The following is a 57,428-nucleotide window of genomic DNA, read 5'->3' on the forward strand; positions in this document are numbered from 1 at the left end:
TCGTCGGCGTCTTGCAGGCGGAAGTCCGCCGACAGGTCGATGACCTTGGTGCCAGCGGCCAGCAGTTCGCCAGCCAACGCATGGGCAACGCCATGGGGAGTGGCAAAGAACACCACATCGCAGGCGCCAAGGGTGTTGATGTCCGGAATGCTGAACGCCAGGCCATCGTAGTGGCCTCGCAGGTTCGGGTACATATCGGCCACGGCCAGGCCGGCCTCGGATCGAGAGGTAATGACCACTACCTCAGCTTGCGGATGCTGAGCCAACAGACGCAGCAATTCGACACCGGTGTAACCCGTGCCGCCGACGATACCGACCTTGACCATAAACCTGCCCTCAACGAACCCACTGGAAAGCCGTCGATAATAGGGGCCGTATCGTCCTGCGACAACCGTCAACGTGACGTATGGGCGCATGAGCCACTACTATCTGCGCTACCGTGAACCTGGGAATAACTAAAAATGCTTTATCTATGGGTCAAAGCCTTCCATATCGTCAGCATCGTCTGCTGGTTTGCCGGGCTGTTCTACCTGCCGCGCCTGTTCGTCTACCACGCTCAAAGCGAGGACACTGTCAGCAAGGAACGCTTCAGCGTCATGGAGCGCAAGCTCTACCGCGGCATCATGGGCCCGGCGATGCTGGCCAGCCTGGTGTTCGGTATCTGGCTGATAGCCCTTAACCCCGGCATCTTTCAATCGGGCGCCTGGATCCATGCCAAGTTGACCCTGGTAGTGTTCCTGATTGGCTACCACCATATGTGCGGCGCGCAGGTAAAACGTTTCGCCCGTGGCGAAAACACCCGCAGCCATGTCTTTTATCGCTGGTTCAATGAAGTCCCGGTTCTGATATTGCTGGCTATCGTAATTTTGGTCGTGGTCAAACCGTTCTAACGTCATTACTCGGGGTACCTCCAATGTCGCTGCCCGCTCTGCTTGAACAACGTCTGCACCTGCCCGTGGTGGTAGCGCCGATGTTCCTGATTTCCAATCCGCAATTGGTGCTGGCCTGCTGCCGCAACGGCGTGGTCGGCAGTTTCCCGGCGCTCAACCAGCGCGAGAGCAGTGGCTTCAAGGCCTGGCTGGAGGAAATCGAAGCGGGCCTGGCGCAGCTGGACAATCCTGCGCCCTACGCCGTCAACCTGATCGTGCACAACAGCAACCCTCGCCTTGAGGCTGACCTGGCGATCTGTGTTGAGCAAAAGGTCCCCATCGTCATCACCAGCCTGGGTGCGGTGAAAGAACTGGTAGATGCGGTGCACAGCTATGGCGGCCTGGTGTTTCACGATGTCACTACCCGGCGCCATGCCGAAAAAGCCGCTGAAGCCGGTGTCGACGGCCTGATCGCTGTGGCCGCAGGCGCCGGTGGCCATGCCGGTACCTGGAGCCCGTTTTCGCTGATCGCAGAAATTCGCCAATTCTTCGACAAGACCCTGCTGCTGGCCGGCTGCCTGAACCACGGCCATGAGATACTCGCCGCCCAGTTACTGGGGGCAGACCTGGCGTATTTCGGCACACGCTTTATCGGTACCACCGAAAGCCACGCCCCGGATGCGTATAAAGAGATGCTGCTCACATCACGCGCCGCCGACATCGTGCACACTCCCGCTGTCTCCGGCGTGCCCGCAAGCTTTATGCGCCAGAGCCTGGAAAATGCCGGTTTCGACCTCGCTGCCCTGCAGGGCAAAGGCGAAGTAAACTTCGGCTCCAAGCTCAAACCGCTGAGCGACGAAGCCAAGGCCTGGAAGACCGTATGGTCTGCAGGCCAAGGTGTCGGTGAGATTAATGATTTACCCGGCGTCGATGAACTCGTTGCCCGCCTGGATGCCGAATACCGCAAGGCGCGCGAGCAGGCGACACAGTTGCGCTGGCCACGCTGACCCAACCGCAAGGCCTGCCGATCGAGCAGGCCTGCACTACCCCACTGATTCAGTGACAAGGATGCCCGCATGAGCGACAACCGTTTCAAGATTGTGTTTGATGGGGCCCTGCTCCCGGGTGTCGAAAGCACCACAGCCAAGCTGAACCTGGCTGAACTGTTCAAGAGCACGGTCGAGGACATCGAGAAACTCTTCACCGGCCGCGTTGTTGCACTGAAACGCGACCTGTCCCGCCCCGACGCCGAAACCTACCTCACCGCGCTGAAAAACGCCGGGGTGGACGCACGTATCGAGGCCGAACAGCCCGTAGCCTTCAGCCTTGCCGAAACCCACGAAACAGATTCCAGCGCTGCAGACTTCTCCCGTCCTGCGGCTTCGCCGTACGCACCACCGCGTGCCGCCGTAGGTGAAAGCCTGCCGGAGTACGCCACCCTCAAGGTCTTCACCATCAATGGCCGTATTGGTCGTCTGCGGTACCTGGCATGGACGCTGGTACTGACCGTCGCCATGCTCGTCGCAGCCGGCATCCTCAGTACTGTGGGCTTTGCCATCGCGACCGCGTCACCGACCATAGCCATTATCCTCGGCTCGCTGCTGGGCTTCGCGCTGTTCGTCGCGGTTGTGGTCGTGAGCGTGCAGATCGGCGTGCAGCGCCTGCACGACCTGGGCTGGTCCGGCTGGTTGTACCTGCTGAACCTGGTACCGCTGGTGAACAGTATTTTCCCGCTGCTGCTGTTGGTCATGCCAGGTAACACCGGCGCCAACCAGTACGGCGCACCGCCACCGCGCAACTCCACCGCGGTGAAGGTCCTGGCCTCGCTGTGGCTGGCATTCATTCCGCTGATGCTCATCATCGTGGTGTCGCTGGGCATGAACGGCTACCTGGATCAACTCGAAACCAACGTGGACAGCAGCTACGAGAGCAGCTCCATCACCTCCGATGAAGACGCCGACCAAAGCGTGATCGTCGATGAAGAAGACGCGCAAAGTGCTGACGACGCAGCCGAACCTGTAGACTCTCCAGAACAGTAAAGAAACGTGCCGCGCCTGCGATGCCTCCATCCCAGGTGCGGCGCGTTGCGATGGAGAAAGGCATGACCCGTTACGCTCTGATCACCGGTGCCTCCAGCGGCATCGGCCTGGCTTTGGCCGAAGCCCTGGCCCGTCGCGGCCGCAGCTTGATTCTGGTGGCCCGCCAGCGTGATCAGTTGGAAAGCATTGCAATCGAATTGACCCAACGCTTCGGCGTCGAGGTGCTGTTTCGGGCATGCGACCTGGGCGAGCCATTGCGCTTGTCCGGGTTCCTGCTGGAGCTGGAAGAAGGCGAGCGGCAGATCGATTTGCTGGTGAACTGCGCCGGCATTGGCACCAGCGGGCCATTCCTGGCCCAGGACTGGATGACCGAACAAGACCTCATCGAAGTCAACATTCTCGCCCTTACCCGCATGTGTCACGCCCTGGGCAATACCATGGCGCTGCACGGTGGCGGGCAGATTCTCAACGTCGCCTCGGTCGCCGCGTTCCAACCCGGCCCGTGGATGAGCAGCTACTACGCCAGCAAGGCCTATGTGCTGCATTTCTCCGAAGGCTTGCGCGAAGAACTGAAGACCTGTGGCATCAAGGTCTCGGTGCTTTGCCCCGGTCCTACGCGCACCGCCTTCTTCGGTACGGCGCAGATGGACACCGCCAGACTCGAGCGCAGCGAGCAATTGATGAGCCCGGAAGAAGTGGCGCTCTATACCGTGCGCGCACTGGAAAAGAACAAAGCCATCATTATTCCTGGACGACGTAATCGCTGGCTGGCCTTCAGCCCGCGAGTTAGCCCGCGCTGGCTGACTCGCAAGATCGCCGGTGCGATCAACAAGGCCTATTGCCCGCGCTGATCGCCTGGGTACACTCACCTTGCACTTTCATAATGGAGAAACAGCTGTGGATACTCTGTTCACCAAGATCATCAACAGAGAAATACCCGCGAAGATTATCTACGAAGATGATCAAGTCCTCGCCTTTCACGATATTGCCCCACAGGCGCCGGTACATTTTCTGGTTATCCCGAAGAAACCTATCCGTACATTGAATGACTTGACCGAAGAAGATAAGGCCCTGGCCGGCCATATTCTGTTCACCGCCCAGCGCTTGGCGGTGGAGCAAGGCTGCGAGAAAGGTTTCCGGGTAGTGATGAACTGCAACGAAGAAGGCGGGCAGACTGTTTACCACATCCATATGCATGTGCTGGGTCAGCGCCAGATGAACTGGCCGCCGGGCTGAAATAGCCCGCTACAAGGGTCGCAGCCCAAGGCTGCGACTCCATGCCCTTGACTCAGGGCAAACGCGTTCCTCTCTCTTGCGGTAAACTGGCCGCCGAGATTCTTCCCGGAGGTCAGCATGACTACCCAACGTCACTACTCGCCCATTGACCGTCTGTTGCTGCAAGCCGACATGGCCATGCGCACACTGCTGCCCTTCAGCGGCCAACCGTACCGCCCGTCACCCGCCATCGTGCAGCCTGACGCGCAGATGAGCGAGACCGAGACCCGCCATGTCGCAGGCCTGATGCGTATCAACCACACCGGTGAAGTCTGTGCCCAGGCGCTGTACCAGGGCCAGGCCCTGACCGCCAAGCTGCCGCAGGTGCGCGCAGCCATGGAGCATGCGGCCGAGGAAGAAATTGATCACCTGGCCTGGTGCGAGCAACGTATTCGCCAGTTGGGGAGCCATCCCAGCGTGCTCAACCCGCTGTTCTACGGCTTGTCATTCGGCATCGGCGCGGCTGCCGGCCTGATCAGCGACAAGGTCAGCCTCGGCTTTGTCGCCGCGACGGAACATCAAGTGTGCAAGCACCTGGATGAACATCTGGAGCAACTGCCGGCCGATGACGAAAAGTCCCGGGCGATTCTTGAGCAGATGCGTATCGATGAGGAGCACCACGCCGAAAGTGCATTGGATGCCGGCGGTTTCCGCTTCCCGGCGCCAGTGCGATTCGGCATGAGCCTGCTGGCCAAGGTCATGACCAAAAGCACCTACCGCATCTGACTAAACCTGCGGCTGCAAAAAAGGGCGCTCTCGAAGCGCCCTTTTCTTTTGCCTATTGGCGATCAACCCAATTCGATGATCTCGTAGCCATGGGTGATGGCCACACCGGCCGCGCCGAGCATGATCGACGCCGAGCAGTACTTCTCCGCCGACAGCTCGATGGCGCGCTTGACCTGGGCTTCTTTCAACGCCCGGCCCTTCACCACGAAATGCATGTGGATCTTGGTAAACACCTTGGGATCTTCAGTGGCGCGCTCGGCTTCCAGGAAGGCTTCACAGCTTTCCACGGCCTGGCGGGACTTCTTCAGGATGCTGACCACGTCGAAATTGCTGCAACCGCCCACACCAAGCAGGAGCATTTCCATCGGGCGTACGCCCAGGTTACGGCCACCGGCTTCCGGCGGGCCATCCATGACCACCACATGGCCACTGCCCGACTCACCGAGGAACATGGCTTCGCCCGCCCATTGGATGCGTGCCTTCATCGCCCAGACTCCACTGCTAAAAAAGGGTCGCCAGCTTAGCACAGGGCCCGGGCGCAACCGCGCTTCCCATCAAAGCGATCAATAACGGCGCTGACTCGGAAAATTCGCTAATCGAGTCAGAATGTGTCTGTTAAGCTGGCGCCAAAGGAGTGGCGTATTGCCACCCTTATACAACGTGTATCAATGCCGATACCGCTGAGTACAACAACTCCAACCACCTCGCGCTGCCTTTCGGGATACAACCATGGTTGCTCTTACGCCCATACCCAAGATCAAGAATCTCGACAAGTTGCTGATGCACTGCCAGCGCCGGCGCCACCCCGCCAAGCACAACATCATCTGCGCCGGTGAGCGCTCCGAAACACTGTTTTTCATTATCAAGGGCTCAGTCACCATCCTGATCGAGGATGAAGACGGCCGCGAAATGATCATCGCCTACCTGAACACCGGGGATTTTTTCGGCGAGCTGGGGCTGTTTGAACAAGCAGGCAAGGAGCAGGAGCGCAGCGCCTGGGTGCGGACCAAGGTCGAGTGCGAAGTGGCCGAGATCAGTTACGCAAAGTTTCGCGAACTCGCCCAGCAGGACCCCGACATTCTCTACGCCCTCAGCGGTCAAATCGCCCAGCGCCTGCGAGACACTACGCGCAAGGTTGGCGACCTGGCGTTCTTCGACGTCACCGGTCGTGTGGCCCGTTGTCTGCTGGAGCTGTGCAAGCAGCCCGATGCAATGACTCACCCCGACGGCATGCAGATCAAGATCACACGCCAGGAAATCGGGCGCATTGTCGGTTGTTCACGGGAAATGGTCGGCCGCGTGCTCAAGGATCTTGAAGAGCGCAACCTGGTGCACGTCAAAGGCAAGACGATGGTGGTGTTCGGTACCCGTTAAGCCGGCAGGAAGCTGGCCAGCATCTGACGGTACAAGGTGTCCAGCCGGCTGATTGCGTCCGGCGCGGGGAAGGCTTCGTGCAGGGCAATATGGCTGTCGGCGCGAACCCGTTGCTCCAGGCCGCAGGCTTGGTTGAAGCGGTTGACCGCCGCGATCAGTTCTTCACGATCGTTATCCAGCAACAACGCACCGTGCACCAACCCCACCGGGCGGCCCCCGCTTTGCCGCCAGCGCTGGGCAGTACCGACCATTTTGCGCCCGTTGAGGTTGACGTTGTAACGACCGTCGCAGAATGCACCGTCGATTTCCCCGACGGAGGCATCGCCGCCCAACTCGATAAGTAAATCGCAGATTGGCTGGCATAGACGCTGGTAGCCGGTTTCGATGCGACCTTGATCACCCTCACTGCGCGGCGGAGCGTAGACCAAGGCGATATTGACCGTGGCGCTGGACTGCGGCACCGGTTCGCCGCCCGTTTCGCGCAAGAGCACCGGCCAACCGGCATCCGCAGACACGCGGCTGGCGACATCGAAAGCAGGCAATCGGCTCAAGCGGCGTGGCATCACCAGTGCCTGATCGCTGGGCTGCCAGAACAACAACCCAAACGCCTGCTCACCCGCGCAAACGGCGGCCAACAAGGCTTGCTCGGCGGCAAGGCCTGCTTCAACACGCATCGACGCTGGCTGGATCAATGGGCACCTACCTATCTGAATAAACACAAACCCAAATGTGGGAGGGGGCTTGCCCCCGATAGCGGTGTGTCAGTCAAGGATGCTCCAACTGAATCGCCGCCATCGGGGGCAAGCCCCCTCTCACACGTTGATCGCATTTCAAATCAATCGAGAGTGGAACCACTGACCGCCACGCCACGCTCCGGGAAGAACAGACGCTGCAGTTCCGCCCCCGGGTTCTCGGCACGCATGAAGGTCTCACCCACCAGGAACGAATAAACATCACTGATTTCCATCAGCTCCACATCGGCACGGTTGACGATGCCACTCTCGGTAATCACCAGGCGGTCGCGCGGAATACGCGGCAGCAGGTCGAGGGTGTTTTCCAGGCTGACTTCGAAGGTGTGCAGGTTACGGTTGTTGACCCCCACCAGCGGGGTGTCGAGGGTTTTCAGCGCGCGCTCCAGCTCATCGCCGTCGTGCACTTCCACCAACACATCCAGGCCAACGCTTTTGGCCACGGCCGCCAGCTCGGCCATCTTCACGTCATCCAATGCGGAGACGATCAACAACACACAGTCGGCGCCCAAGGCACGGGCTTCGACGATCTGGTACGGATCGACCATGAAATCCTTGCGGATCACCGGCAACTTGCAGGCCGCGCGGGCCTGCTGCAGGAACAGGTCGGAACCCTGGAAAAAATCGATGTCAGTGAGTACCGACAGGCAAGTCGCCCCACCCTTCTCGTAGCTGACCGCGATTTCCGCCGGTACAAAGTTTTCGCGAATCACGCCTTTGCTCGGCGATGCTTTCTTGATCTCGGCGATCACGGCCGGCTGCTTGAGCTTGGCCTGGGCAATCAGTGCCTTGGCAAATCCACGCGGTGCGTCCGCGGCTTTCGCTTGGGCTTCCAACTCGGCCAGGCTCACACGGGCACGGCGTTCGGCGACTTCTTCAGCCTTGCGGGCCAGGATTTTTTCCAGAACGGTCGGCACACTCATCCTTCATTCTCCATCTTGAATACAGCGGTGAATGCTCCCAGCTCTTCGAGCTTTTCACGAGCCAGACCGGTGTGCAGCGCATCGTGGGCCAATTCGACACCTTCCTTAAGACTATAGGCATGATCGGCTGCGTAAAGTGCCGCGCCAGCATTCAGAACAATCATTTCCGCAGCTTTTTGACCGTTCTCGGTCTTACGACGCCCCAGGGCATCGCGAATCAGCTCCAGGGACGCCGCCGGGCTTTCCACCGCCAGGCCGTGCAGGCTCTGGCTCTTCATGCCCAAGTCTTCAGGTTCGACCCAGTATTCGGTGATCTGGTCATTCTTCAGCTCCGCCACAAACGTTGGCGCCGCCAGGCTGAACTCGTCCAGGCCGTCTTTGGAATGCACCACCAGCACATGCTTGCTACCCATGCGTTGGAGTACTTCAGCCAATGGCCGGCACAGCGCCTGGCTGAACACGCCCACCACCTGGTGCTTCACACCGGCCGGATTCGTAAGCGGGCCGAGCATGTTGAACAGGGTACGCAGGCCAAGGTCCTTGCGCGGGCCGGCAGCGTGCTTCATTGCACCATGATGGGACTGGGCAAACATAAAGCCGATGCCGACGTTGTCGATGCAGCGCGCCACTTGTATCGGCGTGAGGTTCAGGTAGATCCCGGCCGCTTCCAGCAGGTCGGCACTGCCGCTCTTGCCGGACACCGCGCGGTTACCGTGCTTGGCCACGGTGCAGCCCGCCGCCGCCACCACAAAGGAAGAGGCCGTCGAGACGTTGAAGATGTTCGCACCGTCACCGCCGGTGCCGACCACGTCGACCACGCCGTCGAGGGTCTTGAGCTCGACCTTGTCCGCCAGCTCACGCATCACCGATACGGCACCGACGATCTCGTCGATGCTTTCACTCTTCATGCGCATCGCCATCATGAAGGCGCCAATCTGCGCGTCGGTGCATTGACCGGTCATGATTTCGCGCATCACATCGCTCATTTCAGCGGTGCTCAGGTCCAGATGGCCGACGATACGGCTCAGGGCTGTCTTGATATCCATGGAAAGTCCTTAGCGCGTGCCGCCGCTCTGCTTGAGAAAGTTGGCGAACAGCTCGTAACCCTGCTCGGTCAGGATCGATTCAGGGTGAAACTGCACCCCTTCGATATTCAGTGTCTTGTGACGCAGGCCCATGATCTCGTCGACGGTGCCATCTTCCAGTTGGGTCCAGGCGGTCAGCTCCAGGCATTCCGGCAGGGTTTCGCGCTTGACCACCAGCGAGTGGTAGCGAGTCACGGTCACCGGGTTGTTGAGTGCCTGGAATACGCCCAGGTCTTTATGGAATACCGGGCTGGTCTTGCCGTGCATCACCTGGCGCGCGCGCACCACATCACCGCCAAAGGCCTGGCCGATGGATTGATGGCCCAGGCAGACGCCCAGGATCGGCAGCTTGCCGGCGAAGTACTTGATGGCCTCGAGAGAGACACCCGCCTCGGTCGGCGTGCAGGGGCCCGGCGAAACAACGATGCGCTCCGGGTTCAGGGCGGCGATTTCGGCCACGGTCAGTTCGTCGTTGCGAACCACCTTGACCTCGGCGCCCAGCTCCCCCAGGTACTGCACAACGTTGTAGGTAAAGGAGTCGTAGTTATCAATCATCAGCAACATGGGGGAAACCTCAAGAATTAGGGGTCTGTTCAGCCAGCGCTACGGCGCGGAACATCGCGCGGCGCTTGTTCAGGGTTTCTTCCCATTCGAGGGCCGGCACCGAGTCGGCGACAATCCCGCCACCGGCCTGCACGTGCAGCTCCCCGTCCTTGATCACCGCCGTGCGAATCGCAATGGCGGTGTCCATGTTGCCGTTCCAGGCGAAATACCCCACGGCGCCGCCATAGACACCGCGTTTGACCGGCTCCAGTTCGTCGATGATTTCCATCGCACGGATCTTCGGCGCCCCCGACAAAGTGCCCGCCGGCAGAATCGCCCGCAAGGCGTCCATTGCGGTCAGCCCGGCTTTTAACTCGCCGGTGACGTTGGACACGATGTGCATCACATTGGAATAGCGCTCAATGACCATCTTCTCGGTCAACTTCACCGAGCCGATTTCCGAGACACGCCCGGTGTCATTGCGGCCCAGGTCGATCAGCATCAGGTGTTCGGCGATTTCCTTGTCGTCGCTGAGCAGGTCTTCTTCGAGCGCCAGATCCGCTTCTTCGGTCGCGCCACGCGGGCGTGTGCCGGCAATCGGGCGCACGGTGATCAGGTTGTCCTCGACACGCACCAGCACTTCCGGCGAGCTGCCCACTACGTGGAAGTCGCCAAAGTTGAAGAAGTACATGTACGGCGTCGGGTTGAAGCAGCGCAGCGCCCGGTACAGGTCAATGGGCGCAGCCTTGAAATCGATGGACATGCGTTGCGACGGCACCACCTGCATGCAGTCACCGGCGAGGATGTATTCCTTGATGGTGTCGACCGCACGCTCGTAGTCATCCTGGGTAAAGCTGGAGCGGAACACCGGATCAGCCGCCGGCGGACGACTGAGGTCCAGGCCACGACGCGGGGTGATCGGCTGGCGCAGCTTTTCCAGCAGCGCTTCGAGGCTGGCCAGGCCCTGCTCGAAGGCGTCGGCCTGGGACGGGTCGGCGAGCACGATCGCATGCATCTTGCCGGCGAGGTTGTCGAACACCACCACCGCATCGGAGACCATCAGCAGAATGTCCGGCACGCCCAGGGGGTCCGGGTTCGGGCATTTGCCCAGGCGTTTTTCCACATAGCGCACGCAGTCATAGCCGAAGTACCCCACCAGGCCGCCGTTGAAGCGCGGCAGGCCAGGGATGGTCGGCACGTTGTAGCGCGCCTTGAAGGCTTCGACGAAGGCCAGCGGGTCTTCGACGTCATGACTTTCGATCTCGACGCCATCATGGGTGATGCTCACATGATGGTCGTGCACCCGCAACACAGTGCGGCATGGCAGGCCGATGATCGAGTAACGGCCCCATTTCTCGCCGCCCTGTACCGATTCCAGCAGGTAGGAGTTGGGCTGGTCGGCCAGCTTCAGGTAGATCGACAGCGGCGTGTCGAAGTCGGCCAGGGTTTCGCAGGCCAGGGGGATACGGTTATAGCCGGCAGCGGCCAAACGCAGGAATTCTTCGCGGATCATGAGGTGCCTCGTGGCGTGAGGGTCTAACAGTCAGGTATGCAAACGTGCCGCAGGGTGCGGCCAGGATCAGTCAGGCGCGCCAACGCCAGCGGGCCAGGGCCTTGATGACTTTCATCCAGAGTTTGCGAGTGACCACCACGATGGAATTTCCAGAAGGGGACGGATCGATGTCGGGCAACGTTATCTCAGCGCCAGCTCCCAAGCAACCGGGGATTAGCAGTCGCAGGTCATCAATCACCAGCGACGGCGACTCTTCGGCGATCGGACGGCCATGGTTGTAGCCGTAACTCAGGGCCACGCACTGCACGCCAGCCGCTTTCGCCGCCAGCACGTCACTGCGTGAATCGCCGACAAACAGCGACTGGGACGCCGGAATATTGGCCATTTTCATCACGAAAAACAGTGCTGCCGGGTCGGGTTTCTTCTGCGGCAAGGTATCGCCACCAATGATCCAGCGGAAATAACGGCCGATTTTCATCTGGTCCAACAGCGGCGCGACAAAGCGCTCCGGCTTGTTGGTGATCAGGGCCATTTCCACGCCCTGCTTGCTCAGCCATTTGAGGGTGTCGCGTACGCCGGGGTAGACCACGGTCAGTTCGTGGCTGCGCTCATAGGCTGCGTTGAACAGCTCCAGGGCGTGCTCGGCCTCAACCTCATCGACACCGTCGGCATCGATGTGATTGGCCAGGGCCCGGCGCACCAGCATCGGCGCGCCATTGCCGACCCATTCGCGTACCGACGCAAGCCCCGCCGGCTTGCGTCCCAGCTTGAGCAGCATCTCGTCCACCGCCGCCGCCAGGTCTGGCACCGAGTCGATCAAGGTACCGTCCAGATCGAACATCACCAGCCGTGGCAGTTTGCCGGGGAACAGCTGCTCAAAGCCGCTCATGGACGCGCCAGCGCCAATTCGGCGCGCATCCTGGCGATGACTTCCTGATAGTCCGGGGCGTTGAAGATCGCCGAGCCGGCCACGAAGGTGTCGGCGCCGGCAGCCGCGATTTCACGGATATTGTTGACGTTGACCCCACCGTCGATTTCCAGGCGGATGTCACGGCCCGACGCATCGATCAGCGCACGGGCTTCACGCAGCTTGTCGAGGGTACCGGGGATGAACTTCTGCCCGCCGAAGCCCGGGTTGACGCTCATCAGCAGCACCATGTCGACCTTGTCCATCACGTACTTGAGCACGTCCAGCGGGGTGGCCGGGTTGAACACCAGGCCGGCCTTGCAACCGCCCTCGCGGATCAGTTGCAAGGTGCGGTCGACGTGCAGCGAGGCTTCCGGGTGGAAGGTGATATAGGTCGCGCCGGCGTCAACGAAGTCACCGATGATGCGATCCACCGGGCTGACCATCAGGTGCGCATCAATCGGCGCGGTGATGCCGTACTTGCGCAGCGCCGCGCAGACCATCGGACCGATGGTCAGGTTGGGCACGTAGTGGTTGTCCATGACATCGAAGTGCACGAAGTCGGCACCGGCGGCCAACACCTTGTCCACTTCTTCACCCAGGCGGGCGAAATCGGCGGAGAGAATCGATGGAGCAATAACGAAGGGCTGCATGACGCACCTTTTTTGAGCTAAATCACGATGGCGCGCATTGTATACCTCATGCTTTGCCCTGCGCACCGTGACCTAACTCAACGGCTAGTACGCCGCCCGATAGATTTTCTCGATATCGGCCGCGCTGAGCTTGCGCGGGTTGTTACGCATCAGGCGCTCGATACCCGCCGCTTCCGTGGCCATGGCCGGGATGGCGTCCTCGGGAACCCCGAAACTGCGCAGGCCGGAAGGAATCTCCACGGCGGCACACAATCGCGTCATCGCCTCGACCGCCTGGTCGGCGGCATCGTTGACACTCAGGCCGCTGACATTCACGCCCATGGCCTGGGCAATGTCCTGCATGCGCTCGACACAGGCCAGTTTGTTCCAGTGCATCACGTAGGGCAGCAACAACGCATTGCTGACGCCATGGGCGATATTGAACCGCCCACCCAACGGGTAGGCCAACGCATGTACGGCGCCCACCCCGGCATTGCCGAAGGCCATGCCGGCCATCAGGCTGGCGGTGGCCATATCGTCGCGGGCCTGCAGGTTGGCCGGGTTGGCGTAGGCCTTGGGCAGCGCCTTGGCGATCAGCTTGATCGCTCCAATGGCCAGGGCATCCGTGATCGGCGAGGCGTTCAGGGAAAGGTAGGACTCAATGGCATGCACCAGCGCATCCACGCCACTGGCGGCGGTGACACTGCGCGGGCAGGTCAGGGTCATTTGCGGGCTGATCAGCGCGACGTCCGGCAGCAGGTAGTCGCTGACGATGCCTTTCTTCAACTGCGCGACCTTGTCGGAGAGGATCGCCACATTGGTCACTTCCGAGCCGGTGCCGGCCGTGGTCGGGATGGCGATCAGCGGCGGGCCCTTGCGCGGCACCTGGTCGACGCCAAATAAGTCCGCCAGGGCGCCGTGGTAACCGGCATAGGCGGCAACGCTTTTGGCAATATCGATGGCACTGCCGCCCCCCAGGCCGATCAGGCCGTCGTGGCCGCCGTCTCGATAGGCCTGCATGCAGTCTTCGACGATGGAGATTTCCGGGTCGGGCAGCACGCGGTCGAAAATCTCGTAAGGGCGCTCACCCAGGTGTTCGAGTGCCAGCGCCACCGTGCCGGACTTGACCAGCGCCGCATCGGTGACAATCAACGGGTTATCCACATCCAGGCGCGTCAGCTCGGCGGCAAGTTGCTCAATGGCGCCAGCGCCGGTCAGCAGTTTGTGGGCGATCTTGAATGAGGAAGTACTCATGTGCGCGGCCTCTTATCGGTGATGGGCTGGCACAAGAGTAGCTGACTGGATCGGGTTGTCTTCCATTCAGGCGCTGAATGGTCAAAGCCCCCCTGTGGGAGGGGGGCTGTACTGGTCTTTAGACCTGGGCCGTGCGCAGTTTCTCGCTACGCCCACGCAGCCACTCCAGGGTCAGCAACAGCAACACCGAGAAGGCGATCAGCAAGGTCGCTGCCGCCGCAATCGTCGGGCTGAGGTTTTCGCGGATGCCGCTGAACATCTGGCGCGGCAGGGTCGCTTGCTCGGGGCCGGCGAGAAACAGCGTCACCACCACCTCATCGAACGACGTCGCGAAGGCAAACAGCGCGCCGGAGATCACCCCCGGTGCAATCAACGGCAAGGTTACCCGGCGAAACGCCGTCAAGGGCGAGGCACCCAGGCTGGCCGCGGCCCGTACCAGGTTATGGTTGAAACCCTGCAAGGTCGCCGACACGGTGATGATCACAAACGGCACCCCAAGCACCGCATGCACCACGATCAGCGAGAAGAAACTGTTGCCCAGGCCCAGTGGCGCAAAAAACAGGTAGCTGGCCACACCGATAATCACCACCGGCACCACCATCGGCGAAATCACCAGGGCCATCACCAACGCCTTGCCGGGGAAATTCCCACGGGTCAGGCCGATCGCCGCCAGTGTGCCGAACACCATGGCCAATACCGTGGCGGCCGGGGCGACGATGATGCTGTTCTTCAACGCACGCATCCATTCCGCCGAGGCGAAGAAATCCTGGTACCAGTGCAGCGAGAAGCCTTGCAACGGGTACACCAGGAAACTGCCGCTGTTGAACGACAGCGGGATGATCACCAGCACAGGCAAGATCAGGAACAACAGGATCAAGCCGCAGAGGATCCGCAAGCTGTAGAACCACACCCGTTCCACCGGTGACATATAAGGGCTCAACATCGCAAGGTCTCCTCAGCTCAGGCGCAGGCGGCTGGCGCCCACCAGCCGGTTATAGATCAGGTACAGCACCACGGTCGCCAGCAGCAGCAAGCCGCCCAACGCCGTCGCCATGCCCCAGTTGATGCTGGTGTTGGTGTAGAAGGCCACGAAGTAGCTGACCATCTGGTCGTTCGGGCTGCCCAGCAGTGCCGGGGTGATGTAGTAACCAATCGCCAGGATGAACACCAGCAGGCAGCCGGCGCCGACACCGGCATACGTCTGTGGGAAGTACACGCGCCAGAAACTGGCGAACGGGTGACAGCCCAGGGAGATCGCCGCACGCATGTAGGTGGGCGAAATGCCTTTCATCACGCTGTAGATCGGCAAAATCATGAACGGCAGCAGGATATGCACCATGGAGATGTAGACCCCGGTACGGTTGAACACCAGCTCCAGGGGTTTGTCGATCAGGCCCATGCCCATCAGCGCACTGTTGATCAGCCCGCCGGATTGCAGCAGCACGATCCACGCCGCCACCCGCACCAGGATCGAGGTCCAGAACGGCAGCAACACCAGAATCATCAGCAGGTTGCTTTTGCGCGCCGGCAGGTTGGCCAGCAAATACGCCAGCGGATAAGCCAGCAGCAGGCAGATGGCGGTGATCACCAGGCCCATCCAGAAGGTGCGGGCGAAGATGTCCAGGTAGATCGCCTGGTCCGGGGTGGCCGGCGCCACTTCGCCGAGGTCGTCGATGCGGTGATCGACGGCCGCCAGCAGGTAGAACGGTGTCAGGCTGCTGGTATTGCGCCGGATCGCTTGCCAGTACGCCGGGTCGCCCCAGCGTTCGTCGAGGTTTTCCAGCGCTTCTTTATAAGAGCCAGGCGCTTCGGTAAACGGCAGCGCCCGCGCGGTTTTGGTCAGCAGGCTGCGATAGCCGGCCAGTTCCATGTTCAAGCGTTTGGACAGATCGCCCAGGGTCTGGTTTTTGCGCGCCTCGCCCAGGTCTTCACTGAGGGCCTGGTACACCGGCTCACCCGGCAGACCACGACCGTCCCAGGCCGTCACCGCCACCACGGTACGCGGCAAGCCGCCTACCACTTCCGGGTTGCCGACGCTTTTAAACAGCAGCGCAACAATCGGCACCAGGAACACCAGCAGCAAAAACAGCACCAGCGGCGCAATCAAGGCCTGGGCCTTCCAGCGATTGAGCCGCTCGGCACGCGCCAGGCGCTGCTTGAGGGTGGGGCTGTTGACCTCGTTCGAGGGAACGGCGATGGCCATGGCTGACTCCGAATCTTGAAAATGAATGCAATCTTTCACACACAAGAAATCCCTTGTGGGAGGGGGCAAGCCCCTCCCACAGGGATATGCAGTGTTACTTGGCAGCCCAGGAGTTGAAGCGCTGCTCCAGCTGCTCGCCGTTATCCGCCCAGAAGCTCACGTCGATCTGCACCTGGTTGGCGATGTTTTCCGGCGTAGTCGGCATATCCTTGAGGATGTCCTTGGCCAGCAACGGTACGGCTTGGGTGTTGGCCGGGCCGTAGGCGATGTTTTCCGAGTAGGTCTTCTGCTGCTGCGGCTGCACCGAGAAGGCGATGAATTTCTTCGCCGCTTCGGCACGTTCCTTGGACAGGCCTTTAGGGATGGCCCACGCGTCGAAGTCGTAGATGCCGCCGTTCCACACCACTTTCAGGTTGCTTTCTTTTTGCACCGCGGCGATGCGGCCGTTGTAGGCCGAACTCATCACTACGTCACCCGAGGCAAGGTATTGCGGCGGTTGTGCGCCGGCTTCCCACCATTGGATCGAGGGCTTGAGTTCGTCGAGTTTCTTGAACGCACGGTCCTGGCCATCTTTGCCGGCCAGCACTTTGTACACGTCCTTCGGTGCAACACCGTCGGCCATCAAGGCGAATTCCAGGGTGTACTTGGCGCCCTTGCGCAGGCCGCGCTTGCCCGGGAATTTCTTGGTGTCCCAGAAATCCGCCCAACTGGTTGGCGCAGACGCCAGTTTGTCCGCGTTGTAGGCCAGAACGGTCGACCATACGAAGAAGCCCACGCCGCACGGCTGGATCGCGCCCTTCACGTAGTCGGCGCTGTTGCCAAACAGTTTCGGGTCCAGCGGCTCGAACATGTCTTCGTCACAGCCACGGGACAGTTCCGGCGACTCCACCTCCACCAGGTCCCAGGACACGCTCTTGGTGTCGACCATGGCTTTGACCTTGGCCATCTCACCGTTGTACTCGCCGGCGACGATCTTGCCGTTGCCCGCGCTTTCCCACGGTGCATAAAAAGCCTTGACCTGTGCAGCCTTGTTTGCACCGCCAAAGGACACGACGGTCAGGTCCGGGCCAGCCATGGCCTGTGTCGCGCCCATCAAGCTCAGGGCCAGGACGGAATATTTCAGGGATCTCAACATTGTTGTTCTCTCCACGTGCAGGGTTGGTGAAGCCATGGGGCGATCAATTCGCCTCTAGAAGTGGGTCGAGTGCGCGAACGTGCTCGACTTGCCAGCCAATCGGTACCACGTCGCCGACCGCCAGGGCCGGGTCCAGCTCGGCGATCGGTTGTTTCACAAAAAAATCGGCCTTGCCGCAGACTTCCAGGCGCACACGCACGTGGTCGCCCAGGTAGATGAATTCCGCCACCCGCCCGGAGAAACGGTTGACGCAGCTTTCACTGGAGCCATTGAGGCTGACACGCTCAGGGCGCACCGACAGGGTCACCGGGCCGCCGACCTGGCCGACGTTCACCGCCAGCGCCTCGACCTTCTCGCCGCGCGCCAGCTCCACCACGCAGCGCTCGCCGGTGTGGCTGTGCAGGCGGCCATTGAGGCGGTTGTTTTCACCGATGAAGTTGGCGACGAAGGTGTTCTTCGGCTCCTCATACAAGGTACGTGGCGCGGCGATCTGCTGGATCTCGCCCTGGTGGAACACCGCCACGCGGTCGGACATGGTCAAGGCTTCGCCCTGGTCATGGGTCACGTACACCACGGTCACGCCGAGTCGCTGGTGCAGGTGCTTGATCTCCATCTGCATGTGTTCGCGCAGTTGCTTGTCGAGGGCACCGAGGGGTTCGTCCATCAGCACCAGTTGCGGCTCGAACACCAGCGCCCGGGCCAAGGCCACACGCTGTTGCTGGCCGCCGGACAGTTGCGCCGGGTAGCGCTGGGCGAAGGCATCGAGCTGGACCATGCTCAGCACGCGTTTGACCCGCTCGCTGATATCGGTCTTGCTCAAGCCCCGCACCGACAGCGGGAACGCGAGGTTCTCCGCAACCGTCATGTGCGGGAACAGCGCGTAGTTCTGGAACACCATGCCGATGTCGCGCTTGTGCGGCGGCACGTTGTTGATCGAGCGTCCGGCCAGCTGGATTTCACCGGCGGTCGGCGTTTCGAAGCCGGCCAGCATCATCAGGCTGGTGGTCTTGCCCGAACCGGAAGGCCCGAGCAGGGTGAGGAACTCGCCCTTGCGAATCTCCAGGTTGAGGTCTTTGACGATCAGGTTCTCGCCGTCGTAGCTCTTCTGCACGCCACGAAAGCTGACCAGCACATCATTTGAATCCACCTCGCTCATACCCGCACCTTTGTATTTTGGACTGCTGTGGCACAAGCGTAGTCCAGGCGCGAGACCCCGGAAATCGGGGGCCAGGAGAGAATGGCATCAGCCGGATGGAAGGTTTGGGGTAGGGATCGCCCTACACGGATGGCGGGGATGGGACAGGGCAGCTGCAAGAGGCGAGCTGCACGCGGCAAGAATGGGTTCGGCGGTGTTTTGGGGGTGTCGTTATTGGGTATGTGGTTAGAGGAGCTTGTGCTCCATGGCGTACTTCACCAGCTCGGCCAGGGAGGTGATATTGAGCTTTTGCATCAGCCGCGCCTTGTGGGTGCTGATGGTCTTGCTGCTCAACGCCAGTTGCTGGGCGATGTCATTGACGTTGGCGCCCTGGGCCAGGCGCTCGAACACTGAGAACTCCCGCTCAGACAGCAGCGAATGCAAGGGCCTTGAATCCGTCAGCCCGACCTCGAAGACCATGCGATCCGCCAGGTCCGGGTCGATGTAGCGCCCGCCGGCCGCGACCTTGCGAATCGCCATCAGCAGCAGCGCGGGATCGCTGTCCTTGGTGGCGTAGCCCGCCGCGCCCACCTTCAAGGCGCGGGCGGCCATTTGCGCCTCATCGTGCATCGACAGCACCAGGATCGCCGGCGGATTGCTCAGCGCCCGAATGCGCGCGATTGCTTCCAGGCCATTGACGCCAGGCATCGAGATGTCCAGCAACACCACCTCGCAAGGCACATGGCGCAAGGTCTCGAGCAACTGCTCGCCATTACTCGCCTCCCCCACCACCAGCAGGTCCTTGGCCAGGCCGATCAATTGCTTGATGCCTTCACGAACGATGGTGTGGTCTTCGGCTACCAGTACACGGATCACAAGGGCTTCCTCTTATCGTCATGCATCCAACGGCACCGTGACACTCAGGGTGGTGCCCTCGCCCAATTGACTGTCCAGGCTCAGTTGCCCGCCCATGATCAGCACGCGCTCGCGCATCCCCACCAGGCCAAACGATACCGGGCGCCCCTGGGCCTGGACGAAACCGACGCCATCGTCGCTGATGGTCAGGCGCAGGTCGGTGCCTTCCACCGCCAGGGTCAGTTCGACAGTATGCGCCTGGGCATGGCGCATCACATTGGTCAGTGCCTCTTGCAGGATACGGAACAGGCCGATGGCCTTGGCATCGCTCAAGGCCGGCAGGTTATCCGGCACTTGCACCAGGCAGGGAATCTGCGTGCGCGCTTCGAAACGCCGCGCCTGCCATTCGATGGCCGAGGCAATCCCGGCGTCGAGAATCGGCGGGCGCAGCGCCGTCGCCACGTCCCGCACCAACTGGAACAGTTGGGCGATCAGGCGCTTCATGCTGTTCAAGCGCTCGTGCAGGCCAGGATCCAGTTGCGCATAGGACAGCTCGCACATGGAGGTTTCCAGCTTGAGCACCGTGAGCATTTGCCCGAGTTCGTCGTGCACTTCCCGGGCGATGCGGGCTTTTTCTTCTTCGCGCACGGTTTCCAGGTGGGCGGACAACTCGCGCAGTTGCGCCTCACTTTGCATCAGGGCGGCCAGGGTGCGACGCAGTTCGGTGACATCGTTCAAGTAGACAACCAGGTATTCGGCCTCGGCAAATCGCACAAAGCTCAAGGACACGTTGGCCGGCAGGATGCTGCCATCGGCGCGCAAACAATCGGTGGCGAAATTCTGCGGCCCCTCCTCGCTGGCCCGTGCGCGCTTCCACAGGTTGAGCCAGCGGTCCATATCCAGGGTCGGGTCGAGGTCGACCAGCGGCCGTTCGATCAGAGCACCGGGCTCGTAACCCAGCATGCTCTCGGCCGCACGATTGGCGTAGCGCACGTGGCTGTCCCAGTTGACCCACAGGATGCCGACGGTGCTCTGGTCGATGGAAAACTGCGTCAAGCGCAGCGCTTCGGCACCGGCGGCACGGGCGGCGCTTTCTTCGCGGGCAGCCAGCAGGTCGTGCTCCAGCACACGTTGCTGGCGGCGCTGCCAGAACACCACGGCCAGGCTGGCGAGCAGCAACAGGCCGAGCAGCAGGCTGAGGTTCTGCCAGAGGCCTTTGGATTCGGATAAACGTGGGTATTTGGGTTGCAGCCAGCGACTGTGCAGTTGATCCAGGTCGCGGGCCGGGATCGCGCTCAGGGCACTTTCCATGATGCCGGCCAGTTCCGGCCAGTCCCGGCGCGTGGCAACCCGCAGCAATTGCGGCAGGCCGATGTCCCCGACCACCGCCAGCCCGCTGAACTCGGCCTCTGCGGACAAGCGGCTTAATTGCGCTTCATCCACCACGGCATAACGCGCCTGCTGGCTGACCAACAGCTGCAAGGCCTGGCGCTCCATGGGCACGCCTTGCAGGTTGAGGCCGGGATAGGTACTGCGCAGGTAATCGGCCACGGCGCTGGGCATGCGCACGGCAACCCGGGATTGATCGTCGAGCTTCTCCAGCTCCACGGCACCACCGCCCTCGCGGATGCCGACAATGTGTTGAGGCACACGCATATACGGGTCGGTGAACTGCCACAGGCGCAAACCGGCTGGGGTTTGCTGCAGGCCAGGGGCAATGTCCACCTCGTCATCGCGTACGGCCGCCTCCAACTGCTCCTGATCAGGGAAGTTGCGCCAGGTCAGCTCGATGTTCAGCGCCTTGGCCAGCCACTGCATCAACTCGACATTCGCCCCGGACAAGCGCTGCAGGCGTCGGTCGTATTGCGCGTAAGGCGCCTGCAACACCACGCCCACCCGCAGCTCCGGGTGCCGGGCCAGCCATTCGCGCTGCGGCGCATTCAGCTGCGCCTGCGGTGTGGCGGGCGCGGGGGAAGCGTTTGCCATCAAGGCAAGGCACAAACAGCCGATAACCAGCAGACAGCGAAAACCCATGATCCACGTCTCACATCACTGACAAATACTGACCAACCCATTAGGCTGCTGGAATCACTTCTGGCCGGAAATCAACGATGTCCTATCGAAACCGTTCGGCACTGCCTGCATTGTGCCTGTCACTGCTGTTTACCAGTGCCTTTTCTGTGCAGGCTGAAGACGCACCGGCACCGGCGGCCGAAAAACCCGTCGAACGCCAACCCCTGCCCGAGCGTAGCCAGGAAGAGGCCGCCGCCCTGGAACGCAAAATCCCGCAGCAAGAGCAGCAACAGTTGCAGGCCGGCAGCGATTCCTTCCTTGCCCTGTGGAAACCCGCCAACAGCGCCGAACCCGAAGGCGTGGTGATTATCGTACCCGGCGCCGGCGAAAATGCTGACTGGCCGCAAGCAATCGGCCCGTTACGACGTAAATTGCCGGATGCCAATTGGGGCAGCCTCAGCCTGTCGTTACCGGACGTGAGCATGGACACCCTGCCGCCGCGCGTCATGGAAGCGCCCAACGCCACCGTCGACACCAGCAGTAAAGACGCGAGCACCGCCGACAAGCCGATCGAACAAGCCGCCAGCGCCGAGGCGGAAGGCACCGACCCGGCGGTGGTCCCGGGCGCCGACGAGCAGGACAAGACCGACGCCTCGCGCATCTTTGCGCGTATCGATGCCGCCGTGGCTTTTGCCCAGACCCAGAGCGCACGCACGGTGGTGCTGGTGGGCCATGGCACCGGCGCCTGGTGGGCGGCGCGTTACCTGACTGAAAAACAACCCTCCCAGGTGCAGAAGCTCGTGATGGTTGCCGCCCAGACGCCTGCCGGGCGTCATCCGGATGTGCAGCAACTGGCGCCGGCGCTGAAGCTGCCGACGGCGGACGTCTTCTATCAAGACACCGCTCAAGCACGCAACAACGCCCTGGAACGCGCCCAGGCCGCGAAGCGCTTGAAGAATGACGGCTATAAGCAGGTGTCATTGAAGACCCTGCCCGGCAACAGCGCCGCCGAGCAGGAACAGTTGTATCGCCGGATTCGCGGCTGGTTGAGCCCGCAGGCCAGCGCCGATCGAGGATAAGCACCGAACCAATGTGGGAGGGGGCTTGCTCCCGATAGGGGTGTGTCAGTCGACAGATAGGTAGCTGACCCACCCTAATCGTGGGCAAGCCCCCTCCCACATTGGAATGTGTTTATCCGTGAAAATAGTGACCTCTAACGAAAATCCCGGCGCTCGCGAATCAATGAATAGGCATTGTGCAATTCACGGGTGCGCTCGGTCGCCTCACGCACTTGCGCGGGGCTGGCACCACTGCCGGCCACCTTGTCCGGGTGATGACGGCTCAGCAGGCGGCGATAGGCACGCTTGATGACCGACGGCTCGGTGGTAGCGGTCACGCCGAGCAAGCGCAGCGCTTCCTGGTAGGTCGTGCCACGATTGACCAGCGGCTTGCGCTCAGGTGTGTAATCGGCCGCCAACGCCTGGAGCTGTTGCGGCGTCCAGCCCAACCACTTCCCCCACAGGTCGATCAAATCACGCTCGGCGGCGTCCGCCTTGCCGTCCGCCCAGACCATCCGCCAGCACGCCCGCAACACCCCTTCCGCCGCATGGGGCTGGGCCTTGAGCACACGCAGGTAGCGGCGTACACGGTCGGAACCGGATTTGCCGCGGTTGAACGCCGCAATCGCGCGGCGCTGGGCCGACTCGGTCATGTCCAGTGAGCGCATTTCCTGCCGCGCCTGCTGAATATGCCCGTCCACCACACGCCCGTTGCTTTTGGCCAGGCGCCCGAGCAACACAAACAATAACTCGTCATTGCGTAAAGCCGGACGCCCGCCCAAGCGCTCGCGCAACTGTGCCCAACTGTGCAGTTGCAGGCGGCGATCCAGCGCCTGCCCCAACAGCGCCCCCAACAAGGCCCCCGGAATACTGGCAATGGCAAAGCCAGCCCCGGCGCCGATCAGCGTCCCTGGCCACAACATGCTACTGCCCCGCTGTCAGCAGGGTTTCGACGTGCGCCAGGCGCTCCAGCGTGCCGACATCAATCCAGCGTCCCGCCATGTGTTCCCCCGTTACCAAACCTTTCGCCATGGCCGCACGCAGCAGCGGCGCCAGCTTGAAGGCACCGGCGCTGCAACCCTCGAACAGCCGGGGGTCGAGCACTGAAATGCCACTGAAGGTCAGGTTATCGGCACCGGGCGCCGCATCATGAAGCAAGCCCTGATCAAGGTAGAAATCACCGCCCGAGGGGTGATGTGCCGGGTTGTCGACCATCACCAGATGAGCCAGGCCCTTGAGCGGCTGCTTGAGGCGGGTGAAGTCGTAGTCGGTCCAGATATCGCCATTGACCACCAGGAACGGCTCATCCCCCAGCAACGGCAGCGCCTGGAAAATCCCGCCGCCGGTTTCCAGCGGTTCGCCCTCCGGGGAGTAGCGGATACGCAAGCCGAACTGCGCGCCATCCCCCAGGTAGCGCTCGATCTGCTGGCCGAGCCAGGCATGGTTGATCACCACATCGGTAAAGCCGGCCTTGGCCAGCGCCTCCAGGTGGTACTCGATCAGGCGCTTGCCGCCGGCCTGCACCAGCGGCTTGGGGGTGTGCAAGGTGAGCGGACGCATCCGCTCGCCTTTACCGGCGGCCAGGATCATGGCCTTCATAGGCTGACCTCTGCAGGTTGGCGCAGGCTGGTCAGTAACTCAGCCAGCTCGCTCAACTCCGGACGATCGGCCAGCACCGCTTCTATATAAGCAAAGAAGCGCGGTACATCGGCCAGGTAGCGTGGCTTGCCGTCGCGATGGCAAATGCGCGCAAAGATGCCGATGACCTTGAGATGGCGCTGCACGCCCATGAGATCGCTGGCGCGCAGGAAGTCTTCGAAATCCGGCTGTACCGGAATGCCGACCTGGGCCGCACGCTCCCAATAGCCGCGTTGCCATTCGCGCACGCGGGCCTGGGGCCAACTGAGGAAGGCATCCTTGAACAGGCAGGTGATGTCGTAGGTGACCGGACCATACACCGCATCCTGGAAATCCAGCACGCCAGGGTTCGGCTCGCTGATCATCAGGTTGCGTGGCATATAGTCGCGGTGCACCAGCACTTTGGGTTGCGCCAGGGCACTGTCGATCAGGTGATCGCTGACACGCTGCCAAAGTGCCTGCTGCCGAGTATCCAACTCGATACCCAAGTGTCGGCGCACGTACCATTCGGGAAACAATTCGAGTTCACGGCGCAGCAAGGCGACGTCATAGCTGGGCAGTGGTGCGTCCATCGGCAACTGCTGAAAAGCCAGCAAGGCGTCGATGGCATCGGCAAACAATTGATCGGCGTTTTCGTCGGTTATCACGTCCAGGTAGGTTTTTCTGCCCAGGTCATTGAGCAAAAGAAAGCCTCGCGGCAAGTCCTGTGCATAAATTTTCGGAACATTTATTCCCGAAGTGGAGAGCAAATACGCGATATCGACGAAAGGTTTGCAGTTTTCCTGGGGAGGCGGAGCGTCCATTACCACGAACGTACGACCGCCGCCGTCCCAGCGGAAATAGCGCCTGAAACTCGCGTCGCTGCTGGCCGCGGTCAATGTGGCCGGGGGTACGGCACCCCAGCCTTGAGCGTTGAAAAGGATCGGCAACTGCTCATCCAGCCAGACTTCCAGCTGTTGTAAACGTAGATCTTGCTCGGGCATTACAAGGGTCTCCGACGGCGCTAGCCGTCAAGCGGGGCATGCTTTATTATCACGCATCTTTTTCAGACCATCGAGAGGCGTGCGGCCCAAACCGCGGGCAGATGGCACGCAGGAAGCCCGGACTAATAAGATGGCATTGAAATCCCCCGCGTTTCGTAGAAAATTTCCGTTGCTGGTAACCGGCAGTCTGCTGGTCATGCAACCCTTCGCCACCTCATTCGTGGTCGCCGCGGAACAGTATGACTGCTCAGTCTCTGCTTCGGGTGCCTGGGACTGCGCGCCCAAGACCGCCGCAGCCCCCTTGCCACCGCGCCCAGTGCATGACGGTGCAGCCGTCAGCTCGGCCAACAGCACGGCGCAGGCCGACGCTGGCGGCAGTGCCGAAGCCGAGCCGAAGACCGCACTGGTCACCGAGTCCAAGGGCCGTGGCCTGCGTTCGCGCAGCGCCGACTACAGCCACTTGGACTGGGTGCCTCGTGAAAAGTTGACCGCAGCCCAGCTGGCGGAAACCGGTCCTTACTGCGGCGGTGCGTACATCGAGCCAACGCGTCCTGGCATGAACGACAAGACGAACAAGAGCGATGCGCCCACTTTCATCGGTGCCAAGGCCTCTCGTTACGAGCAGGAACAACAAGTCGCAACCCTGGCCGGTGACGTCGTCATGCGCCAGGGCAGCATGCAGCTGGAGTCGGAAGAAGCCAGCCTGTACCAGGCCGAGAACCGTGGTGAGCTGAACGGTAACGTGCGACTGCGCGACAACGGTGCATTGATCGTCGGCGACCATGCCCAGGTTCAACTGGACACCGGCGCGGCGCAGATCGACAACGCCGAATACGTGCTGCACAAGTCGCGTATCCGCGGTAACGCGCTGTACGCCAAGCGCGCCGAAAACGCGATCATCCGTCTCAAGGACGGTACGTACACCACGTGCGAGCCGGACAGCAACGCCTGGCAGCTCAGGGGCAACAACATCACGTTGAACCCGGCCACCGGTTTCGGTACGGCCACCAACGCGACGTTGCGGATCAAGAACATTCCGATCCTGTACACCCCTTACATCTACTTCCCGATCGACGACCGTCGTCAGTCCGGCTTCCTGCCACCGAGCTTCAGCACCGGCGGCGAAACCGGCTTCACCCTGGTCACGCCGTACTACTTCAACCTGGCACCAAACTACGATGCCACGTTGTACCCGCAATACATGACCAAGCGCGGCATGATGATGGAAGGCGAATTCCGCTACCTCACCAAGTCCAGCGAAGGCCAGTTCGGCGGCGCGTACCTGAACGACGACAACGACGAACGCAAGAAGCAGACCGACTACGAAAAAACCCGCTACATGCTCAATTGGCAGCACAAGGGCGGGCTGGATTCGCGTGTACTGACCCAGGTCGACTACACCAAGATCAGCGACCCCTACTACTTCCAGGACCTCAAGTCCTATCAGGAAGGTGTCGAGAGTCGGGACTTCGTCAACCAGCAGGGCTCGGTGGCCTATCGCGGCGACTCGTTCCAGGCGCGCTTGAATGTCCAGGCTTATCAGCTGGCGACGATTTCCCAAACCACACCTTATGACCGCCTGCCGCAGATCACTTTAAATGGGCAGTTGCCGTTCCGCCCAGGTGGATTGAAGTTTACCTACGATACCGAAGCAGTTCGGTTTGAACGAAGCCTGGAAACCGGCAACTTCATCAATGAAGATGGTGGTACCGAGCGCCGCCTGGACACCTACGTAACCGGCCTGACCCGTGCAAACGGTACTCGCCTGAACGTAGCACCCGCCGTCGAATACCCGATGAACTGGACCTACGGTTTTGTGACGCCGAAGCTCAAGTACGTCTACACCAAGTACGATCTCGACCTGGACAACAAGGGCAAGAACGACATCATCGCTGCACAGACAGCAGCAGCGAATGCCGGCACCCAGTACGCAGGCGGCTCCTTCAAGAGCTCCCAGGACCGCGCGATTCCGGTGGCCAGCCTCGACAGCGGCCTGTATTTCGACCGCGATACCAACTGGTTTGGCACAAACTATCGCCAGACCCTTGAGCCGCGCGCGTTCTACCTGTACGTGCCGAACAAGGACCAGTCCGATATCCCGATCTTCGACAGCAGCGAGTATGCGTTCAGCTACGCGTCCTTGTTCCGCGACAACCGCTTCAGCGGTACGGACCGTATCGGCGACGAAAACAAGCTGTCCCTTGGCTTGACCAGCCGCTGGATCGAAGAAAACGGCTTCGAGCGTCAGCGCGTATCCGTGGGCCAGGCGCTGTACTTCAAGGATCGTGAAGTTCAATTGCCGGGCATCCTCGCCGCCGACCGTGCCGATTCGCAGTCCGACGTATCCCCGGTTGCCCTGGACTACGAGTTCCGCTTCAACCGTGACTGGCGCGCCACTGCCGGTTACAACTGGGACACCGAGGAGCACAGCCCTCGCTCCGGCAGTGCGATGCTTCACTACCAGCCGGAGAACGACCCGAACAAGATCATCAACGTCGGTTATCGCTATCGTAACGACCAGGTCGTCTACAACCAGCTGACCGGCAAATGGCAGTTCGGTGGCGACTACGGCACCCCGGGTTCGGCGAACTACGTGAAGGATTACTACAAAATCCAACAACACGATTTCTCGATGATGTGGCCGATCATTCCCCAGTGGAACCTGATCACCCGCTGGCAGTATGACTACGCTCGCAACCGTACCCTGGAAGCCTTCGGTGGTTTCGAGTACGACAACTGCTGCTGGAAACTGCGCGTCATCAACCGTTACTGGGTTTCCAACGACGAATACAGCCAGATCGCCCCGCTTAACGAAAAGGGTGACCACGGGCTCTTCCTGCAGATCGTCCTCAAAGGACTCGGCGGCCTGACCGGCGCCAAGGTAGAGAGCTTCCTCGACAAAGGCATTGAAGGTTATCGTGAACGTGAAGACCAAGCTTTCTGATTGTCTGCGCCCGCTAGTGCTGGGCGCGCTGTTCCTGGGCACCGTATCGGCTCACGCTGCGGTTCAGCAACTGGATAAAGTAGTGGCCATCGTCGATAACGACGTGATCATGCAAAGCCAACTGGACCAGCGCGTCAAGGAAGTGCAGCAAACCATCGCCAAGCGTGGCGGTGGCGTGCCACCTACCAGCGTGCTGGACCAGCAGGTACTGGAACGCCTGATCGTCGAAAACCTGCAACTGCAGATCGGCGAGCGTTCCGGCATCCGTATCTCGGACGAAGAACTGAACCAGGCGGTCGGCACCATCGCTCAGCGCAACAACATGAGCATTGATCAATTCCGCGCGGCCCTGGCCCACGACGGTCTTTCGTATGAAGACGCCCGTGACCAGATCCGCCGCGAAATGATCATCAGCCGTGTGCGCCAGCGTCGCGTTGCCGAGCGGGTCCAGGTATCCGAGCAGGAAGTGAAGAACTTCCTGGCCTCGGACCTGGGCAAGATGCAGCTTTCCGAAGAACTGCACCTGGCTAATATCCTGATCCCGACCCCGGACAGTGCCAACTCCGAGCAACTGAATGCGGCAGCGGCGAAAACCCAGGCTATCTATGATCGCCTGAAAGCCGGTGCTGACTTTGCCCAGATGGCCATTGCCCAGTCCGGCAGCGACAACGCCCTTGAAGGTGGTGATATGGGCTGGCGTAAAGCGGCTCAACTGCCACCTCCGTTCGACCGTGAACTGAGCGCCATGGAAGTGGGTGGCATCACCCAGCCAGCCCGTACCCCAGGCGGCTTCATTATCCTGAAGTTGCTGGAACGTCGCGGTGGCGAGACCTCGCTGAAAGACGAAGTGCATGTTCGTCATATTCTGGTCAAACCAAGTGAAATCCGCACCGAAGCCCAAACCAAGGAACTGGCCCAGAAGATCTATGACCGCATCGAAAGCGGTGAAGACTTCGCCACCCTGGCCAAGAGCTTCTCGGAAGACCCGGGCTCCGCCCTCAACGGCGGCGATCTGAACTGGATCGACCCCAAAGCCCTGGTGCCCGAGTTCCAGCAGGTAATGGCCGATACTCCGCAAGGCGTACTGTCCAAGCCGTTCAAGACCCAATATGGCTGGCATGTACTGGAAGTCCTTGGTCGTCGCGCCACCGACAACACCAGCCAGGCCCGCGAGCAGCAGGCGCTGAACGTACTGCGTAACCGCAAATACGACGAAGAGCTGCAAACCTGGCTGCGTCAGATCCGTGACGAAGCCTACGTGGAAAACAAGCTGCCAGGCGCCGAGCAAACAGGCACCGACCAGGCAGCTCCGTGAAACCCCAGCGTTTCGCCGTGACACCCGGCGAGCCGGCCGGCATTGGTCCAGACCTGTGCCTGCTGCTCGCCTCGCACCCCCAGCCGCACCCCCTGATTGCCATTACCAGCCGCGACCTGCTCCTTGAGCGGGCCGCGCAGCTGGGTGTGGTCGTCAATCTGCTGGACGTGGCACCGGGCAACTGGCCCGACCTGCCGGCGCCCGCCGGCAGCTTGTATGTGTGGAACACCCCGCTGCAAGCCAGGGTCGTTGCCGGGCAACTCGACAAGGCCAACGCGGCGTTCGTCCTGGAAACCCTGACCCGCGCGGGGCAAGGCTGCATCGACGGCGACTTCGCCGGCATGATCACCGCACCGGTCCACAAGGGCGTGATCAACGAATCGGGGATTGCGTTTTCCGGCCACACCGAGTTCCTGGCCGAGCTGACCAACACCGCTCAAGTCGTCATGATGCTGGCCACACGCGGCCTGCGGGTCGCCCTGGTGACCACGCACCTGCCATTGCGCGACATTGCCGACGCCATCACCGCCGAGCGTGTGGAACGCGTTACGCGCATCCTGCATGCCGACCTGCAACAGAAATTCGGCATCGCCCAACCGCGCATCCTGGTCTGCGGGCTCAACCCCCACGCCGGCGAAGGCGGCCACTTGGGCCATGAAGAAATCGACATCATCGAACCAACCCTGGAGCGTCTGCGCCAAGAAGGCATGGACCTGCGTGGCCCATTGCCAGCAGACACTCTGTTTACCCCCAAATATCTGGAGCACTGCGACGCAGTGCTGGCGATGTACCATGACCAGGGGCTGCCCGTGCTGAAGTACAAAGGCTTCGGCGCCGCAGTCAACGTGACACTGGGCCTGCCGATCATCCGCACCTCCGTCGACCATGGCACCGCCCTGGACCTGGCAGGCAGCGGAAAGATCGATACCGGCAGCCTGCACGTGGCCCTGGAAACCGCCTATCAGATGGCCGAGACCCGTATATGACCGAGCATTACCAACACCGGGCGCGCAAGCGCTTCGGGCAAAACTTCCTGCACGACGCTGGCGTGATCGACCGTATCCTGCGCTCCATCCATGCCAAGCCAGAAGACCGCCTGCTGGAAATCGGCCCGGGCCAGGGCGCACTGACCCAAGGCTTGCTCGCCAGTGGCGGCCAACTGGACGTGGTGGAACTGGACAAGGACCTGATCCCGATCCTCAACCAGCAGTTCGCCGGCAAGCCCAACTTCAACCTGCATCAGGGCGATGCATTGAAGTTCGACTTCAATACCCTCAACGCCGCGCCTAATAGCCTGCGTGTGGTGGGTAACCTGCCGTACAACATCTCCACACCGCTGATTTTCCACCTGCTGAACAACGCCGGGATCATCCGCGACATGCACTTCATGCTGCAAAAAGAAGTGGTGGAACGCCTGGCTGCCGGCCCTGGTGGTGGTGATTGGGGCCGATTGTCGATCATGGTTCAGTACCACTGCCGCGTCGAACACCTGTTCAATGTCGGCCCGGGTGCGTTCAACCCACCACCGAAGGTCGACTCGGCCATCGTGCGCCTGGTGCCTCACGCCGTGCTGCCACACCCGGCCAAGGATCACAAATTGCTGGAACGCGTGGTGCGTGAGGCGTTCAACCAGCGCCGCAAGACCCTGCGCAACACACTCAAGGCCCTGCTGAGCAACGCCGAGATCGAAGCAGCCGGCGTCGACGGCAGCCTGCGCCCCGAGCAACTGGACCTGGCCGCGTTCGTGCGCCTGGCCGACCAGCTTGCCATCCAGCCTGCGCCAGTCGCCGACTGAAACACCCAGGCATGGCCAGACACATGTCTGGCCTAGTGCCCACCTCTTGGCCTAGACTGATCCGCATCTGCTGTCCTCCGCTTTTGCTTTTAAGGCCTCTTGCATGTCCGATCCTCGCTACCAGATCGACGTCAGCGTCGTCACCCGCTTCCTCGCGGACCAATCGCAACCTGAACAGAACCGCTTCGCCTTTGCCTACACCATCACGGTGAAAAACAACGGCCAGGTGCCGGCCAAGCTGCTGTCACGCCACTGGGTGATCACCGACGGTGACGGTCAGGTCGAGGAAGTTCGCGGCGCAGGCGTTGTCGGCCAACAACCGTTGATCGACATTGGCGCCAGCCACACTTATAGCAGCGGCACGGTAATGACTTCCAAGGTCGGCACCATGCAAGGCTCGTATCAGATGAAAGCCACTGATGGCAAACTGTTCGACGCCATCATCAAGCCTTTCCGCCTCGCCGTACCAGGCGCCCTGCACTGATGGCAACGTACGCGGTCGGCGACCTGCAAGGCTGTCTGGAGCCCCTCAAGTGCCTGCTTGAACGGGTGGCCTTCGATCCGGCGAACGATCGCCTGTGGCTGGTCGGCGACCTGGTCAATCGCGGCCCCGAGTCCCTGGAGACGCTCCGTTACCTGTATAGCCTGAGGGACTCCCTGGTGTGCGTACTGGGCAACCATGACCTGCACCTGCTGGCCGCCGGCAATAACATCGAGCGTCTGAAAAAGGGCGATACCCTGCGCGAAATCCTCGAAGCGCCAGATCGCGCGCCACTGCTTGACTGGCTGCGTCGGCAAAAGATCATGCATTACGACGAAAGCCGCAATATGGCCTTGGTCCATGCCGGTATCCCGCCGCAGTGGACGCTGAAAAAAGCCCTCAAGTGCGCCGCCGAAGTCGAAAACGCCCTGGCCGATGACAGCCTGTACACCGCCTACCTCGACGGCATGTATGGCAACGAGCCAGTGAAGTGGGACAACGACCTCACTGGCGTCGCCCGCCTGCGGGTGATTACCAACTATTTCACACGCATGCGCTTCTGCACCGCCGAGGGCAAGCTGGACCTCAAGAGCAAGGAAGGCGCCGACACGGCACTGCCCGGCTACAAACCATGGTTTGCCCACAAGGAACGCAAGACCCGCGACACCAGGATCATCTTTGGTCACTGGGCAGCCCTTGAAGGCAAGTGCGAGGAACCTGGCGTGTTTGCCCTCGACACCGGCTGCGTATGGGGCGGCGCCATGACCCTGATGAACATCGACACCGGCGAGCGTCACGGCTGCCAGTGCCCACCCACTCTTCCCGTTACCCTGCCGGCTGCAGCCAGGCCATAGGAGCCCGCCATGAGCGAATTCAAACGTATCCCTCCCGAACAAGCCCAGGCCCTGCGCGAGCAAGGTGCAGTGGTGGTCGATATCCGCGACCAGCCTACTTACGCCGCCGCCCATATCGCTGGCGCCCAGCATCTGGACAACGTCAACATCGCCGATTTCATCCGTGCCGCCGACCTTGATGCACCGCTGATCGTGGCCTGCTACCACGGCAATTCCAGCCAGAGCGCAGCCGCCTACCTGGTCAGCCAGGGCTTCTCCGACGTCTACAGCCTGGACGGCGGCTTTGAGCTGTGGCGTACGACGTATCCTGCAGAAATTGCCTCCGGCGATTCGCAATAATTTTTTTCACACCCCGCTACCCCGCGTGACGCTTGGGCTCGCGCCGTTTCTGACGAACGGCGCAGCCAAACTAATTGCGCATCGCGCCTTGCCCTCTCAGATTCCGAACTATCCTTAAGCGCAGGCCATCCGAATCAGGGGAGAGCCGGTACACCGGCGTACGGGTCATCGGTAGCGTTTCAGGGTGTTCTGGGGGGAAAACAGCCATTGGCGTTCGTCAATGACTGCCAGCATCGACTGATAGATCCGGCGTCGGCTCCACGTATCGAGCGAGGTGACGACGTCATGAGTATTTTCAGCCACTTCCAACAACGCTTCGCGTCCACACAGCAGGAAGAACTCACGCTGCAAGAGTATCTCGAGCTGTGCAAGCAGGACCGCAGCACCTACGCATCTGCCGCCGAACGCCTGTTGTTGGCGATTGGCGAGCCGGAGCTGGTGGAAACCGCCAATAATTCGCGCCTGTCGCGAATATTTTCCAACAAGGTGATCCGCCGCTATCCGGCCTTTGAAGACTTCCATGGGATGGAAGAATGCATCGACCAGATCGTCTCCTACTTCCGCCACGCCGCCCAAGGCCTGGAAGAGAAGAAACAGATCCTCTACCTGCTCGGCCCCGTGGGCGGTGGTAAATCGTCCCTGGCCGAAAAACTCAAGCAACTGATCGAGAAGGTGCCCTTCTACGCCATCAAGGGCTCACCGGTCTTCGAGTCGCCCCTGGGCCTGTTCAACGCCACGGAAGATGGCGCGATCCTCGAAGAAGACTTCGGCATCCCACGACGCTACCTCAACACCATCATGTCGCCCTGGGCCACCAAGCGCCTGGCCGAGTTCGGCGGCGATATCAGCCAGTTCCGCGTGGTAAAACTCTACCCGTCGATCCTCAACCAGATCGGCGTGGCCAAGACCGAACCGGGCGATGAGAACAACCAGGACATTTCGGCGCTGGTGGGCAAGGTCGATATCCGCAAACTGGAGGAATTCCCGCAGAACGACGCCGACGCCTACAGCTACTCGGGCGCCCTGTGCCGGGCCAACCAGGGCCTGATGGAATTCGTGGAAATGTTCAAGGCGCCGATCAAGGTGCTGCACCCACTCCTCACCGCCACCCAGGAAGGCAACTACAACAGTACCGAAGGCCTGGGCGCGATTCCGTTCACTGGGATCCTGCTGGCCCACTCCAACGAATCGGAATGGCACACCTTCCGCAACAACAAGAACAATGAAGCCTTCATCGACCGGATCTACATCGTCAAAGTGCCGTACTGCCTGCGGGTCAGCGATGAAATCAAGATCTACGACAAGCTGCTGTTCAACAGCTCGCTGGCCAAAGCCCACTGCGCACCCGACACCCTGAAAATGCTCGCCCAGTTCACTGTGCTGTCGCGTCTGAAGGAGCCGGAAAACTCGAATATCTATTCGAAGATGCGCGTGTACGACGGCGAGAATCTCAAGGACACCGATCCCAAGGCCAAGTCGATCCAGGAATATCGCGACACAGCGGGCGTGGATGAAGGCATGAACGGCCTGTCGACGCGCTTTGCGTTCAAGATCCTGTCCAAGGTCTTCAACTTCGACCCCCATGAGATCGCGGCCAACCCGGTGCACCTGCTGTATGTGCTGGAGCAGCAGATCGAACAGGAACAATTCCAGGCCGAAACCCGCGAACGCTACCTGCGCTTCCTCAAGGAATACCTCGCGCCGCGCTACATCGAGTTTATCGGCAAGGAAATCCAGACCGCGTACCTGGAGTCCTACAGCGAGTATGGCCAGAACATCTTCGACCGTTACGTGCTGTATGCGGACTTCTGGATCCAGGACCAGGAATACCGCGACCCGGAAACCGGCGAAATCCTCAACCGCGTAGCCCTCAACGAAGAATTGGAGAAGATCGAAAAACCCGCCGGGATCAGCAATCCGAAGGATTTCCGCAACGAAATCGTCAACTTCGTACTGCGTGCCCGCGCCAACAACAACGGCAAGAACCCTACCTGGCTCAGCTACGAAAAGCTGCGGGTGGTCATCGAGAAGAAAATGTTCTCCAACACCGAGGATCTGCTGCCAGTCATCAGCTTCAATGCCAAGGCCAGCAAGGAGGACCAGCAAAAACACAACGACTTCGTCACACGAATGGTCGAGCGCGGCTACACCGACAAACAGGTACGACTGCTCTCCGAGTGGTACCTGCGGGTACGCAAATCGCAGTAAGGCAGCGATGGGCGTCCACTGCCAGGTCATGGGCCTGGCAGTGGACCGCTTGTCTCTAAGCTTCCAGCTCGCCGCTTGAAGCTTGTAACGTGAAGCTGCCCGGAGGGCTCCTCATGAGCTATGTGATCGACCGACGCCTTAATGGCAAGAACAAGAGCACGGTAAACCGCCAGCGTTTCCTGCGGCGTTACCGTGACCACATCAAAAAGGCCGTTGAAGAGGCCGTCAGCCGCCGTTCCATTACAGACATGGAGCATGGCGAACAAATCAGCATTCCCGGACGCGACATCGACGAACCGGTGCTGCATCACGGCCGGGGCGGCAAGCAGACCGTCGTGCACCCCGGCAATAAAGAGTTCACCACCGGCGAGCATATCCAGCGCCCGCAGGGCGGTGGCGGTGGCAAAGGCCCGGGCAAGGCCGGTAACTCCGGCGAAGGCATGGACGAGTTCGTGTTCCAGATCACCCAGGAAGAATTCCTCGAGTTCATGTTCGAAGACCTGGAACTGCCCAATCTGGTGAAGCGTAACCTGACCGGCACCGATACCTTCAAGACCGTACGCGCCGGGATCAGCAACGAAGGCAACCCCTCTCGAATCAACATCATCCGCACGCTGCGCTCAGCCCATGCGAGGCGTATCGCCCTCTCGGGCAGCAGTCGTGCCAAATTGAGGACGGCAAAGGAAGAGTTGGCGCGTTTAAAGCGCGAAGAGCCAGACAACTTCGGCGATATCCAGGAAATCGAGGCGGAAATAGAGAAACTCAGCGCGCGTATCCACCGCGTGCCGTTCCTCGATACCTTTGACCTCAAGTACAACCTGCTGGTCAAGCAGCCCAATCCCAGCTCAAAAGCCGTGATGTTTTGCCTAATGGACGTGTCAGGCTCGATGACCCAGGCGACCAAGGACATCGCCAAGCGTTTCTTTATCCTGCTGTACCTGTTCCTGAAGCGGAACTACGACAAGATCGACGTGGTGTTCATCCGCCATCACACCAGCGCACGGGAAGTGGATGAGGAGGAGTTCTTCTACTCGAGGGAAACCGGCGGCACCATCGTGTCCAGCGCCTTGAAGCTGATGCAGGAGATCATGGCCGAGCGCTACCCGGCCAACGAGTGGAATATCTACGCGGCCCAGGCCTCCGACGGCGACAACTGGAACGACGATTCGCCGATCTGCCGCGACATCCTGATCAACCACATCATGCCGTTTGTGCAGTACTACACTTATGTCGAAATCACCCCCCGTGAGCACCAGGCCCTGTGGTTTGAATACGAGCGCATCGGCGAAGCCTTTGCCGACACGTTCGCACAACAGCAACTGGTCTCGGCCGGCGATATCTATCCGGTCTTCCGTGAACTCTTCCAGCGCAGGTTAGTGACATGACCGCCAAAAAAGAGACTAAGCGCCAACCCATTTCCACCGGCTCCGAGTGGACCTTTGAACTGATCCAGGCCTATGACCGGGAAATCAGCCGCATCGCGGCGGGTTATGCCCTGGACACCTACCCCAACCAGATCGAAGTGATCACGGCCGAGCAGATGATGGACGCCTATGCTTCCGTCGGCATGCCCCTGGGTTACCACCACTGGTCTTACGGCAAACATTTCCTCAGTACCGAAAAGTCGTACACCCGGGGCCAGATGGGCCTGGCCTACGAAATCGTGATCAACTCCGACCCATGCATCGCCTACCTGATGGAAGAAAACACCATCTGCATGCAGGCGCTGGTGGTGGCCCATGCCTGCTATGGGCACAACAGCTTCTTCAAGGGCAACTACCTGTTCCGCACCTGGACCGACGCCAGCTCGATCATCGATTACCTGGTGTTCGCCAAGCAGTACATCATGCAGTGCGAGGAGCGCCACGGTATCGACGCCGTGGAAGACTTGCTCGACTCCTGCCATGCCCTGATGAACTATGGCGTCGACCGCTACAAGCGCCCATACCCTATTTCTGCCGAGGAAGAGCGCCTGCGCCAGAAGGAGCGCGAGGAGCACCTGCAGAAGCAGATCAACGACCTGTGGCGCACCATTCCCAAACGCGCCGGCAAGAACAGCGACAAGGACAATGCGCGCTTCCCCGCCGAACCCCAGGAAAACATTCTTTACTTCCTGGAAAAGCACGCACCGCTGCTGGAACCGTGGCAACGGGAAATCGTGCGTATCGTACGCAAGATCGCCCAGTACTTTTACCCACAGCGCCAGACCCAGGTGATGAACGAAGGTTGGGCGACGTTCTGGCACTACACGCTCATGAACGACCTGTACGACGAAGGCCTGGTCACCGACGGCTTCATGATGGAGTTCCTGACGTCCCACACCAGCGTGGTGTTCCAACCCGGCTTCGACAGCCCGTATTACAGCGGGATCAACCCTTACGCGCTGGGTTTTGCCATGTACCGCGATATTCGGCGCATGTGCGAACACCCCACCGATGAAGACCGCCGCTGGTTCCCGGAAATCGCCGGCAGTGACTGGCTGTCGACGATCAAGTTCGCCATGAGCAGCTTCAAGGATGAGAGCTTTATCCTGCAGTACCTGTCACCCCAGGTGATCCGCGACCTCAAACTGTTCAGCATCCTGGATGATGACCTCAAGGACGACCTGGTGGTGCCGGCCATCCACGATGAGCCCGGCTACCGCACCATCCGTGAAACCCTGGCGGCGCAATACAACCTGGGCAACCGTGAACCCAACGTGCAGATCTACAGTATCGATGTGCGCGGCGACCGCTCGCTGACCCTGCGCCACCAGCAGCACGACCGCAAACCCCTGGGCGAATCCACCGAGGAAGTGCTCAAGCACCTGCATCGGCTTTGGGGCTTCGACATCCACCTGGAAACCCTGCAAGGCGACCAAGTGATGAAGACCCACCATGTACCACCGCGCAACGATCACAATGACAACGACTACGGCCGCCTGGACCTGGCCGTCGTTCATCTCTGAAACAGCAAAGCCTCCATTGGCCAGGCACAGGCGGTATCCTGTGCCGCTAATGGAGGCTTTTTCATGAAAATCTACAAAGTCGGCGGCGCCGTGCGTGACCGCCTGCTGGGCATCAAGGTCACCGATGTCGACCGCGTGGTCGTCGGCGCGAGCACCGAAGAAATGCTCACCAAGGGTTTCAAGCCAGTGGGTTCGGACTTCCCGGTGTTCCTGGACCCGAAAAACGGCGATGAGTACGCCCTGGCCCGCACTGAGCGCAAGAGTGGTCGGGGTTACGGTGGTTTTGTGTTTCACGCCAGCCCCGAGGTGACGCTGGAAGAAGACCTGATCCGTCGCGACCTGACCATCAACGCCATGGCCGAAGACGACGACGGTAACCTGACTGATCCGTATCACGGCCAGCGCGACCTTGAGTCCCGCATACTTCGTCACGTTTCCCCTGCATTCGCCGAAGATCCCCTCCGAGTTCTTCGTGTCGCCCGTTTTGCCGCGCGCTATGCACACCTGGGTTTTACGGTAGCACCGGAGACGCTGGAGCTGATGCGTCAACTCAGCGAGTCCGGCGAATTGGAAGCCCTGACGCCGGAGCGCAGTTGGAAAGAAATCTCTCGGGCGTTGATGGAAGATCAGCCCCAGGTGTTTATCCAGGTACTTCGGGACTGTAATGCGCTGAAGATCTTGATGCCGGAAGTGGATGCACTCTTTGGCGTGCCACAACCCGAAGCCCATCACCCCGAGATAGATACTGGCGTGCACACCTTGAGCGTGCTGGAACAAGCTGCGTTGCACAAACAGCCCCTGACCGTACGCTGGGCCTGCCTGCTGCATGACCTGGGCAAGGGCCTGACGCCTGTGGATAAGTTACCGCAGCACATTGCTCATGAGCATCGAGGCTTGAAGCTCATCACGCTCGTCAATGAACGCTTCAAAGTGCCGAGGGACTGCCAGGAATTGGCGCTGCTGGTGGGCCAATATCACACCCATGGTCATCGTGCGCAGGAGCTGAAAGCCTCGACGCTGCTGGAGTTGCTGCAAAGTTTTGACGTATACCGCAGGCCACAGCGCTTTGAGGAGTTTGTGGTCGCCTGCGAAATGGATGCCCGAGGCCGCAAGGGACTGGAGCAAAGAAGTTATCCACAGGCGGATTACTTACGCGGCGCGGCGAAAGCAGCGCGCGAGGTTGCCGTGGCGCCACTGCTTGAGCAGGGATTCAAGGGGCCGGAGTTGGGCGAGGCGCTCAAGCGTGAACGACTCAGGGCACTCAAAGCCTACAAGGAACTACACAAACCCTTGTAGGAGCGAGTCCGGGGTGAGTTGCTGGCCCTGCCATTCAAACCCGACAGGCGCCAGCACCTGATCAATCTGAGCGTCACGCCACAACGCAGCCATCGTCTTGCCCGCTTCAGGGTGCACCCGGTCCGGCGCCATCATCGACAACGGCCACAGCACAAAGGCATTTTTCAGGATCTCCGCCCGCGGCAGGATCAAACCATCGAAGTCACCCACCAACTCGCCGTACAGCAGCACGTCGATATCCAGCGGCAGGCCTTTGCGATCCGGCGCATAGCGGCCATTGTCAGCCTCGATGGATTTCAACCGACGATCCAACTCCATCAATGACAGGTCGGTATAGGCCGACACCACCAGATTGAAGAATGGCCCGCTTTTGATGCCCACCGGCTGGCTCTCGAACACCGCCGAGCAGCGCATATCCGTCAGGAAACTCGCCAACGCGTCGAGCCCGGCGCGCAGGTGGGGCTCGCGCTCGATATTACTACCGAGGCCAAGGTAAACCTGAGTCAGCGACATCCGCGCTCAATCTCCACGCCTACACCCTTGGCAGCCGGCACTGCGCCGGGTTTGGTCAGCTTGAGGTGCAGCCAGGGAATCTGGAACTCGCTCATCAGCACTTCGGCCAGGCGTTCGGCAAAGGTCTCGACCAGCTGGTACTGGGACTGCTCGGCAAAGGCCTGGATCCGCGCGGACACGCTGGCGTAATCCAGCGCCAGGGCCAGGTCGTCGCCAGCCGCAGCCGGGCGGTTATCCCAAGCGAAGCTCAGGTCCAGGCGCAGACATTGACGGATCCCGCGCTCCCAGTCGTAGGCCCCGATCACGGTGTCGACTTCCAGGCCTTCGATAAACACTCTGTCCAAGCTCTTCTCCGCAGCACGACAAGGGCGCGATGCCCCGTTAGAATCAGGGCGTCCTCGCCCGGAATAGTTAGCATGTTTTGGTCACTGGCGATTCTCGCCTACCTGCTCGGCTCGCTCTCCTTCGCCATTTTGCTCAGCCGCCTGACGGGAAATCCCGACCCGCGAATGAGTGGTTCAGGCAATGCCGGCGCCACCAATATGTTGCGCCTGGCCGGCAAGAAGCTCGCCGTACTGACGCTGCTGGGCGACGTATGCAAGGGCCTGTTGCCCGTACTGATCGCCAGCCTCGCCGGCCTGACCCTGCAGCAGCAGGCCTGGGTGGGCGTGTGCGCCGTCCTCGGCCATCTGTTTCCCCTGTACTTCCGTTTTCGCGGCGGTAAAGGTGTCGCCACGGCAGCCGGCATGCTGCTGGGGATCTACCCGCCGGCGGCGTTGCTGGCCGTGCTCGCCTGGCTGCTGACGTTCTACCTGACCCGCACCAGCTCGCTGGCGGCGCTGATCGCCACACCGCTCACCCTGCCGTTGCTGGCCTGGCAGGAACCGGCGGCGCTGCTGCCGATGAGTGTGCTGACACTGCTGATCGTCTGGCGACACCGGGGCAATCTACGCGACCTGTTTGCCGGGCGCGAACGGCATTTTTAAATACCGCCAATGAGCCCGACTCACGTTGCACACTTACAAGGGCGGCAGTTGCTCCATCGGCCAGCGCGCCTGCACGCTGATCGCCAGGCTTTCGTGCTGCCCCGCCTGCAGGCGCTGACAACCGGCATAGGCGATCATCGCGCCGTTGTCAGTGCAGAACTCAGGGCGGGCGTAGAACACATCCCCCTTCATATCACCGAGCATCTTTTCCAATGAGCTGCGCAACGCCTTGTTGGCGCTGACGCCACCGGCGATCACCAGGCGCTTCATGCCGGCCTGTTTCAGGGCGCGCTTGCACTTGATGGTCAAAGTCTCCACCACGGCCTGCTGGAACGCCAGCGCGATGTCGCAACGGGCTTGCTCACTGTCGTCCCCGGCGCTGACACTGTGCTGCCAGGTATTCAACGCGGAGGTTTTCAAGCCGCTGAAGCTGAACATCAGGCCAGGGCGATCGCACATCGGGCGCGGGAACGTATAGCGGCCGGCAACGCCTTTTTCGGCCAGGCGGGCGATTTCCGGCCCACCCGGGTAATTGAGGCCCATCATCTTCGCGGTCTTGTCGAAAGCTTCGCCGGCGGCGTCGTCCAAGGACTCGCCCAACAGCGTGTATTGACCGATTCCGTCGACCTGGACCAGCTGCGTATGCCCGCCCGAAACCAACAAAGCGACGAACGGGAACTGCGGCGGGTTTTCTTCCAGCATCGGCGCCAGTAAATGGCCTTCCATATGGTGCACGCCGAGGGCCGGAATGCCCCAGGCAAAAGCCAGCGCCTGGGCACAAGAGGCGCCAACCAGAAGGGCTCCGACCAATCCGGGGCCCGCCGTATAGGCAATCGCATCGATCTCGGTCGGCACGCAACCGGCCTCGTCCAACACCTGGCGAATCAACGGCAGCATACGTTTGACGTGATCACGACTGGCCAGCTCCGGCACAACGCCGCCATAGGCCCGATGCAAGTCGATCTGACTGAACAGCGCATCGGCCAAAAGCCCGCGTTCATTGTCGTAAAGTGCGACACCGGTTTCGTCGCAGGAGGTTTCAAGTCCCAGTACTAGCATGGGTTTGCGCCTTGTAGAGGCTGAATTCGAAGGCGCGCATAATAGTCGCCACTCCCCCTCCCGACTAGCGGTTTTCGATCAGAGGCTTTGCATTCCTGCCAATGAGGGGTTAACATCCGCAACCCTTAAAAACCGACGACCTCAGCCGCGAATTTTTTGCGACGAGAACGTTGATTCCCGGTAATGAAAGAAGGTAGCTCTGGATGCCAGCCGTCAAAGTAAAAGAGAACGAACCCTTCGACGTAGCTCTGCGTCGTTTCAAGCGCTCCTGCGAAAAAGCCGGTGTTCTGGCTGAAGTTCGTAGCCGCGAATTTTATGAGAAGCCAACTTCTGAGCGTAAGCGTAAAGCAGCAGCCGCTGTTAAGCGTCACGCCAAGAAAGTTCAGCGCGAACAGCGCCGCGCCGTTCGTCTGTACTAATACACAGACGTTCGTAGCAAGCTTCTGCCAAGCCCGGCCCTCAGCCGGGCTGTTGGCATTTGCGGATATCGCTTGATGCTTCATCGTTGACGCCGCACACGCGACTGATACACCTGCTTCAAACGTCAGGACTGGCTCTTTTGCCAGCGGTGCACGTCTCTTCTGACGAGCCTAACAAGGCTACTGACGAGCACACTCATTTTGTAAGCAGACGATCAACTGTATCGGCTGTGCCCAGCGACGAGCATCCGAGGCCACGATTGGCCAGCGCCGGACTCGAGGGCAACATTTCCAGGCCGACACACTGATTGAAACTAACGTCAGTGAATGTTCGGCAGATACACTTCCTGACAGCCCAAGCAGACGATTGATGGTCAAGCCATTCGATACGTGCGCTTGAGCACTTCACGGGCACTCATTTACACGCAGTGATGACGAGAACGCCATGGCAGGGCTGATTCCCCAGAGCTTTATTGACGACCTTCTGAACCGCACCGACATTGTCGATGTTGTCAGCTCGCGCCTGCAATTGAAGAAAGCTGGCAAAAACTACACAGCCTGCTGCCCGTTCCACAAGGAAAAAACCCCGTCATTCAGCGTCAGCCCCGACAAGCAGTTCTACTACTGCTTCGGCTGCGGCGCAGGCGGTAACGCCCTCGGCTTCCTGATGGACCACGACAACCTGGACTTTCCCCAGGCGATCGAGGACCTGGCGAAAGCCGCCGGCATGGAAGTCCCCCGCGAAGAAAGTGGCCGCCCGCATAAACCACGGCAACCCACCGACTCGCCGCTGTACCCGCTGCTGACTGCCGCTGCCGACTTCTACCGTCAGGCCCTTAAAAGCCATCCGCAGCGCAAGGCCGCCGTCGACTACCTGAAAGGGCGCGGCCTGACCGGCGAAATCGCCCGCGACTTCGGCCTCGGCTTTGCCCCACCTGGCTGGGACAACCTCTACAAACACCTGAGCAGCGATACCCTGCAGCAAAAAGCCATGATCGACGCCGGCCTCCTGGTTGAGAACGCCGAGACCGGCAAGCGCTACGACCGCTTCCGCGACCGCGTGATGTTCCCGATCCGCGACAGCCGTGGTCGCATCATCGCCTTCGGCGGCCGAGTGCTGGGGGATGACAAGCCCAAGTACCTGAACTCCCCGGAAACCCCGGTATTCCACAAGGGCCAGGAACTCTATGGCCTGTTCGAGGCGCGCAAGAACAATCGAAACCTCGATGAAATCATCGTGGTCGAAGGCTATATGGACGTGATCGCCCTGGCTCAGCAAGGTTTGCGCAACGCCGTGGCCACCCTCGGCACCGCCACCAGCGAAGAACACTTGAAGCGCCTGTTTCGCGTCGTGCCAAGCGTGCTGTTCTGCTTCGACGGTGACCAGGCCGGCCGCAACGCCGCCTGGCGCGCGCTCGAAGCCACCTTGTCGAGCCTGCAGGATGGGCGCCGCGCGCGCTTCCTGTTCCTGCCCGAAGGGGAAGACCCGGATACCCTGGTGCGCTCCGAAGGCACCGACGCATTCCGCGCCCGCATCAATCAACATGCGCAGCCGTTGGCGGATTATTTCTTCCAGCAACTGACCGAAGAAGCCGACCCACGCTCCCTCGAAGGCAAGGCCCACATGGCCACCCTCGCGGCACCATTGATCGACAAGGTTCCAGGCGCGAACCTGCGCACCCTGATGCGCCAACGCCTGCTGGAAATTACAGGACTGAGTGGCGAGGCCGTCAGCCAGCTGGTGCACAGCGCACCGCAGGACGCGCCGCCCGCCTACGACCCAGGCATGGATTATGACGCCATGCCGGACTATGCCGACTTCCATCAACCCCAGGAGGCGTATGCCCCCCAGCAGGAATGGACGCCGAAGAAGCCCGGTGCCGGCGGCAAGAAATGGGACAAGAAACCCTGGAGCAAAAACGGCAAGCGCGGTGATCGCGATGAGGCCTACGCGCCTCGCACACCGGTCGCCGTAGAAGCTCCCACGCTGATTGCCCTGCGCACGCTTATCCACCACCCGCAATTAGCGAGCAAGGTTGAAAGCGCCGACCATTTTGCCAACGCGAGCAATACCTACGCTCAGGTGCTGATCGCACTGATCGAGGCCGTGCAGAAAAATCCTAAGCTAAACTCCATTCAGCTGATGGCTCGCTGGCATGGCACAGAACAGGGTCGTTTGTTGAAGGCGCTCGCGGAAAAGGAGTGGCTAATTGACGGCGATAACCTTGAACAACAGTTTTTAGACACCATTACTAGGTTATCCGCGGGCCAGCACACGCAGACCCTCGATGAACTCATCAAGAGAGCAAGACAGCCGGGATTATCGGCTGAAGAGCAAATTCAGATAGCAAAACAGATGCGCGACCTCTTAAAACAGAATGTTTCCGCATCAAACCCGACCTCAGCTGGCGTGTGAGGTCATAGCTCGGGTATAATCCTCGGCTTGTTTTTTGCCCGCCAAGACCTTCAGTGGATAGGGTGTTATGTCCGGAAAAGCGCAACAGCAGTCTCGTATCAAAGAGTTGATCACCCTTGGTCGTGAGCAGAAGTATCTGACTTACGCAGAGGTCAACGATCACCTGCCTGAGGATATTTCAGATCCAGAGCAGGTGGAAGACATCATCCGCATGATTAATGACATGGGGATCCCCGTACACGAGAGTGCTCCGGATGCGGACGCCCTTATGTTGGCCGACGCCGATACCGACGAGGCAGCCGCTGAAGAAGCCGCTGCCGCGTTGGCCGCGGTGGAGACCGACATCGGTCGCACGACTGACCCTGTGCGCATGTATATGCGTGAAATGGGTACCGTCGAGTTGCTGACACGCGAAGGCGAGATCGAAATCGCCAAGCGTATCGAAGAGGGTATCCGTGAAGTGATGGGCGCAATCGCGCACTTCCCTGGCACGGTTGACCACATTCTCTCCGAGTACACTCGCGTCACCACCGAAGGTGGCCGCCTGTCCGACGTCCTGAGCGGTTATATCGACCCGGACGACGGCATCGCGCCGCCTGCCGCCGAAGTACCGCCGCCTGTCGATGCCAAAGCCGCGAAAGCGGACGATGACACCGAAGACGACGATGCCGAAGCCAGCACCGACGACGAAGACGAAGTCGAAAGCGGCCCAGACCCGATCATTGCTGCCCAGCGTTTCGGCGCGGTTTCCGATCAAATGGAAATCACCCGCAAGGCCCTGAAAAAGCACGGTCGCTCCAACAAGCTGGCAATTGCCGAGCTGCTGGCGCTGGCTGAGCTGTTCATGCCGATCAAGCTGGTACCGAAGCAATTCGAAGGCCTGGTTGAACGGGTTCGTAGCGCCCTTGAGCGTCTGCGTGCACAAGAGCGTGCGATCATGCAGCTCTGTGTCCGTGATGCGCGCATGCCGCGTACCGACTTCCTGCGCCAGTTCCCGGGCCACGAAGTGGACGAAAGCTGGAGCGACGCCCTGGCCAAAGGCAAGGCGAAGTACGCTGAAGCCATTGGTCGCCTGCAGCCGGACATCATCCGTTGCCAGCAGAAGCTGACCGCACTCGAGACCGAAACCGGTCTGACGATTGCCGAGATCAAGGACATCAACCGTCGCATGTCGATCGGTGAGGCCAAGGCCCGCCGCGCGAAGAAAGAGATGGTTGAAGCGAACTTGCGTCTGGTGATCTCCATCGCCAAGAAGTACACCAACCGTGGCCTGCAATTCCTCGATCTGATCCAGGAAGGCAACATCGGCTTGATGAAGGCTGTGGACAAGTTCGAATACCGTCGCGGCTACAAGTTCTCGACTTATGCCACCTGGTGGATCCGTCAGGCGATCACTCGCTCGATCGCCGACCAGGCCCGCACCATCCGTATTCCGGTGCACATGATCGAGACGATCAACAAGCTCAACCGCATTTCCCGGCAGATGCTGCAGGAAATGGGTCGCGAACCGACCCCGGAAGAGCTGGGCGAACGCATGGAAATGCCTGAGGATAAAATCCGCAAGGTATTGAAGATCGCTAAAGAGCCGATCTCCATGGAAACCCCGATCGGTGATGACGAAGACTCCCACCTGGGTGACTTCATCGAAGACTCGACCATGCAGTCGCCAATCGATGTCGCCACTGTTGAGAGCCTTAAAGAAGCGACCCGCGACGTACTGTCCGGCCTCACTGCCCGTGAAGCCAAGGTACTGCGCATGCGTTTCGGCATCGACATGAATACCGACCACACCCTTGAGGAAGTCGGTAAGCAGTTTGACGTGACCCGCGAGCGGATCCGTCAGATCGAAGCCAAGGCGTTGCGCAAGTTGCGCCACCCGACGCGAAGCGAGCATCTGCGCTCCTTCCTCGACGAGTGACACCAGAACCCCCGGCCCAGGCCGGGGGTTTTGCTTTGTACAGATAAAATCCCGCGCAAATCCCCTCCCCCGCAATGCCCGTCTACACTCGAAACATTCCCCGTGCCATAACGAGACCGTTATGCCCAGATTGCCGACTGTGTTACTGCTGTCGCTGCTGACCTGGACCGCAACGGCTGGCGCGTTGACTCTTAGCGATGATGAGCGTGGCTGGCTGGCGGACCATCAGGAGTTGCGCGTGGGGGTGGACGCCTCCTGGCCACCCTTCGAATACCGTGATGAAGAGGGCCGCTACCAAGGCTTGGCGGCGGACTACGTACGCCTGATCCAGGAACGCCTGGGGGTCAGGATCAAACTGATTGAGCCGGTCAATTGGAGTGCCTTGCTGGAGCAGGCACGCCACAACCAACTCGACCTGCTGCCGGGCATCATGTCTACCCCCGAACGCCAGGACTTCATGGCATTCACCCGCCCTTACCTGGACTTTCCCATTGTCATCCTCGCCCATGAAGGCGGCGCCCGACCACGCAACCTCAAAGACCTTTATGGGTTGAAGATTGCCGTGGTGGAAAATTATGCTCCCCATGAACTGCTACGCACCCATCATCCAGACCTCAACCTGGTGGCCCTGCCCAATGTCAGTTCGACGCTGCAGGCCTTGGCCACCGACGAAGTCGACGCCGTGGTGGGCGACCTCGCGTCAAGCGTCTGGAGTCTGCGCCAGCTCAAGCTCGATGGCCTGTACGTAAGTGGCGAAACGCCGTACCGCTATCAATTGGCGATGGGTGTACCACGGGACAACAAAATACTGGTGAGCATCCTGGACAAGGTTCTCGCCGACCTCAGCCCGGCCGAAACCGAAGCCATCCAGCAACGCTGGGTGGGCAGCCTCACCGATCACCGTACGTTCTGGACCGACCTACTGATGTACGGCCTGCCCGCCGTGCTGTTGTTGAGCACCGTTTTGGCCATCGTCATTCGGATCAATCGCCGGCTGAGTTCGGAAATTTCCCGCCGCGTCGCCCTCGAACAGGAACTGCGCAGCAGCGAATACCATTATCGCGGCCTGGTGGAGAGCCTGTCCGCCATCGCCTGGGAAGCCAGCGTTACCGATTTCACCTACAGCTATGTGTCACCCCACGCCGAAGATCTGCTCGGTTACCCGCGCGCCCATTGGCTGATTCCGGGCTTCTGGCGCAACATCATTCACCCCGCCGACCTCATCCGCGCCGAAGCCTATTGCTACCGGGAAACCCGCGCCAACCGCGACCACAGCATCGACTATCGGGTGATCACGGCGGACGGCCGCTGCCTTTGGGTGCGCGACATTGTCAGCCTGATCGAACATGGCCATGAGCCAGTGTTACGGGGCTTGATGATCGACATCAGCGAAACCAAACGCACTGAAGAGGCGCTGCAGCTTTCCGAGCAAAAGTTTGCTTCCGTGTTTCAGCAATGCCCGGACATCCTGGTGATCGCGCGACTGTCCGATGGCTGCCTGCTTGAGGTCAACAAAGCATTTGAGGACCAAGTGGGTCTGAAAGCCGCGCAGGTGATCGGAAAAACCGCGACCGCCCTGAATATCTGGGGCATCCCCGGTATCGGCACCGATCTGTTGAAACGCGTGCAAACCACCAGCATTCGCAACCTGGAAATGCCCTTTCTGCGCAGCAATGGCCAGGCCTTTATCGGGCTGATTTCCGCCGAACCGTTTCAACTCGACACCACTGAAGCCATTGTGGTGGTGGTCCGCGATATCACCCAGCTCAAGGAAACCCAGCAACAACTGCAAATCTCCGAAGAGAAATTCGCCAAGGCCTTCCACGCCTCTCCCGATGGCTTGCTGCTGAGCCGCCAGCGAGATGGCCTGCTGATTGAAGTGAACGATGGTTTCAGTCGCATCACCGGCTTCAACAGCACGACATCCCTCGACCAATCGACCCTTGACCTGGGCATCTGGGTCGATCTTAACGAACGCAAGCACATGCTGGAGTTGATGCATCGAGATGGATACGTGCGTGACTTCATCTGCCATATACGCCGCAGCGACGGGCAGATCCGGCTGTGCGAAGTCTCCAGCCGCCCACTGCCGATCGCCGGTGAAGACTGCATGCTCACCATCGCCCGGGACATCACCGAGCGCCAGCTGATGCAGGAAAAACTGCAACAGGCCGCCACGGTATTCGAGAGTACCGCCGAGGGCGTATTGATCACCGACACGCGCCAGAACATCAGCGCCGTCAACCGCGCCTTCAGCGAGATCACCGGCTACAGTGAAGCCGAAGCCCTGGGCCAGACACCGCGCCTGCTCGCCTCCGGCCTGCATGACAGCGCCTTCTATGCCGCCATGTGGCACCAGTTGACGGCCCAGGGTCATTGGCAGGGCGAAATCTCCAACCGCCGCAAGAACGGCGAGTTGTACCCCAGTTGGCTGACCATCAGCGCCGTGCGCAACCGCGATCAATTGATCACGCATTTTGTCGCGGTGTTTGCCGACATCTCCAGCCTCAAGCTGGCCCAGGCGCGCCTCGACTATCAGGCGCACCACGACCCACTGACCGGCCTGCCGAACCGCATGCTGTTTGAAAGTCGGCTGCAGGCGGCCCTCAACGGCCATCAGGAAACCGGCAAACAAGGCGCGGTGCTGTTTCTCGACCTGGATCGTTTCAAACACATCAATGACAGCCTCGGCCACCCGATCGGCGACCTGCTACTCAAAGACATCGCCGTACGCCTCAAGGAGCAACTGCGTGACATCGACACCGTCGCGCGCCTGGGCGGCGATGAATTCATCATCCTGCTGCCCGGCCTGCAACACGCCAGCGACGCCGAGCAACTGGCCAACAAGCTGCTGGCCTGCTTCACCCCACCGTTCCAGGCCGGCGAACACGAGTTCTTCATCAGCGCCAGCATCGGCACCAGCCTGTACCCCCAGGACGGTACCGACGTGGCCACCCTGGTCAAGAACGCCGACGCCGCGATGTACCGCTCCAAGGCCAAGGGGCGTAACCGAGTCGAAAGCTATACCCGTGATCTGACTGTACAGGCCAATGAGCGCGTAGCGTTGGAGCACGAATTGCGCCGCGCCATTGAGCGTGATGAATTGAGCCTGTATTACCAACCAAAACTGAGCCTGGCGACCCAGGAACTGATCGGCGCCGAAGCGCTGATTCGCTGGCGGCACCCCATGTTTGGCGAGGTCCCGCCCGAACACTTCATCGCCCTCGCCGAAGAGAACGGCACTATCCTGCAGATTGGAGATTGGGTCCTGGAACAGGCCTGCCTGCAAATGCACACCTGGCAAACCACTTTCGATGACTTTGGCCCACTATCGGTCAACCTCGCCGGCGCGCAATTGCGCCACCCTGGTTTACTGGCTCGTATCGAACAGTTACTGCGCGACTACAGCCTCGAGCCGGGCTGCCTGCAATTGGAGATCACTGAAAACTTCATCATGAGCCAGGCCGAAGAAGCGCTGGCAGTCCTGCACCAACTCAAGCGCCTGGGCGTACAGCTGGCGATCGACGATTTCGGCACCGGCTATTCGTCCCTCAGCTATCTCAAGCGCCTGCCCCTGGATTTCCTGAAGATCGACCAGTCCTTCGTCCGCGGCCTACCTGACGACCCCCACGACGCCGCCATCGTGCGCGCCATCATCGCCCTGGGCCACAGCATGCAATTCACCATCATCGCAGAAGGCGTGGAGAACCCCGCGCAGCAAGCCTTCCTGGCCGCTGAAGGCTGCGAACAGATGCAGGGTTACATTGTCAGCCTGCCGCTACCGCCCGAGCTTTTTGCGGCGACCTTCCTTCGCAGGAGCATTGAGGATTTTTCGGATAGCACAGTAGAGAAACCATCGTTATAATCCGCGACCTACTGAGGGCCTATAGCTCAGTTGGTCAGAGCAGAGGACTCATAATCCTTTGGTCCACGGTTCGAGTCCGTGTGGGCCCACCAACTTCAAAGCCGCGCATTGCGCGGCTTTCGTGTTTCTGGGTGGTTCTCCACAAATACAGTCCTATGGTCCGAAGGTACAAAATCGGTACAGTGCTGGTGCGCCAGTACACCTTTGGAGTCCTTTCAGATGGCAACACTAGTCAAAACCCCTTCCGGCACCTGGAAGGCTTTGATCCGCAAAACCGGCTGGCCGACAGTAGCCAAAACCTTCCGCACCAAGCGCGATGCGGAGGATTGGTCACGACGTACCGAAGACGAAATGGTACGTGGCGTATACATCCAGCGCAGCGGCTCTGAGCGCATGACGCTAGAAGTAGCTCTCAAGCGCTACCTCAACGACATTACCCCTACCAAGAAGCCCACCACCCAACGCGGCGAGATTTCGAAAGCCAAGAAGCTTACAGAGCATCTGGGCAAGTATTCGCTTGCGGCCCTCTCTGCTGAAATCATTGCTAATTACCGCGACAAGCGTCTAAACGAGAAAGGGCGCGCTGGAACCACAAGCAACAATACGGTGCGCCTGGAGCTTGCTTTGCTGAGCCACCTGTTCACCGTAGCTATCCAGGAGTGGGGTTTGGGCCTTACCTTCAACCCAGTCCTGAACATTCGGAAACCAAGCCCCGGCGAAGGCCGCAATCGTCGACTATCTGCCGATGAGGAAAGGCGGTTGATAACCGCAGTGAACAAACACAGCAATCCGATGCTGGGCTGGATCGTGGGTATCGCCTTGGAGACGGGCATGCGCTCCGCTGAGATCAGCACACTCCGCAAGTCTATGCTCGATCTAGAACGACGCATTGTAAAACTCGTCGATACAAAGAACGATGGCCAGCGAACGGTCCCCCTGAGCAGACGCGCTACAGAGCTGTTCAAGGCCGCTGTGGCTAACCCAGCCAGGCCAAGCGATTGCCATCTGGTGTTCTTTGGCGAGCCAGGCAAGGACGGAAAACGTCGGCCTTATGCTTTTACCAAGATATGGGGACTGCTGGTTAAAGAGCTCAAGTTGTCAGACTTTAGATTTCACGACTTGAGGCATGAGGCGGTGAGCCGGTTAGTTGAGGGCGGCTTATCCGATCAAGAAGTATCTGCAATAAGCGGACATAAATCCATGCAAATGCTAAAGCGATACACGCACCTCCGATCCGAAGACCTAGTAAAGAAAATCGATAAAATTAAAAAACGCCCAACGCTGAAAGTTTAGCTAAACCAATTCTAAACACAGCTCACCGCAAGCCTAAACTTTCGATATATCGAACACAAACATCGATAATTTTAGCAGCTAAAATCCACAGCCAACCGGCAAATTACAAAGGCACATCTAATTCACCACTCAAAAAACAATAAAGCCGCAGCAAAACACAACCGATATATCGAAACACCAATTATTAACACCTTGAAATTAAAGAGATTTTATTTTTTATGTCAGCAACTAACCAAAACCTCTTCCAAGCTCTTCGAAACTTCTTTAGGATTATTTTAAATCTATGAACCTGGAGCACTCTTATGAGCACCGAACAAGACATTAAAGATAAGTACCATGGTGCACCTCTGCTCTCCATTGAGCAGCTAGCCGAAATTCTGCTGAGAAGCAAAGATGGTTTGCGCCTTAGCCTTTGCGGAGACAATGAGGTTTCTCGCAAGTTTTTACCTTGCAAGGTAAAGATAGGAAGAAGGGTTTACTTCCGAACCTCGGAAGTAGCAAAAGCCTTAGACCAGGATTGATGTCATGGGCATCACGCTGAAAGTGGACAGATCAAAGCCTGAAAAAGGCTACACCATAATTCCAAACCATATTCTTAAGGAAAAGAGCATCACGTTTAAAGCGAAAGGGATTTTGTCGCTATTGCTCTCGCTACCGCCCAACCCAAGGTATCTCAGCATCGAATTCCTGGCCAAGCATTGCAAAGACGGCATCACGGCTGTTCGCTCGGGAATAGATGAATTGAAAGCCGCTGGGTATCTAGATATCCAGCAAGCATACAATGCGCTTGGGCAGTATGACGGGGTTGAATGGAACCTCAGGGACACGCCCTGTGGATTTGAGAAACTGGAAAAGTCGGACGAAATACCGGATGTGGAAAACCCGAACTCGGATCAGCCGCCTTCGGGAAAGCATGGCCTTATAAATACATACAAAACAAAAAACTCAAAAAGCAAAAAAACTACTACTGCCACGATTCAGAAAAGCGACGAAGTCCTTGAGGACCTGAGGTTTTCGGCCACGATGCTCGCTGAGACACAGATTCAGGTCCGCAAGGCCCTGGCGCAGGTAGCACCGTGCGACCGCCAGAGAATGCTCGACGATTTTTGCGCTGCTGTCAGGTCTGGAGTCATAAATAAATCCCAACTCGGCTGGCTTCACGGGGTGATAAAACGCTACCAAAACGGCGAGTACAATTTTAAACCGTTGCCTCCAGTACCAGTTTCGACATCACACGCAGCCCGCTCACTGGATACCGACTCACCCGCTCCATCTGTCGACACCTCAACTGTCAAGTCAGCAGAGCGGTCGAGTGTAGCGTTAGAAAGTTTGAAGAAATTAAAGGAACAGATCTGTAGGCCTAATTGACGACTTCACCACCGTGCGACACCGACAGGTCCTTCAAATCAAGTTAATAATCTCGGGAGACAACAATGAAAACTCTAAGCCTTCGAATCGCCGAGCGGGTAATCAAAAGTGCCGACCCAAGTAGCCCCTCTGCGCATCGAGCAGTGGTCGTAATACATACACAGGAAATCCTAGAAGCTATTCAGAATGGTTACTCGCTGCTGAGTATCTGGACAACGCTACGGAACGAGGGCGTGGTCAACTTCGGCTATCAAGCATTTAGTCGCCATACTCGAATAATCGTATTTCCTCTAGCGGACCACTCAGGCACAGACAATTAAACGTTGCGCCAGCAAACATAAGTACTGCTGAGGCAAACAATAGTGGCGATTTCTGATGCGGGACCGACCAAGGCCGTTGTTCCAGTGAACAATTTTTAATTATTCGCTTCCAGCACTGCCTTTTGTTGAGCTGAGCAACCTTAGCCAACCGAAAGAACAACGGAAATTTATGGGGCAAGATAGGTGAAGTTAGCCAACCGACAGGTCGGTTTGCCAATTTCACTCTCGCGTATTCGCGCCTGCGGCACTCAATGCTGTCTTGCTCTGCGAGGCGAGCCGCTACCGCGACGTTATGGACACCAGAAGGAGGTTAGATAATGAGTTCTGACAGTCGGCAGGAATACACCCGAAAACACGGAAAGCATCTTCGGGTGCCGGTACTACCTGGAGAGGAGCAAATCATTAAAGAGAACGCAGCGAATGTCAGTCTGACGGTTGCGGAATATCTAAGGCGACTGAGCCTCGGTTACGAGATCAAGAGCACGCTCGACTCTGAATACGTCCTGCAGCTCGTAAAGGTAAACGCCGACCAAGGCAGACTTGGTGGATTACTGAAGCTGTGGCTAACCGATGACCCCAAGCTAGCCACCTGCGGCGTTGCTTGGACGCCCGGTGTCGTGCGAGCTCTTCTAAAGCGAATAGAGGCCAACCAAGACGAAATGCTCCGGTTGGTTCAGGCACTGAAATTTTAGCGGCTAAAAAATCCGTACTTCACTTTTCCTTTTGGAGTCCACATGAGCACGCCAAGAGCCATACGAAAAACCAGTTGGCTGATTGTTGCCCTGCCCTTCCACGTCGCCCTCGCTGGCATCCCGGTGATTGACGCTGCTAATACAAGCCAAGCGACCATTAGCGCTATCCAAAACGTCGCAGCGGTGACCAAGCAGATTGAGCAATACACGACCCAATTACAGCAGTATGAAAACATGCTGCAAAACACCGTGGCGCCTGCGGCCTATATCTGGAGCGAAGCGGACCAGACGATTTCCAAGCTGCTCGCAGCGCAGGACACACTCAGCTATTACAAAACGCAAGCAGGGAGCCTTGAACAATACCTTTCGCGCTACCAGGACACAGCTCATTACGACGAAGCACCCTGCATAGGTGCGGATACTTGTACGACTCAAGACCAGGAGGCTATCGCCAATGCACAGAGCCAAGCCACCACAGCCCGTAAAAAGGCAAACGACGCCCTTTTAACCAGCGTCTCGAACCAACAGGGAACCCTGCAAGCAGATGCAGACACCCTTGCACGCCTACAGCGTTCGGCGACCAATGCCACAGGCCAAATGCAGGCGATTCAATCCGCCAATCAGCTGGCCAGCGCTCAAACGAACCAGCTTCTACAAATTCGCAGCCTGCTAATCGCTCAGCAAAATGCTCTCGCAACCAGCGCACAGATTGAAGCTGATCGTGATGCTAAAAGGCTTGCGGCTAGTAACAAAGCGCTTGCGGGTCGCAATAGCAAAAGCAGCGACAAGGAGTGGTGAGGAAATGAGCCTACCTATTCGACTTATCTTCGGTATAGCCCTCGCAGTACTGCTCATGAGCGGTTGCGATGCACAGAACGACGCCAAGCCCGCCGAATGCCATGGGTCAGATGGGCGGCAGTTACAGCGGAACGGCCCCGCCGCAGATGCAGGTTGCGTCCTAGGGCATGGAAACACCCAAAGCACAGACAGGAAATGGTGACTCATGAAGAAGCTATCCGCCATCTACCTATTGCTCATCACACTGGTATTCAGTCATACCGCTCAGGCAGCCAGCCTAGACAGCGGTAACATGCTCAACAAAATCCTCGATAGCTTTTCGACGGTTGCGGTCAGTTGGCGATCCGAGATCACAGATAAAGCATCATGGCTGTTTTGGGGATTAGCATTAATCAGCATGGCTTGGACCTATGGTCTGATGGTACTCAGGAGCGCTGATATACAAGCTTTCTTTGCCGAGACCATCCGCTTCTTCGGTACGTTGGGATTCTTCTGGTGGCTACTTGTCAATGGCCCAGCTATATCTCTAGCCATCATCGATACCATGCGCGCCATCAGTGCAAACGCTTCTGGGCTAGGTAGCGGTTTGTCGCCATCGAGCATCATAGACATTGGTTTCAATATCCTCACGAGGGTCGGGGAATCCTCGTCGGTGATGTATCCGGTAGTTACAGCGCTGATGCTTGCCGCCGCTATCGTGGTGCTGGTGATACTGGCGCTGATCGCGGTCAATATGCTCCTGTTGCTCGTATCGGCATGGTTGCTCGCTTACGCAGGTATCTTCCTCTTAGGATTTGGCGGCAGCCGCTGGACCTCGGATATAGCCATCAACTTCTATAAAACCGTGCTTGGCGTGGGCATCCAGCTTTTCACCATGACGTTTCTGATAGGCGTAGGTAAGTCATTCCTGGACCAGTACTACAAGGCATTTGAGGTTGGAACGCCCGACCTGAATAGCCTCTGTGTACTGCTTGTGGCTTCCGTGATATTGCTCACGCTGGTCAACAAGCTTCCACCCATGCTGGCTGGCATCGTCGGTGCTGGCGGGCAAGCCTCAGGGATCGGCAGCTTCGGTGCTGGAGCCGCGCTGGGGGCAGCCACAATGGCGGCATCAGCAGTAGCGTCAGCAGGAAGTGCCGCACTGGCGGGAGCTAATGAGTTAGCAGGAGGCGCTTCGGCACTCAGCGCAGCTTTCAAATCGGCTCAGGCAAGTATGGAAAGCACTTCAAACGACAGCGGTAGCTTCATGGGGGATTCCGGCGACGAGCCGACGTCTAGCGGCGTAGGATCTTCGGCTTTCGCACGGGCTATGGGCTCAGGCAGTGGGCAGGAATCGGGCTACGCATCGAGAGTGGCGACCGCCGGAAGGCTGGCGGCTCAAGCAGGATCGGTTATTGCCGATCATGTGGGTCACAGCTTGAGCAGCCAGGCAAGTGCCGCGATAGCAGGCACTGCGGGGGGAAGGCTAGCAACGGCAATTGATGAAAGCAGCAAAAAGTCGCAAGCTGGCGACAGCCCTTTGTTTGAGGGTGATAGTTTGAGCGCTCGTTCTGATGAAATTTCGGACTTCGTTAACAAAAGTCCACCGCGGGATTAGGCTTTACTGGCACCGTCGCAGTTTGACTGCGGCGGTCTTTCCCACCACAGGTACATGAGCAGAAGAATGAAGCCCACCTCTCCAGTAGAACCGCACTTCATTGACGAACAGGACGATGTCACCCTTTCCTTACCCGCATTCGTGACACGCACGACGCTTCAATCAGTTTTGCAGGCAAATGGGGTAAATACTTTGACGGAGCTTGGGGTACGTAGACCTACTCCAGCAGCGGCTGAACCTGCGCCTTTTGAGACTCATAAGCCCGAGTAGCGACTATCTGAATTCAAAACCCTCAAGCTGGAGACATTAGAGAATACGTACAAAATCGTACGTTAATCATGCAACCTGTCAGGTTGAGGAAAGAGAGGTTGCTGGCGAAGCATCAGAAGCGCCGGGAGCGGCCCTATCCTGACTTTACGCAGAGTGCGGGCCTAGCACCTACATAGGGTTTACTTCAATCGGGCTTGTTCCTATTGCGCATGCGGCCGGGCGGTCAAATCAACTCCGAGCGCTCGCATCACTACAAGCATGGTTTTCAGTGTAGGATTCCCGTGCTCGCTGAACGACTTGTAAAGTTGCTCTCTGGCCAGCCCTGTTTCCTTGGCCAGCTCTGTCATCCCCTTGGCGCGCGCAACCACTCCCATAGCCTTAGCGATATAGGCGGCGTCCCAAGTGTCCAGGGCGTCGGCGATGAACACCGCTATCGCCTCCGGGCAGTCCAGCGCTTGCGCGGGGCCGTAGGCGTAAATTGGCTCGGTCATTGCGGCCTCCATTCATCTGCTAGGTGTTTCGCCGTTTCTATGTCCCTCGACTGGCTGCTCTTGTCTCCACCACATAGCAGGATGACGATTTCCGTCCCGCGCTGCTGGAAGTACACCCGATAGCCAGGGCCATAGTGAATCCTAAACTCGCTTACTCCCTGACCGACTGGTGACACGTCGCCAAGTAGCCCTTCGCCAAGCGGAAGATGCGGGCGGCAGTTGCGGCCTTTGCCCGCTGATCCTTTAGCTTGCTTTCCGAAGTCATGAAAGTAGCAGTTTGTTTGATTTCGACCATCGACCGGATGTATTTTATAAATCACATAAAATCAATAAGA

Annotated in this window: 55 protein-coding genes and 1 tRNA gene (1 of these 56 only partly in view); 32 read left to right on the forward strand and 24 right to left on the reverse strand. The window is 59.6% G+C overall.

Going from position 1 to position 57,428, the window contains the following annotated elements; all coding sequences use genetic code 11:
• On the reverse strand, positions 1–326 hold the beginning of the coding sequence (argC, locus tag J3D60_RS18280; protein WP_253492259.1) for an N-acetyl-gamma-glutamyl-phosphate reductase. It extends 709 nt beyond the left edge of the window; only the first 326 of its 1,035 coding nucleotides appear in the window; its start codon is at positions 324–326; its stop codon lies beyond the left edge, outside the window.
• Positions 327–461: 135 nt separating this feature from the next.
• Between argC and hemJ the strand changes: the two genes are divergently transcribed.
• From hemJ to coq7, 6 genes are all read left to right on the forward strand, one after another.
• Positions 462–890, forward strand: a complete 429-nt coding sequence (hemJ, locus tag J3D60_RS18285) for a protoporphyrinogen oxidase HemJ (RefSeq protein WP_027605887.1) — start codon at positions 462–464, stop codon at positions 888–890.
• Positions 891–913: 23 nt separating this feature from the next.
• Positions 914–1,876, forward strand: coding sequence for a nitronate monooxygenase family protein (locus J3D60_RS18290; RefSeq protein ID WP_253492261.1), 963 nt, complete (start codon positions 914–916; stop codon positions 1,874–1,876).
• Positions 1,877–1,945: 69 nt separating this feature from the next.
• A complete protein-coding gene (locus J3D60_RS18295) occupies positions 1,946–2,908 on the forward strand; it encodes a DUF805 domain-containing protein (protein ID WP_027605889.1) in 963 nt (320 codons plus the stop codon).
• A 62-nt stretch (positions 2,909–2,970) separates the two neighbouring features.
• Positions 2,971–3,759 (forward strand): SDR family oxidoreductase, encoded by a 789-nt coding sequence (locus J3D60_RS18300; protein ID WP_253492263.1) that lies wholly within the window; start codon positions 2,971–2,973, stop codon positions 3,757–3,759.
• Positions 3,760–3,805: 46 nt separating this feature from the next.
• Positions 3,806–4,144, forward strand: coding sequence for a histidine triad nucleotide-binding protein (locus J3D60_RS18305; protein ID WP_047277960.1), 339 nt, complete (start codon positions 3,806–3,808; stop codon positions 4,142–4,144).
• A gap of 117 nt (positions 4,145–4,261) precedes the next feature.
• A complete protein-coding gene (gene coq7, locus J3D60_RS18310; RefSeq protein WP_027605891.1) occupies positions 4,262–4,909 on the forward strand; it encodes a 2-polyprenyl-3-methyl-6-methoxy-1,4-benzoquinone monooxygenase in 648 nt (215 codons plus the stop codon).
• Positions 4,910–4,971: 62 nt separating this feature from the next.
• On the opposite strand, the gene J3D60_RS18315 is transcribed toward coq7, so the two are convergent.
• Positions 4,972–5,394 carry an OsmC family protein gene (locus J3D60_RS18315; protein WP_253492265.1) on the reverse strand — a complete coding sequence of 141 codons (423 nt, stop codon included), beginning with the start codon at positions 5,392–5,394 and terminating at the stop codon, positions 4,972–4,974.
• Positions 5,395–5,638: 244 nt separating this feature from the next.
• Here J3D60_RS18315 and crp point away from each other — a divergent pair, with 244 nt between their 5' ends.
• Positions 5,639–6,283 (forward strand): cAMP-activated global transcriptional regulator CRP, encoded by a 645-nt coding sequence (crp, locus tag J3D60_RS18320; RefSeq protein ID WP_027605892.1) that lies wholly within the window; start codon positions 5,639–5,641, stop codon positions 6,281–6,283.
• Here the strand turns inward: crp and J3D60_RS18325 are convergent.
• The 14 genes from J3D60_RS18325 to J3D60_RS18390 all read right to left on the reverse strand — a co-directional run bounded on the left by J3D60_RS18325 (position 6,280) and on the right by J3D60_RS18390 (position 21,251).
• Positions 6,280–6,975 carry a lipoate--protein ligase family protein gene (locus J3D60_RS18325; protein WP_253492267.1) on the reverse strand — a complete coding sequence of 232 codons (696 nt, stop codon included), beginning with the start codon at positions 6,973–6,975 and terminating at the stop codon, positions 6,280–6,282. The two genes, crp and J3D60_RS18325, sit on opposite strands and share 4 nt — an antisense overlap.
• A gap of 143 nt (positions 6,976–7,118) precedes the next feature.
• Positions 7,119–7,955 carry an indole-3-glycerol phosphate synthase TrpC gene (gene trpC, locus J3D60_RS18330; RefSeq protein ID WP_131699139.1) on the reverse strand — a complete coding sequence of 279 codons (837 nt, stop codon included), beginning with the start codon at positions 7,953–7,955 and terminating at the stop codon, positions 7,119–7,121.
• Positions 7,952–9,001, reverse strand: a complete 1,050-nt coding sequence (trpD, locus tag J3D60_RS18335; RefSeq protein ID WP_253492269.1) for an anthranilate phosphoribosyltransferase — start codon at positions 8,999–9,001, stop codon at positions 7,952–7,954. The genes trpC and trpD overlap by 4 nt, the downstream gene beginning before the upstream one ends.
• A 9-nt stretch (positions 9,002–9,010) precedes the next feature.
• Entirely contained in the window at positions 9,011–9,604 is a 594-nt protein-coding gene (locus tag J3D60_RS18340) for an aminodeoxychorismate/anthranilate synthase component II (RefSeq protein WP_065938243.1), read from the reverse strand.
• 10 nt (positions 9,605–9,614) lie between these two features.
• Positions 9,615–11,096 carry an anthranilate synthase component I gene (gene trpE / locus J3D60_RS18345; protein WP_065938242.1) on the reverse strand — a complete coding sequence of 494 codons (1,482 nt, stop codon included), beginning with the start codon at positions 11,094–11,096 and terminating at the stop codon, positions 9,615–9,617.
• 70 nt (positions 11,097–11,166) lie between these two features.
• The gene (locus J3D60_RS18350; RefSeq protein WP_141607441.1) at positions 11,167–11,985 is read right to left on the reverse strand and encodes a phosphoglycolate phosphatase; all 819 of its coding nucleotides are present in this window, start codon (positions 11,983–11,985) and stop codon (positions 11,167–11,169) included.
• Positions 11,982–12,656: a ribulose-phosphate 3-epimerase gene (rpe, locus tag J3D60_RS18355; RefSeq protein ID WP_065938240.1), complete on the reverse strand. Its 675-nt coding sequence runs from the start codon at positions 12,654–12,656 to the stop codon at positions 11,982–11,984. Before rpe ends, J3D60_RS18350 begins: the two co-directional genes overlap by 4 nt.
• A gap of 84 nt (positions 12,657–12,740) precedes the next feature.
• Positions 12,741–13,889: an iron-containing alcohol dehydrogenase gene (locus J3D60_RS18360; protein ID WP_065925379.1), complete on the reverse strand. Its 1,149-nt coding sequence runs from the start codon at positions 13,887–13,889 to the stop codon at positions 12,741–12,743.
• Between the two features lie 118 nt (positions 13,890–14,007).
• A complete protein-coding gene (locus J3D60_RS18365) occupies positions 14,008–14,832 on the reverse strand; it encodes an ABC transporter permease (protein ID WP_017739612.1) in 825 nt (274 codons plus the stop codon).
• A 12-nt stretch (positions 14,833–14,844) separates the two neighbouring features.
• Positions 14,845–16,092 carry an ABC transporter permease gene (locus tag J3D60_RS18370; RefSeq protein WP_027605900.1) on the reverse strand — a complete coding sequence of 416 codons (1,248 nt, stop codon included), beginning with the start codon at positions 16,090–16,092 and terminating at the stop codon, positions 14,845–14,847.
• 94 nt (positions 16,093–16,186) lie between these two features.
• Entirely contained in the window at positions 16,187–17,227 is a 1,041-nt protein-coding gene (locus tag J3D60_RS18375) for an ABC transporter substrate-binding protein (RefSeq protein ID WP_065925381.1), read from the reverse strand.
• Between the two features lie 43 nt (positions 17,228–17,270).
• Positions 17,271–18,383, reverse strand: coding sequence for an ABC transporter ATP-binding protein (locus tag J3D60_RS18380; protein WP_028618154.1), 1,113 nt, complete (start codon positions 18,381–18,383; stop codon positions 17,271–17,273).
• A gap of 225 nt (positions 18,384–18,608) precedes the next feature.
• The gene (locus tag J3D60_RS18385) at positions 18,609–19,238 is read right to left on the reverse strand and encodes a response regulator transcription factor (RefSeq protein WP_027605903.1); all 630 of its coding nucleotides are present in this window, start codon (positions 19,236–19,238) and stop codon (positions 18,609–18,611) included.
• Positions 19,239–19,256: 18 nt separating this feature from the next.
• A complete protein-coding gene (locus J3D60_RS18390) occupies positions 19,257–21,251 on the reverse strand; it encodes a transporter substrate-binding domain-containing protein (RefSeq protein ID WP_253492271.1) in 1,995 nt (664 codons plus the stop codon).
• A gap of 77 nt (positions 21,252–21,328) precedes the next feature.
• Between J3D60_RS18390 and J3D60_RS18395 the strand changes: the two genes are divergently transcribed.
• Positions 21,329–22,309 (forward strand): alpha/beta hydrolase family protein, encoded by a 981-nt coding sequence (locus J3D60_RS18395; protein WP_253492273.1) that lies wholly within the window; start codon positions 21,329–21,331, stop codon positions 22,307–22,309.
• Between the two features lie 134 nt (positions 22,310–22,443).
• Here the strand turns inward: J3D60_RS18395 and J3D60_RS18400 are convergent, their stop codons facing one another.
• Genes J3D60_RS18400 through J3D60_RS18410 form a run of 3 tightly spaced genes read right to left on the reverse strand, consistent with a single transcriptional unit; the run spans position 22,444 to position 24,909 of the window.
• The gene (locus J3D60_RS18400) at positions 22,444–23,211 is read right to left on the reverse strand and encodes a TerB family tellurite resistance protein (protein WP_027605906.1); all 768 of its coding nucleotides are present in this window, start codon (positions 23,209–23,211) and stop codon (positions 22,444–22,446) included.
• Position 23,212: 1 nt separating this feature from the next.
• On the reverse strand, positions 23,213–23,887 hold the full coding sequence (gene murU / locus J3D60_RS18405; protein WP_027605907.1) for an N-acetylmuramate alpha-1-phosphate uridylyltransferase MurU: 675 nt from the start codon (positions 23,885–23,887) through the stop codon (positions 23,213–23,215).
• Positions 23,884–24,909 (reverse strand): aminoglycoside phosphotransferase family protein, encoded by a 1,026-nt coding sequence (locus J3D60_RS18410; protein WP_141156143.1) that lies wholly within the window; start codon positions 24,907–24,909, stop codon positions 23,884–23,886. Before J3D60_RS18410 ends, murU begins: the two co-directional genes overlap by 4 nt.
• 130 nt (positions 24,910–25,039) lie before the next feature.
• Between J3D60_RS18410 and J3D60_RS18415 the strand changes: the two genes are divergently transcribed.
• The 11 genes from J3D60_RS18415 (at position 25,040) to J3D60_RS18465 (ending at position 39,088) form a co-directional block, all read left to right on the forward strand.
• Positions 25,040–27,853, forward strand: a complete 2,814-nt coding sequence (locus J3D60_RS18415) for an LPS-assembly protein LptD (RefSeq protein ID WP_141156144.1) — start codon at positions 25,040–25,042, stop codon at positions 27,851–27,853.
• Positions 27,828–29,168, forward strand: a complete 1,341-nt coding sequence (locus tag J3D60_RS18420) for a peptidylprolyl isomerase (protein WP_027605910.1) — start codon at positions 27,828–27,830, stop codon at positions 29,166–29,168. The genes J3D60_RS18415 and J3D60_RS18420 overlap by 26 nt, the downstream gene beginning before the upstream one ends.
• Entirely contained in the window at positions 29,165–30,154 is a 990-nt protein-coding gene (gene pdxA, locus J3D60_RS18425) for a 4-hydroxythreonine-4-phosphate dehydrogenase PdxA (RefSeq protein WP_065938234.1), read from the forward strand. The genes J3D60_RS18420 and pdxA overlap by 4 nt, the downstream gene beginning before the upstream one ends.
• Entirely contained in the window at positions 30,151–30,963 is an 813-nt protein-coding gene (gene rsmA, locus J3D60_RS18430) for a 16S rRNA (adenine(1518)-N(6)/adenine(1519)-N(6))-dimethyltransferase RsmA (RefSeq protein ID WP_065925389.1), read from the forward strand. The genes pdxA and rsmA overlap by 4 nt, the downstream gene beginning before the upstream one ends.
• Before the next feature lie 103 nt (positions 30,964–31,066).
• The gene (gene apaG / locus J3D60_RS18435) at positions 31,067–31,447 is read left to right on the forward strand and encodes a Co2+/Mg2+ efflux protein ApaG (protein ID WP_027605913.1); all 381 of its coding nucleotides are present in this window, start codon (positions 31,067–31,069) and stop codon (positions 31,445–31,447) included.
• The gene (locus J3D60_RS18440; protein ID WP_065938233.1) at positions 31,447–32,298 is read left to right on the forward strand and encodes a symmetrical bis(5'-nucleosyl)-tetraphosphatase; all 852 of its coding nucleotides are present in this window, start codon (positions 31,447–31,449) and stop codon (positions 32,296–32,298) included. Before apaG ends, J3D60_RS18440 begins: the two co-directional genes overlap by 1 nt.
• Before the next feature lie 9 nt (positions 32,299–32,307).
• Positions 32,308–32,637 carry a thiosulfate sulfurtransferase GlpE gene (glpE, locus tag J3D60_RS18445; RefSeq protein ID WP_065925391.1) on the forward strand — a complete coding sequence of 110 codons (330 nt, stop codon included), beginning with the start codon at positions 32,308–32,310 and terminating at the stop codon, positions 32,635–32,637.
• Positions 32,638–32,922: 285 nt separating this feature from the next.
• Complete coding sequence (locus tag J3D60_RS18450; RefSeq protein WP_003194732.1) at positions 32,923–34,845, forward strand: PrkA family serine protein kinase; 1,923 nt, start codon at positions 32,923–32,925, stop codon at positions 34,843–34,845.
• Positions 34,846–34,958: 113 nt separating this feature from the next.
• Positions 34,959–36,230, forward strand: coding sequence for a YeaH/YhbH family protein (locus J3D60_RS18455; RefSeq protein WP_065925392.1), 1,272 nt, complete (start codon positions 34,959–34,961; stop codon positions 36,228–36,230).
• Positions 36,227–37,792: a SpoVR family protein gene (locus J3D60_RS18460; RefSeq protein WP_027605917.1), complete on the forward strand. Its 1,566-nt coding sequence runs from the start codon at positions 36,227–36,229 to the stop codon at positions 37,790–37,792. Before J3D60_RS18455 ends, J3D60_RS18460 begins: the two co-directional genes overlap by 4 nt.
• Positions 37,793–37,855: 63 nt before the next feature.
• The gene (locus J3D60_RS18465; RefSeq protein ID WP_253492276.1) at positions 37,856–39,088 is read left to right on the forward strand and encodes a multifunctional CCA addition/repair protein; all 1,233 of its coding nucleotides are present in this window, start codon (positions 37,856–37,858) and stop codon (positions 39,086–39,088) included.
• Here the strand turns inward: J3D60_RS18465 and folK are convergent.
• Both folK and folB read right to left on the reverse strand, forming a co-directional pair.
• Positions 39,071–39,601 (reverse strand): 2-amino-4-hydroxy-6-hydroxymethyldihydropteridine diphosphokinase, encoded by a 531-nt coding sequence (gene folK / locus J3D60_RS18470; protein ID WP_027605919.1) that lies wholly within the window; start codon positions 39,599–39,601, stop codon positions 39,071–39,073. The two genes, J3D60_RS18465 and folK, sit on opposite strands and share 18 nt — an antisense overlap.
• Positions 39,592–39,945 (reverse strand): dihydroneopterin aldolase, encoded by a 354-nt coding sequence (gene folB / locus J3D60_RS18475; RefSeq protein ID WP_046069798.1) that lies wholly within the window; start codon positions 39,943–39,945, stop codon positions 39,592–39,594. The genes folK and folB overlap by 10 nt, the downstream gene beginning before the upstream one ends.
• 72 nt (positions 39,946–40,017) lie before the next feature.
• On the opposite strand from folB, the gene plsY reads away from it, so the two are divergent.
• Positions 40,018–40,587: a glycerol-3-phosphate 1-O-acyltransferase PlsY gene (plsY, locus tag J3D60_RS18480; RefSeq protein ID WP_065925396.1), complete on the forward strand. Its 570-nt coding sequence runs from the start codon at positions 40,018–40,020 to the stop codon at positions 40,585–40,587.
• Positions 40,588–40,620: 33 nt separating this feature from the next.
• Here the strand turns inward: plsY and tsaD are convergent, their stop codons facing one another.
• Entirely contained in the window at positions 40,621–41,646 is a 1,026-nt protein-coding gene (gene tsaD, locus J3D60_RS18485; RefSeq protein ID WP_065938230.1) for a tRNA (adenosine(37)-N6)-threonylcarbamoyltransferase complex transferase subunit TsaD, read from the reverse strand.
• A 203-nt stretch (positions 41,647–41,849) separates the two neighbouring features.
• Here tsaD and rpsU point away from each other — a divergent pair, with 203 nt between their 5' ends.
• From rpsU to trbL, 12 genes are all read left to right on the forward strand, one after another.
• Positions 41,850–42,065: a 30S ribosomal protein S21 gene (rpsU, locus tag J3D60_RS18490; protein WP_002551877.1), complete on the forward strand. Its 216-nt coding sequence runs from the start codon at positions 41,850–41,852 to the stop codon at positions 42,063–42,065.
• A 445-nt stretch (positions 42,066–42,510) separates the two neighbouring features.
• The gene (gene dnaG, locus J3D60_RS18495; RefSeq protein WP_027605924.1) at positions 42,511–44,481 is read left to right on the forward strand and encodes a DNA primase; all 1,971 of its coding nucleotides are present in this window, start codon (positions 42,511–42,513) and stop codon (positions 44,479–44,481) included.
• 67 nt (positions 44,482–44,548) lie between these two features.
• Complete coding sequence (gene rpoD / locus J3D60_RS18500; protein WP_027605925.1) at positions 44,549–46,399, forward strand: RNA polymerase sigma factor RpoD; 1,851 nt, start codon at positions 44,549–44,551, stop codon at positions 46,397–46,399.
• 121 nt (positions 46,400–46,520) lie between these two features.
• Positions 46,521–50,264, forward strand: a complete 3,744-nt coding sequence (locus J3D60_RS18505; RefSeq protein ID WP_253492278.1) for an EAL domain-containing protein — start codon at positions 46,521–46,523, stop codon at positions 50,262–50,264.
• A 15-nt stretch (positions 50,265–50,279) separates the two neighbouring features.
• Positions 50,280–50,356 (forward strand) — tRNA-Ile (locus tag J3D60_RS18510).
• Between the two features lie 127 nt (positions 50,357–50,483).
• Complete coding sequence (locus J3D60_RS18515; protein WP_253492280.1) at positions 50,484–51,557, forward strand: site-specific integrase; 1,074 nt, start codon at positions 50,484–50,486, stop codon at positions 51,555–51,557.
• 302 nt (positions 51,558–51,859) lie between these two features.
• Positions 51,860–52,078, forward strand: coding sequence for a DNA-binding protein (locus J3D60_RS18520; RefSeq protein WP_191998801.1), 219 nt, complete (start codon positions 51,860–51,862; stop codon positions 52,076–52,078).
• A 4-nt stretch (positions 52,079–52,082) separates the two neighbouring features.
• Complete coding sequence (locus J3D60_RS18525; protein WP_253492282.1) at positions 52,083–52,925, forward strand: helix-turn-helix domain-containing protein; 843 nt, start codon at positions 52,083–52,085, stop codon at positions 52,923–52,925.
• Positions 52,926–52,990: 65 nt separating this feature from the next.
• A complete protein-coding gene (locus J3D60_RS18530) occupies positions 52,991–53,245 on the forward strand; it encodes a TraK family protein (protein WP_253492284.1) in 255 nt (84 codons plus the stop codon).
• 317 nt (positions 53,246–53,562) lie between these two features.
• Positions 53,563–53,937: a conjugal transfer transcriptional regulator TraJ gene (gene traJ, locus J3D60_RS18535; protein WP_253492286.1), complete on the forward strand. Its 375-nt coding sequence runs from the start codon at positions 53,563–53,565 to the stop codon at positions 53,935–53,937.
• A gap of 42 nt (positions 53,938–53,979) precedes the next feature.
• On the forward strand, positions 53,980–54,735 hold the full coding sequence (gene trbJ / locus J3D60_RS18540) for a P-type conjugative transfer protein TrbJ (protein ID WP_253492288.1): 756 nt from the start codon (positions 53,980–53,982) through the stop codon (positions 54,733–54,735).
• 205 nt (positions 54,736–54,940) lie between these two features.
• Positions 54,941–56,332 (forward strand): P-type conjugative transfer protein TrbL, encoded by a 1,392-nt coding sequence (gene trbL / locus J3D60_RS18545; protein WP_253492291.1) that lies wholly within the window; start codon positions 54,941–54,943, stop codon positions 56,330–56,332.
• Between the two features lie 470 nt (positions 56,333–56,802).
• Here trbL and J3D60_RS18550 read toward each other — a convergent pair whose 3' ends face one another.
• Complete coding sequence (locus J3D60_RS18550; RefSeq protein ID WP_253492295.1) at positions 56,803–57,093, reverse strand: addiction module antidote protein; 291 nt, start codon at positions 57,091–57,093, stop codon at positions 56,803–56,805.
• A complete protein-coding gene (locus J3D60_RS18555; protein WP_253492299.1) occupies positions 57,090–57,413 on the reverse strand; it encodes a type II toxin-antitoxin system RelE/ParE family toxin in 324 nt (107 codons plus the stop codon). The genes J3D60_RS18550 and J3D60_RS18555 overlap by 4 nt, the downstream gene beginning before the upstream one ends.
• Between the last annotated feature and the right edge of the window lie 15 nt (positions 57,414–57,428).

The organism is Pseudomonas sp. S3E17 (genome assembly GCF_024168685.1).
In the GTDB taxonomy this organism is placed as follows: Bacteria; Pseudomonadota; Gammaproteobacteria; order Pseudomonadales; family Pseudomonadaceae; genus Aquipseudomonas; species Aquipseudomonas marginalis.

Bases quoted from the DNA above. Each gene is read 5' to 3' on its own strand.
- hemJ (WP_027605887.1), top strand. From the start codon at position 462: ATGCTTTATCTATGGGTCAAAGCCTTCCATATCGTCAGCATCGTCTGC.
- J3D60_RS18290 (WP_253492261.1), top strand. From the start codon at position 914: ATGTCGCTGCCCGCTCTGCTTGAACAACGTCTGCACCTGCCCGTGGTG.
- J3D60_RS18295 (WP_027605889.1), top strand. From the start codon at position 1,946: ATGAGCGACAACCGTTTCAAGATTGTGTTTGATGGGGCCCTGCTCCCG.
- J3D60_RS18300 (WP_253492263.1), top strand. From the start codon at position 2,971: ATGACCCGTTACGCTCTGATCACCGGTGCCTCCAGCGGCATCGGCCTG.
- coq7 (WP_027605891.1), top strand. From the start codon at position 4,262: ATGACTACCCAACGTCACTACTCGCCCATTGACCGTCTGTTGCTGCAA.
- J3D60_RS18315 (WP_253492265.1), bottom strand. From the start codon at position 5,394: ATGAAGGCACGCATCCAATGGGCGGGCGAAGCCATGTTCCTCGGTGAG.
- crp (WP_027605892.1), top strand. From the start codon at position 5,639: ATGGTTGCTCTTACGCCCATACCCAAGATCAAGAATCTCGACAAGTTG.
- trpC (WP_131699139.1), bottom strand. From the start codon at position 7,955: ATGAGTGTGCCGACCGTTCTGGAAAAAATCCTGGCCCGCAAGGCTGAA.
- trpD (WP_253492269.1), bottom strand. From the start codon at position 9,001: ATGGATATCAAGACAGCCCTGAGCCGTATCGTCGGCCATCTGGACCTG.
- J3D60_RS18340 (WP_065938243.1), bottom strand. From the start codon at position 9,604: ATGTTGCTGATGATTGATAACTACGACTCCTTTACCTACAACGTTGTG.
- trpE (WP_065938242.1), bottom strand. From the start codon at position 11,096: ATGATCCGCGAAGAATTCCTGCGTTTGGCCGCTGCCGGCTATAACCGT.
- J3D60_RS18350 (WP_141607441.1), bottom strand. From the start codon at position 11,985: ATGAGCGGCTTTGAGCAGCTGTTCCCCGGCAAACTGCCACGGCTGGTG.
- rpe (WP_065938240.1), bottom strand. From the start codon at position 12,656: ATGCAGCCCTTCGTTATTGCTCCATCGATTCTCTCCGCCGATTTCGCC.
- J3D60_RS18360 (WP_065925379.1), bottom strand. From the start codon at position 13,889: ATGAGTACTTCCTCATTCAAGATCGCCCACAAACTGCTGACCGGCGCT.
- J3D60_RS18365 (WP_017739612.1), bottom strand. From the start codon at position 14,832: ATGTTGAGCCCTTATATGTCACCGGTGGAACGGGTGTGGTTCTACAGC.
- J3D60_RS18370 (WP_027605900.1), bottom strand. From the start codon at position 16,092: ATGGCCATCGCCGTTCCCTCGAACGAGGTCAACAGCCCCACCCTCAAG.
- J3D60_RS18375 (WP_065925381.1), bottom strand. From the start codon at position 17,227: ATGTTGAGATCCCTGAAATATTCCGTCCTGGCCCTGAGCTTGATGGGC.
- J3D60_RS18380 (WP_028618154.1), bottom strand. From the start codon at position 18,383: ATGAGCGAGGTGGATTCAAATGATGTGCTGGTCAGCTTTCGTGGCGTG.
- J3D60_RS18390 (WP_253492271.1), bottom strand. From the start codon at position 21,251: ATGGGTTTTCGCTGTCTGCTGGTTATCGGCTGTTTGTGCCTTGCCTTG.
- J3D60_RS18395 (WP_253492273.1), top strand. From the start codon at position 21,329: ATGTCCTATCGAAACCGTTCGGCACTGCCTGCATTGTGCCTGTCACTG.
- J3D60_RS18400 (WP_027605906.1), bottom strand. From the start codon at position 23,211: ATGTTGTGGCCAGGGACGCTGATCGGCGCCGGGGCTGGCTTTGCCATT.
- murU (WP_027605907.1), bottom strand. From the start codon at position 23,887: ATGAAGGCCATGATCCTGGCCGCCGGTAAAGGCGAGCGGATGCGTCCG.
- J3D60_RS18410 (WP_141156143.1), bottom strand. From the start codon at position 24,909: ATGCCCGAGCAAGATCTACGTTTACAACAGCTGGAAGTCTGGCTGGAT.
- J3D60_RS18415 (WP_141156144.1), top strand. From the start codon at position 25,040: ATGGCATTGAAATCCCCCGCGTTTCGTAGAAAATTTCCGTTGCTGGTA.
- rsmA (WP_065925389.1), top strand. From the start codon at position 30,151: ATGACCGAGCATTACCAACACCGGGCGCGCAAGCGCTTCGGGCAAAAC.
- apaG (WP_027605913.1), top strand. From the start codon at position 31,067: ATGTCCGATCCTCGCTACCAGATCGACGTCAGCGTCGTCACCCGCTTC.
- J3D60_RS18440 (WP_065938233.1), top strand. From the start codon at position 31,447: ATGGCAACGTACGCGGTCGGCGACCTGCAAGGCTGTCTGGAGCCCCTC.
- glpE (WP_065925391.1), top strand. From the start codon at position 32,308: ATGAGCGAATTCAAACGTATCCCTCCCGAACAAGCCCAGGCCCTGCGC.
- J3D60_RS18450 (WP_003194732.1), top strand. From the start codon at position 32,923: ATGAGTATTTTCAGCCACTTCCAACAACGCTTCGCGTCCACACAGCAG.
- J3D60_RS18455 (WP_065925392.1), top strand. From the start codon at position 34,959: ATGAGCTATGTGATCGACCGACGCCTTAATGGCAAGAACAAGAGCACG.
- J3D60_RS18460 (WP_027605917.1), top strand. From the start codon at position 36,227: ATGACCGCCAAAAAAGAGACTAAGCGCCAACCCATTTCCACCGGCTCC.
- J3D60_RS18465 (WP_253492276.1), top strand. From the start codon at position 37,856: ATGAAAATCTACAAAGTCGGCGGCGCCGTGCGTGACCGCCTGCTGGGC.
- folK (WP_027605919.1), bottom strand. From the start codon at position 39,601: ATGTCGCTGACTCAGGTTTACCTTGGCCTCGGTAGTAATATCGAGCGC.
- plsY (WP_065925396.1), top strand. From the start codon at position 40,018: ATGTTTTGGTCACTGGCGATTCTCGCCTACCTGCTCGGCTCGCTCTCC.
- tsaD (WP_065938230.1), bottom strand. From the start codon at position 41,646: ATGCTAGTACTGGGACTTGAAACCTCCTGCGACGAAACCGGTGTCGCA.
- rpsU (WP_002551877.1), top strand. From the start codon at position 41,850: ATGCCAGCCGTCAAAGTAAAAGAGAACGAACCCTTCGACGTAGCTCTG.
- dnaG (WP_027605924.1), top strand. From the start codon at position 42,511: ATGGCAGGGCTGATTCCCCAGAGCTTTATTGACGACCTTCTGAACCGC.
- rpoD (WP_027605925.1), top strand. From the start codon at position 44,549: ATGTCCGGAAAAGCGCAACAGCAGTCTCGTATCAAAGAGTTGATCACC.
- J3D60_RS18505 (WP_253492278.1), top strand. From the start codon at position 46,521: ATGCCCAGATTGCCGACTGTGTTACTGCTGTCGCTGCTGACCTGGACC.
- J3D60_RS18515 (WP_253492280.1), top strand. From the start codon at position 50,484: ATGGCAACACTAGTCAAAACCCCTTCCGGCACCTGGAAGGCTTTGATC.
- J3D60_RS18520 (WP_191998801.1), top strand. From the start codon at position 51,860: ATGAGCACCGAACAAGACATTAAAGATAAGTACCATGGTGCACCTCTG.
- J3D60_RS18525 (WP_253492282.1), top strand. From the start codon at position 52,083: ATGGGCATCACGCTGAAAGTGGACAGATCAAAGCCTGAAAAAGGCTAC.
- J3D60_RS18530 (WP_253492284.1), top strand. From the start codon at position 52,991: ATGAAAACTCTAAGCCTTCGAATCGCCGAGCGGGTAATCAAAAGTGCC.
- traJ (WP_253492286.1), top strand. From the start codon at position 53,563: ATGAGTTCTGACAGTCGGCAGGAATACACCCGAAAACACGGAAAGCAT.
- trbJ (WP_253492288.1), top strand. From the start codon at position 53,980: ATGAGCACGCCAAGAGCCATACGAAAAACCAGTTGGCTGATTGTTGCC.
- trbL (WP_253492291.1), top strand. From the start codon at position 54,941: ATGAAGAAGCTATCCGCCATCTACCTATTGCTCATCACACTGGTATTC.
- J3D60_RS18550 (WP_253492295.1), bottom strand. From the start codon at position 57,093: ATGACCGAGCCAATTTACGCCTACGGCCCCGCGCAAGCGCTGGACTGC.